The sequence below is a fragment of the Haloarcula argentinensis DSM 12282 genome (assembly GCA_000336895.1).
In the GTDB taxonomy this organism is placed as follows: domain Archaea; phylum Halobacteriota; class Halobacteria; order Halobacteriales; family Haloarculaceae; genus Haloarcula; species Haloarcula argentinensis.
Window position 1 is genome coordinate 221982 of sequence record AOLX01000017.1, and the last position, 56953, is coordinate 278934.

At 63.0% G+C, this 56953-nt stretch carries 54 protein-coding genes and 1 tRNA gene (2 of these 55 only partly in view); 37 read left to right on the forward strand and 18 right to left on the reverse strand.

All coding sequences use genetic code 11. The features are described 5' to 3' along the window. The 3 genes in view from C443_RS10075 to cofG are tightly spaced (at most 33 nt apart) and all read left to right on the forward strand, a layout consistent with a single transcriptional unit that may run on beyond the window. Positions 1–293 carry the 3' portion of a hypothetical protein gene (locus tag C443_RS10075; protein ID WP_005536056.1) on the forward strand. It extends 484 nt beyond the left edge of the window, so only the last 293 of its 777 coding nucleotides appear in the window; the start codon falls outside the window, past its left edge; it ends in the stop codon at positions 291–293. Next, complete coding sequence (gene cofC, locus C443_RS10080; protein WP_005536058.1) at positions 293–916, forward strand: 2-phospho-L-lactate guanylyltransferase; 624 nt, start codon at positions 293–295, stop codon at positions 914–916. The genes C443_RS10075 and cofC overlap by 1 nt, the downstream gene beginning before the upstream one ends. Before the next feature lie 33 nt (positions 917–949). Beyond that, positions 950–2056 (forward strand): 7,8-didemethyl-8-hydroxy-5-deazariboflavin synthase subunit CofG, encoded by a 1107-nt coding sequence (gene cofG / locus C443_RS10085; RefSeq protein ID WP_005536060.1) that lies wholly within the window; start codon positions 950–952, stop codon positions 2054–2056. A 201-nt stretch (positions 2057–2257) separates the two neighbouring features. Here the strand turns inward: cofG and cofH are convergent, their stop codons facing one another. Both cofH and C443_RS10095 read right to left on the reverse strand, forming a co-directional pair. Continuing rightward, the gene (gene cofH, locus C443_RS10090) at positions 2258–3610 is read right to left on the reverse strand and encodes a 7,8-didemethyl-8-hydroxy-5-deazariboflavin synthase subunit CofH (protein WP_005536062.1); all 1353 of its coding nucleotides are present in this window, start codon (positions 3608–3610) and stop codon (positions 2258–2260) included. 106 nt (positions 3611–3716) lie between these two features. Beyond that, positions 3717–4733, reverse strand: a complete 1017-nt coding sequence (locus C443_RS10095) for a sodium:calcium antiporter (RefSeq protein WP_005536064.1) — start codon at positions 4731–4733, stop codon at positions 3717–3719. A gap of 151 nt (positions 4734–4884) precedes the next feature. Between C443_RS10095 and C443_RS10100 the strand changes: the two genes are divergently transcribed. Then, positions 4885–5919 (forward strand): phosphoribosylaminoimidazolesuccinocarboxamide synthase, encoded by a 1035-nt coding sequence (locus C443_RS10100; RefSeq protein WP_005536067.1) that lies wholly within the window; start codon positions 4885–4887, stop codon positions 5917–5919. Positions 5920–5943: 24 nt separating this feature from the next. On the opposite strand, the gene C443_RS10105 is transcribed toward C443_RS10100, so the two are convergent. Next, entirely contained in the window at positions 5944–6927 is a 984-nt protein-coding gene (locus C443_RS10105) for a formyltetrahydrofolate deformylase (protein WP_005536070.1), read from the reverse strand. Positions 6928–7047: 120 nt separating this feature from the next. On the opposite strand from C443_RS10105, the gene C443_RS10110 reads away from it, so the two are divergent. The 8 genes from C443_RS10110 (at position 7048) to C443_RS10145 (ending at position 13340) form a co-directional block, all read left to right on the forward strand. Then, positions 7048–7923 (forward strand): GAF domain-containing protein, encoded by an 876-nt coding sequence (locus C443_RS10110; protein ID WP_005536071.1) that lies wholly within the window; start codon positions 7048–7050, stop codon positions 7921–7923. Continuing rightward, complete coding sequence (locus tag C443_RS10115) at positions 7923–8588, forward strand: DUF7504 family protein (RefSeq protein ID WP_005536072.1); 666 nt, start codon at positions 7923–7925, stop codon at positions 8586–8588. Before C443_RS10110 ends, C443_RS10115 begins: the two co-directional genes overlap by 1 nt. A 51-nt stretch (positions 8589–8639) precedes the next feature. Next, positions 8640–8894: a phosphoribosylformylglycinamidine synthase subunit PurS gene (gene purS / locus C443_RS10120; protein ID WP_005536073.1), complete on the forward strand. Its 255-nt coding sequence runs from the start codon at positions 8640–8642 to the stop codon at positions 8892–8894. 52 nt (positions 8895–8946) lie between these two features. After that, the gene (gene purQ, locus C443_RS10125) at positions 8947–9624 is read left to right on the forward strand and encodes a phosphoribosylformylglycinamidine synthase I (RefSeq protein WP_005536074.1); all 678 of its coding nucleotides are present in this window, start codon (positions 8947–8949) and stop codon (positions 9622–9624) included. Positions 9625–10084: 460 nt separating this feature from the next. Beyond that, positions 10085–11047 (forward strand): substrate-binding domain-containing protein, encoded by a 963-nt coding sequence (locus C443_RS10130; protein ID WP_049943998.1) that lies wholly within the window; start codon positions 10085–10087, stop codon positions 11045–11047. A 32-nt stretch (positions 11048–11079) separates the two neighbouring features. Then, positions 11080–11766, forward strand: coding sequence for an ABC transporter permease (locus C443_RS10135; RefSeq protein WP_005536076.1), 687 nt, complete (start codon positions 11080–11082; stop codon positions 11764–11766). Further along, on the forward strand, positions 11766–12530 hold the full coding sequence (locus C443_RS10140; RefSeq protein ID WP_005536077.1) for an ABC transporter ATP-binding protein: 765 nt from the start codon (positions 11766–11768) through the stop codon (positions 12528–12530). The genes C443_RS10135 and C443_RS10140 overlap by 1 nt, the downstream gene beginning before the upstream one ends. Positions 12531–12611: 81 nt before the next feature. Then, positions 12612–13340, forward strand: coding sequence for a TOBE domain-containing protein (locus C443_RS10145; protein WP_005536079.1), 729 nt, complete (start codon positions 12612–12614; stop codon positions 13338–13340). A 271-nt stretch (positions 13341–13611) separates the two neighbouring features. Here the strand turns inward: C443_RS10145 and C443_RS10150 are convergent, their stop codons facing one another. The 3 genes from C443_RS10150 to arcS form a co-directional block, all read right to left on the reverse strand. Beyond that, entirely contained in the window at positions 13612–14688 is a 1077-nt protein-coding gene (locus tag C443_RS10150) for an archaeosine biosynthesis radical SAM protein RaSEA (RefSeq protein WP_005536082.1), read from the reverse strand. Positions 14689–14726: 38 nt separating this feature from the next. Further along, on the reverse strand, positions 14727–15134 hold the full coding sequence (locus C443_RS10155; protein ID WP_005536084.1) for a VanZ family protein: 408 nt from the start codon (positions 15132–15134) through the stop codon (positions 14727–14729). A gap of 73 nt (positions 15135–15207) precedes the next feature. After that, a complete protein-coding gene (gene arcS / locus C443_RS10160; protein ID WP_005536086.1) occupies positions 15208–16995 on the reverse strand; it encodes an archaeosine synthase subunit alpha in 1788 nt (595 codons plus the stop codon). Positions 16996–17367: 372 nt separating this feature from the next. On the opposite strand from arcS, the gene C443_RS10165 reads away from it, so the two are divergent. After that, on the forward strand, positions 17368–18513 hold the full coding sequence (locus C443_RS10165) for an alginate lyase family protein (protein WP_188852172.1): 1146 nt from the start codon (positions 17368–17370) through the stop codon (positions 18511–18513). Positions 18514–18578: 65 nt separating this feature from the next. Continuing rightward, positions 18579–19454, forward strand: coding sequence for an NAD-dependent epimerase/dehydratase family protein (locus C443_RS10170; protein ID WP_005536089.1), 876 nt, complete (start codon positions 18579–18581; stop codon positions 19452–19454). A gap of 23 nt (positions 19455–19477) precedes the next feature. Here C443_RS10170 and tgtA read toward each other — a convergent pair whose 3' ends face one another. The 5 genes from tgtA to trmY all read right to left on the reverse strand — a co-directional run bounded on the left by tgtA (position 19478) and on the right by trmY (position 24789). Next, positions 19478–20950 carry a tRNA guanosine(15) transglycosylase TgtA gene (gene tgtA, locus C443_RS10175; protein WP_005536092.1) on the reverse strand — a complete coding sequence of 491 codons (1473 nt, stop codon included), beginning with the start codon at positions 20948–20950 and terminating at the stop codon, positions 19478–19480. Between the two features lie 120 nt (positions 20951–21070). Further along, positions 21071–21328, reverse strand: a complete 258-nt coding sequence (locus C443_RS10180) for a hypothetical protein (RefSeq protein ID WP_005536094.1) — start codon at positions 21326–21328, stop codon at positions 21071–21073. A 44-nt stretch (positions 21329–21372) separates the two neighbouring features. Then, on the reverse strand, positions 21373–21918 hold the full coding sequence (locus tag C443_RS10185) for an NUDIX hydrolase (protein ID WP_005536095.1): 546 nt from the start codon (positions 21916–21918) through the stop codon (positions 21373–21375). Positions 21919–21958: 40 nt separating this feature from the next. Next, positions 21959–24064 carry a hypothetical protein gene (locus tag C443_RS10190; protein WP_049944015.1) on the reverse strand — a complete coding sequence of 702 codons (2106 nt, stop codon included), beginning with the start codon at positions 24062–24064 and terminating at the stop codon, positions 21959–21961. Positions 24065–24192: 128 nt separating this feature from the next. After that, positions 24193–24789 (reverse strand): tRNA (pseudouridine(54)-N(1))-methyltransferase TrmY, encoded by a 597-nt coding sequence (trmY, locus tag C443_RS10195; protein WP_005536099.1) that lies wholly within the window; start codon positions 24787–24789, stop codon positions 24193–24195. Between the two features lie 161 nt (positions 24790–24950). Here trmY and C443_RS10200 point away from each other — a divergent pair, with 161 nt between their 5' ends. From C443_RS10200 to C443_RS10210, 3 genes are all read left to right on the forward strand, one after another. Then, positions 24951–25415, forward strand: coding sequence for a nucleoside deaminase (locus C443_RS10200; protein ID WP_005536100.1), 465 nt, complete (start codon positions 24951–24953; stop codon positions 25413–25415). A gap of 63 nt (positions 25416–25478) precedes the next feature. Further along, positions 25479–25895, forward strand: a complete 417-nt coding sequence (locus C443_RS10205) for a CBS domain-containing protein (RefSeq protein WP_005536102.1) — start codon at positions 25479–25481, stop codon at positions 25893–25895. Between the two features lie 133 nt (positions 25896–26028). Further along, the gene (locus tag C443_RS10210; protein ID WP_005536103.1) at positions 26029–27549 is read left to right on the forward strand and encodes a hypothetical protein; all 1521 of its coding nucleotides are present in this window, start codon (positions 26029–26031) and stop codon (positions 27547–27549) included. A 177-nt stretch (positions 27550–27726) separates the two neighbouring features. On the opposite strand, the gene C443_RS10215 is transcribed toward C443_RS10210, so the two are convergent. Next, a tRNA-Pro gene (locus C443_RS10215) sits at positions 27727–27799 on the reverse strand. Positions 27800–27895: 96 nt separating this feature from the next. Here C443_RS10215 and C443_RS10220 point away from each other — a divergent pair. The 7 genes from C443_RS10220 to C443_RS10250 all read left to right on the forward strand — a co-directional run bounded on the left by C443_RS10220 (position 27896) and on the right by C443_RS10250 (position 34983). Beyond that, complete coding sequence (locus tag C443_RS10220; RefSeq protein ID WP_049944016.1) at positions 27896–28357, forward strand: GDP-mannose mannosyl hydrolase; 462 nt, start codon at positions 27896–27898, stop codon at positions 28355–28357. A 123-nt stretch (positions 28358–28480) separates the two neighbouring features. Next, entirely contained in the window at positions 28481–29653 is a 1173-nt protein-coding gene (locus C443_RS10225) for an NAD-dependent epimerase/dehydratase family protein (RefSeq protein ID WP_005536106.1), read from the forward strand. 2 nt (positions 29654–29655) lie between these two features. Further along, positions 29656–30588, forward strand: coding sequence for an NAD-dependent epimerase/dehydratase family protein (locus C443_RS10230; protein WP_005536107.1), 933 nt, complete (start codon positions 29656–29658; stop codon positions 30586–30588). Then, positions 30581–31576 carry an NAD-dependent epimerase/dehydratase family protein gene (locus tag C443_RS10235; protein ID WP_005536108.1) on the forward strand — a complete coding sequence of 332 codons (996 nt, stop codon included), beginning with the start codon at positions 30581–30583 and terminating at the stop codon, positions 31574–31576. The genes C443_RS10230 and C443_RS10235 overlap by 8 nt, the downstream gene beginning before the upstream one ends. A gap of 48 nt (positions 31577–31624) precedes the next feature. Next, on the forward strand, positions 31625–33958 hold the full coding sequence (locus C443_RS10240) for an STT3 domain-containing protein (protein WP_005536109.1): 2334 nt from the start codon (positions 31625–31627) through the stop codon (positions 33956–33958). Positions 33959–34022: 64 nt separating this feature from the next. Continuing rightward, complete coding sequence (locus C443_RS10245) at positions 34023–34496, forward strand: hypothetical protein (RefSeq protein WP_005536110.1); 474 nt, start codon at positions 34023–34025, stop codon at positions 34494–34496. Further along, positions 34489–34983, forward strand: a complete 495-nt coding sequence (locus tag C443_RS10250; RefSeq protein WP_005536113.1) for a metal-dependent hydrolase — start codon at positions 34489–34491, stop codon at positions 34981–34983. Before C443_RS10245 ends, C443_RS10250 begins: the two co-directional genes overlap by 8 nt. A gap of 5 nt (positions 34984–34988) precedes the next feature. Here the strand turns inward: C443_RS10250 and aglM are convergent, their stop codons facing one another. Then, positions 34989–36296, reverse strand: coding sequence for a UDP-glucose 6-dehydrogenase AglM (aglM, locus tag C443_RS10255; RefSeq protein WP_005536116.1), 1308 nt, complete (start codon positions 36294–36296; stop codon positions 34989–34991). Positions 36297–36384: 88 nt separating this feature from the next. Between aglM and aglF the strand changes: the two genes are divergently transcribed. From aglF to C443_RS10270, 3 genes are all read left to right on the forward strand, one after another. Beyond that, on the forward strand, positions 36385–37140 hold the full coding sequence (gene aglF, locus C443_RS10260; protein ID WP_005536118.1) for a UTP--glucose-1-phosphate uridylyltransferase AglF: 756 nt from the start codon (positions 36385–36387) through the stop codon (positions 37138–37140). 313 nt (positions 37141–37453) lie between these two features. Next, the gene (locus tag C443_RS10265) at positions 37454–38869 is read left to right on the forward strand and encodes a sugar transferase (protein WP_005536120.1); all 1416 of its coding nucleotides are present in this window, start codon (positions 37454–37456) and stop codon (positions 38867–38869) included. A 276-nt stretch (positions 38870–39145) separates the two neighbouring features. Next, on the forward strand, positions 39146–40270 hold the full coding sequence (locus C443_RS10270; RefSeq protein WP_005536122.1) for a DUF4330 family protein: 1125 nt from the start codon (positions 39146–39148) through the stop codon (positions 40268–40270). Between the two features lie 427 nt (positions 40271–40697). On the opposite strand, the gene glmS is transcribed toward C443_RS10270, so the two are convergent. From glmS to C443_RS10285, 3 genes are all read right to left on the reverse strand, one after another. Next, positions 40698–42488, reverse strand: a complete 1791-nt coding sequence (glmS, locus tag C443_RS10275) for a glutamine--fructose-6-phosphate transaminase (isomerizing) (RefSeq protein ID WP_005536124.1) — start codon at positions 42486–42488, stop codon at positions 40698–40700. After that, the gene (gene glmU / locus C443_RS10280; protein ID WP_049944000.1) at positions 42488–43678 is read right to left on the reverse strand and encodes a bifunctional sugar-1-phosphate nucleotidylyltransferase/acetyltransferase; all 1191 of its coding nucleotides are present in this window, start codon (positions 43676–43678) and stop codon (positions 42488–42490) included. Before glmU ends, glmS begins: the two co-directional genes overlap by 1 nt. A gap of 159 nt (positions 43679–43837) precedes the next feature. Then, a complete protein-coding gene (locus C443_RS10285; RefSeq protein ID WP_005536127.1) occupies positions 43838–44698 on the reverse strand; it encodes a CheF family chemotaxis protein in 861 nt (286 codons plus the stop codon). Positions 44699–44863: 165 nt separating this feature from the next. Here C443_RS10285 and acs (C443_RS10290) point away from each other — a divergent pair, with 165 nt between their 5' ends. From acs (C443_RS10290) to C443_RS10325, 8 genes are all read left to right on the forward strand, one after another. Next, positions 44864–46807: an acetate--CoA ligase gene (gene acs / locus C443_RS10290; protein WP_005536130.1), complete on the forward strand. Its 1944-nt coding sequence runs from the start codon at positions 44864–44866 to the stop codon at positions 46805–46807. Between the two features lie 140 nt (positions 46808–46947). After that, positions 46948–48636, forward strand: a complete 1689-nt coding sequence (locus C443_RS10295) for a bacterio-opsin activator domain-containing protein (RefSeq protein ID WP_005536131.1) — start codon at positions 46948–46950, stop codon at positions 48634–48636. A gap of 70 nt (positions 48637–48706) precedes the next feature. Next, on the forward strand, positions 48707–50701 hold the full coding sequence (acs, locus tag C443_RS10300) for an acetate--CoA ligase (protein ID WP_005536132.1): 1995 nt from the start codon (positions 48707–48709) through the stop codon (positions 50699–50701). A gap of 44 nt (positions 50702–50745) precedes the next feature. Further along, positions 50746–51180, forward strand: a complete 435-nt coding sequence (locus C443_RS10305; protein ID WP_005536133.1) for a DUF4212 domain-containing protein — start codon at positions 50746–50748, stop codon at positions 51178–51180. Beyond that, positions 51177–52847 (forward strand): sodium:solute symporter family transporter, encoded by a 1671-nt coding sequence (locus C443_RS10310; protein WP_005536134.1) that lies wholly within the window; start codon positions 51177–51179, stop codon positions 52845–52847. Before C443_RS10305 ends, C443_RS10310 begins: the two co-directional genes overlap by 4 nt. Before the next feature lie 4 nt (positions 52848–52851). Beyond that, positions 52852–53325, forward strand: a complete 474-nt coding sequence (locus C443_RS10315) for a universal stress protein (RefSeq protein ID WP_005536135.1) — start codon at positions 52852–52854, stop codon at positions 53323–53325. Between the two features lie 52 nt (positions 53326–53377). Further along, positions 53378–53593, forward strand: a complete 216-nt coding sequence (locus C443_RS10320; RefSeq protein WP_005536136.1) for a hypothetical protein — start codon at positions 53378–53380, stop codon at positions 53591–53593. A 214-nt stretch (positions 53594–53807) separates the two neighbouring features. Continuing rightward, on the forward strand, positions 53808–54032 hold the full coding sequence (locus tag C443_RS10325) for a hypothetical protein (RefSeq protein WP_005536137.1): 225 nt from the start codon (positions 53808–53810) through the stop codon (positions 54030–54032). A 299-nt stretch (positions 54033–54331) separates the two neighbouring features. Here the strand turns inward: C443_RS10325 and C443_RS10330 are convergent, their stop codons facing one another. Then, complete coding sequence (locus C443_RS10330; RefSeq protein WP_005536138.1) at positions 54332–55198, reverse strand: CheF family chemotaxis protein; 867 nt, start codon at positions 55196–55198, stop codon at positions 54332–54334. A gap of 191 nt (positions 55199–55389) precedes the next feature. Here C443_RS10330 and C443_RS10335 point away from each other — a divergent pair, with 191 nt between their 5' ends. Beyond that, positions 55390–55995: a DUF4382 domain-containing protein gene (locus C443_RS10335; protein ID WP_005536139.1), complete on the forward strand. Its 606-nt coding sequence runs from the start codon at positions 55390–55392 to the stop codon at positions 55993–55995. Between the two features lie 14 nt (positions 55996–56009). Here the strand turns inward: C443_RS10335 and C443_RS10340 are convergent, their stop codons facing one another. After that, entirely contained in the window at positions 56010–56822 is an 813-nt protein-coding gene (locus tag C443_RS10340) for an undecaprenyl-diphosphate phosphatase (RefSeq protein WP_005536141.1), read from the reverse strand. A gap of 89 nt (positions 56823–56911) precedes the next feature. Between C443_RS10340 and C443_RS10345 the strand changes: the two genes are divergently transcribed. Then, a protein-coding gene (locus C443_RS10345) for a mechanosensitive ion channel family protein (protein WP_005536143.1) crosses the window boundary here: on the forward strand, positions 56912–56953 show its start. 1068 nt of this gene lie beyond the right edge of the window; only the first 42 of its 1110 coding nucleotides appear in the window; it begins with the start codon at positions 56912–56914; its stop codon lies beyond the right edge, outside the window.

The window sequence follows — 56953 nt, forward strand, 5'->3', positions numbered from 1 at the left end:
CAGCGAGACAGGCAATCGACGACGCGCAGGCCGCAATCGACGAAGCCGGTGGGAACGAAGAGGCCGAGGAGCTAGTCAGTAGCGCCATCTCCTCATACGAGAACGGGAACTTCCAGAACGCCCAGGATCTCGCCGGACAGGCCGAGAATCAGGCGCAGCAGGCCCAGCAGAGCGCCCAGACTCAGCAAACGCTCCTGCTGGTCGGCGGCGGACTCGTCGTCCTCCTGTTGCTGGTCGGTGGCGGCTACTACGCGTACACCCAGATGAGTGAGGACGAGTACTCCAAGCTGTAATGCGTCTCGTCGTCCCCGTCTCGGGGTCTGATCCCAAAACGCGACTTGCATCCGTTCTTTCTCCCGACGAGCGCCGTGATTTTACCGAAGCGATGCTTGCAGACGTCGTCGAGGCGGTGACAGCGGCGGGCCACGAACCGGAGATCATCTCGACAGCACCGGTCGACTGTGCCGTGCCGGTCACCGTCGACGATCGCGGACTCGACCCGCTCGTCAACGACTTGCTCGCGTCGACAGTGACTAGCGGCGAAGGGGAGCTTGCCGTCGTGATGGCAGATTTGCCGCTCGTAACCCCGAAAAGCATCGAGCGACTGCTCGCCCCCGACGCCGATTTCGTGCTGGCCCCGGGCCTGGGCGGCGGGACGAATGCCTTCGTCTGTCGGCACCCCGAGTTCAGGGTCGACTACCACGGCGCGTCGATACGTGACCACCGGCGGATTGCCCGGGACGTGGGAGCCAGCGTGACCGAAGTCGACTCCCGGCGGCTCGCGACCGACATCGACGAACCGGCCGACCTCGCTGAGGTGCTGCTACACAGCGACGGCGCGGCCGCGGACTGGCTCACTGACGCCGGTTTCAGTCTGTCACTCACAGACGGCCGTGTCACCGTGAGCCGCGAGTGAAGGTTTTTGTTCGTGGGGTGCACACCCCGGGACGTGATACCCGGCACGGACGCGTATGACGTCGCTATCGAGATCCCGGACGCCGACATCGAGCGACTGCTGTCGGTGATGCCCGAAGACGTCGAGGCCGCGTCGGCGCTGTCCTATTGCCGGAACGTGTTCCTGCCGCTGACGACCGCCTGCCGATACACCTGCACCTACTGCACGTACTACGACCCGCCGGGGCAGGCGGAGCTGATGGACCCCGAGGAGATCCGCGAGACCTGCCGTCGCGGGGCCGACGCCGGCTGTACCGAGGCGCTGTTCACCTTCGGCGACGATCCGGACGACCGCTACACAGCGATCCACGACCAGCTTGCCGAGTGGGGCCACGACTCCATCCACGAATACCTCCGGGAAGCCTGCGAAATCGCCCTTGAAGAGGGATTGCTCCCGCACGCGAATCCGGGCGATCAGACGCGCGAGCAGATGGCCCACGTCGCTGACCTGAACGCCTCGATGGGCGTGATGCTGGAGACGACCACCGAGGTGCAGGCCCACGGCGGCCCGCGAGCGAAAAGTCCCGGTCAGCGACTTAATACCCTCCGGGTGGCCGGCGAACTGGGCGTGCCGTTCACGACAGGTATCCTCGTCGGCATCGGCGAGGACTGGCGACACCGCGCCGAGAGCTTGCTTGCCATCCGCGAGATGCACGAGCGCTACGGTCACATCCAGGAAGTTATCGTCCAGCCCGTCGTCGAGAACGAGCGCTGGCAGGGCGGCTCCCCCGACCTGGCGACAATGCGCCGGGTGACAGCAATGGCCCGCGCGGCGCTTCCCGAGGAGGTGTCCGTACAGGTTCCTCCGAACCTCGCGCCCGCCCGCGACCTGACCGACTGCGGCATCGACGATCTGGGCGGCGTCTCCCCGGTCACAGTCGACCACATCAACCCCGAGTACGAGTGGCCCGCGCTGCAGGAACTGACGGCCGTCGCCGAGGCCGCCGAGGTGCCACTGAGCGAGCGGTTGCCGGTCTACGACCACTTCGTCGACGACGGCTGGCTCTCGAAGCCCATCGAGACGGCCATCGAGACCGATGACGAGGCCGGCGAGCGGTTCCGGTCGATACTGGACCGGGGTGTGAATCCAGTGACGCTGTGACACCGGCGACCAGCCCCTCAGGTGAACGGTCAGCCTGGCCAGAACAGACACCGGACATCAATCACCTAGTTCTCTGGGCGATATCTACACAAACGCTGGCGGACCAATATGTATCATGCCTGGGCGTGCCTCTGACAGCAGTGCCAGGCGGAATACTCTACCACGTCGACCACGGCCAGTGCCCAGCCGTGGTCCACTACTTTACTCGAGCAACGGCGTTCCGTCAGCCTGTGGCCCGAGTTGCGGGCCGAGTACGTCGGCGTCGGGATCGATGACGCGCCGCTGTTCGTAGTCCGTCGATCGCTCGACGGGCGTGCGGCCGATGGCAGTGATCATATCGGCGTACTCCTGAAACGAACGGAACTCGCCGTAGTCGCCGCCGGCGCGTTTGGTGATCTCCTCGGAGAGAATAGTCCCCATGAAGTCATCTGCACCGCAGGTGAGCATCTTCAGCCCTTGCGTGTCGCCGTATTTGACCCACGAGGCCTGGATGTGGTCGACGTTGTCGAGGAAGAGCCGCGAGACGGCGATCAGCAGTTCGTCCTCGTCGATGGTCGCGCCACCGTCGACCATGCCACGCTCGTACAGCGGTGTCTCCTCGTGAACGAATGATAGCGGGACGAACTCAGTGATCGCGCTGGTCCGGTCCTGCAGGTCGCGGATGCGCTGCAGGTGCAGCGCGCGGTGGCGCTCGTTCTCGACGTGGCCGTACATCATCGTCGAGGTCATGTCGAGGCCGACCGACGCGGCCGCCTCCATCGCTTCGAGCCACTCGTCGGTGCGGATCTTCCCCGGACAGATGACGTCACGGACCTCGTCGACGAGGATCTCTGCAGCCGTACCCGGAACGCTGTCGAGGCCGGCGTCTTGCAGTCGGCCGAACACCTCCTCGTAGGACCAGTCGGTGCCGCGGCGGGCGTGATAGGCCTCCTCCGGCGTCATCGAGTGGAGGTGGACATCGCCGACGTTCATCGCGCTGAGTTGCTCGCAGTAGGTAGCTGGGTCTTTCTCGTACTCGTCGGGCGAGCGGTAGTTCAGGTCCCCGCGATCGCTCGTCTCCAGTATCTCTCTGTGTTCGTCGTCCAGTGCGAGGGCGGGGTGGAGTCCCGACACCGAACAGACCTCGTAGATGCCCCGGTCGAGGGCGTCCTGTACGATTTCGCGGGATTCACTCGGTGTCTTGGTGAAGCCGCCATGGTCCTCCTGATAGTCGCTCCGGAACTGCTCGGAGCGGTCCTTGAAATTACAGAACAGACAGCCCGTGTTGCAGGCCGTCGTGACGTTGTTGTTGAGGTTCGCGACGAAGGTGACCTCATCGCCGACGACCTCCGCCCGGCGTCGGTCAGCCGCTTCGAGCACCTGCTCTTTCCGGTCGTGGTCGATGCCGTCCCGATCGGTGCCCGTGGTCAAGAGTTCGACGGCGTCGTCGACTGTCAGTCGCGTCCCGTTTCTCGCCTTGGCGAGCGCGTTCTCGAACGACTGGTCAGTCGTCGGACGGTGCTCGAACTCGGTGGAACCGTCCGGAGTACCGACGGTCTCTGGGACGTCCGGCATTGCTGGACAGGAGGGAAAGAACGGTCAAAAACGTATGGGTACGCACATGGTCCACAAGGTCGACAGGTCCTCGTGTTCCGGCACACAAGCGACTGCAGTCGCTCCATCAGGTCGGCAATACGCCGCCGACCCAGCCTACAGTCTCGACGATAACCCAGGCGACGAAAGCCGCGTACGCGCCGAGTAACGCATAGGATTCGGGTTCGCTCAACACGAGGTCGGTCCGGAGAACGGTAAACAGGAGAATCGTCGCCCCGGTCAGGACGCCAAACATCGGCACGGCCATCGCGAAGTCGACAGTCCACGCGCCGGCGATGAAGACGCCGAGCGGGATGGCGACGAGCAGGTCGAAGGTGTTCGAGCCGAGGACGTTCGCGAGCGACGTGACCCCGCGGTCGTCGCGGGCTGCCCTGACACTGACGAGCGTGTCGGGGAGGCTCGTCGCCGCCGCCAGAATCGTCACGCCGAGCAGGAACTCCTGAACGCCGGCGGCCCGACCGATGACCCTGACGGAGTGGACGAGATTTTCCACAGCCACGAGAATGACAGCCAGGCCCAGCAGGAGGAAGAGCCACTGCCGCCCGACAGAGATGCCAGCGGTCCAGTCTTCTCCCGGATCGTGGTCAGCGGTGTCCTGGTACTGGATGAAGACGTACAGCCCGTAAAGCGCGAGCGGAATCGCCGCCAGCGGCCGCGTGATGACGCCCGTGAGCGTCGCCTCGCCGGGGTAGTAGATGACCGCAAGCGCCATCGTGATGAGCAGGACTGAGACGGCGAGCATGTAGAACTGCGCCTCCTTGTAGACGAGCGTCCGACTCGATTCGAGTTCGTCGTCGGTCGCGACGCCCGCGGCTGCGGGGATGACGAGGACGTTGAATATCGCTGAACCGACGATTGCGCCGACGCCAAGCGGCATCGACCCGCCAAGTGCCGCGACGACGACGGTCGCAAGCTCCGGGAAACTCGAACCGACGGCAACAATAATCGCGCCCTGAACGACTTCCGGGAGACCGTAGTACGTCGCGAGCCGTTCACTCGATGCTTCGAGCCAGTCGCTCCCTTTCCAGATCGCGACCGTCGCGGCGACGATGATCGTGACCTCGACCAACAGACTGGAAGCCATCAGCCGGTCAGTCGACAGCCCGACAGAAAACGTTGCCTTCCGAGCGCGAGTGATACTGTCTGGAAAGAATTTCGCTACCGCGAATATCTTGAAATAGTTATAGCCAACAGTATGAGAAACGTCTTTGTCCCCGGCGCGAAAGGCGGGCACAATGACGAGCGTCAAGGAATTCCGCGTGGACGAACCGGCGACGGCAGAGGGGCTCGGCCGCGGCGCGTTCGTGTTCACGGACGACTACTCCGTCTTCGACTGGGGGAAGATGCCGGACCAGATCCCCGACAAGGGCGCGTCGCTGTGTACGATGGGCGCGTACAACTTCCAGCTACTGGAGGAGAACCACGTCCCGACACACTACGAGGGCGTCAGGCTCCCCGGCAGCGACGAGGTACTCGACCTCGGCGAGGCGCTGTCGGCCGACGCCGCCCCCGAGGAGATGGTCATCGAACTCACGCAAGTCCCGGACCTCCCCTTCGAAGACGGGAGCTACGACTATGACGCCTACCACACGGGGGCCGATGAGAACTACCTCATCCCGCTGGAGATTGTCTTCCGGAATCGAGTCGGCGTCGGGTCGTCACTTCGGTCCCGGACCGAGCCTGCAGACCACGGGCTCGACTACGACACGTGGCCCGACGAGGTCGTCGACCTCGACGAGCCCATCGTCGAGTTCTCGACGAAATACGAGGAGCAAGACCGCTACCTCGACCGAGAGGGAGCCGACCGGATCGCCGGCGCGGCCAGCATCGATCGCCTCGAAGAACTGGCCCGTGCGGTCAACCACATCGTCACCGAGCAGGCCGCCGAGGCCAACCTCGTCCACGAGGACGGGAAAATCGAGTGTCTGTACTACGACGGGGAGATCCGCGTAGCCGATGTGGTCGGTACGTTCGACGAGAACCGCTTCTCCTACGAGAGCCAGCAGGTCTCGAAGGAAGTCATCCGCCAGTACCACAAGCGCACCCAGTCCGCGTGGGTCGAAGCCGTAAGCGAGGCCAAACAGCAGGCCGACACTGAGGGCGTCGCCGACTGGAAAGCACTCTGTGACGAGTCGCCGCAGCCGCTCGACGAGGACGTAATCCAGGTCGCGCGGGACCTCTACTGCGCCGGCACGAACGCCTACGTCGGCGGCGACGTGTTCGACGCGCCGTCGCTCGACGATGCCGTCAGCGCCGCTGGTGAACTCTGAGAGGTTTAAAAAGATAGCGCGTTTTCAGTCGTCAGCCTCTATCTCACCGTCGTCCTCGGCGACGAATTCGCCGAGGCCGTCAATGGGACGGTCGGGGTTCAACTGATCGAGTTTTTCCGGTGCGCCGAGCTGGGCCGAGGTCTCCTCGGGGTCCCGAAGCTTCGTCCGGCCGCGGTGGACGTTCACTTCGTCGTTGAGATGGAGCTTGATAGCCTCGATGAGCGCCTCGGCTTCCAGCGGCTGGCCGATCTGCTGGAGTTCCTCTTCGGTGGCATCGTCAGGGACATTGAACGCGCGCTGGGTGATGATCGGTCCCTGATCCAGATCCGTCGTCACGTAGTGGGCCGTGACGCCGGCAATGCGGACGCCTTCCTCGATGGCCTGCATGTATGCCGACGCGCCGGGGAAGGCGGGCAGCAGGCTCGGGTGGACGTTGATGATCCGGCTCTCGTACCGGAAGACGACATCGGGCGAGAGGATGCGCATATACCGGGCCAGCGCGATGAGGTCGGCGTCGTACTGCGCGAGCAAGTCGAGCAGTTGGTCCTCGTCCGGCGTCCCTTTCTCGTCGCCGATATCGTGGAACGGGACGTCGTACTTGTCTGCCAGCGGTTCGAGGTCGTCGTGGTTCCCGATGACCACCTCGATGTCGGCCCCGAGGTCGCCGTTGGCCCACGCCTCGAACAGTGCCTCCAGACAGTGTGACTCCTTCGTGACGAGGACGGCGATGGTCTGGGTCTCGCGGTCGGCGGGGAACCGGACCTGCACGTCGACGCCGAGTCCGTCACCGAGTTCGGTGAGGTCTTCGCGGAGTTTCTCCTCCGTCGTCACCATCTCGGACGTGTCGACGCGCATGGTCATCCGGAAGACGCCCTCCCGGACGGCCTGGTCGAGGTCCTCGATGTTGATGCTGCGCTCAAACAGGAGCGAGGTCACTTCGGCGATGAGGCCCGTGTCGTCCTCACCGACGACCGTAATCTCAGTCAGATCGCGAGTCACGATACCCACCTCCGGACAGCGTCGTGATTCATTTGACGCAGAGTCGGCAGTCCCACGGCAAAAGCCTTCGTTTTCCACCGAGCGTGGCCACCAACCCTTTGTGTATCAGTCGGTGTATGTACGGCAGTGATGAGTGATTCGCCGACGGTTCTCTGTGCGCAGCCGGACGCCGACGAGCGCGCCGAGACGGCCGACGCACTTGGCGACGCTGGACTCGCAGTCGAAGGAGTTGGGTCCCTCGATACGCTGACCACAGCACTTGACCGGTCGGTCGACTGCGTTGTGACGGCCTTCGATCTCCCGGATGGGGATGGGTTCGACGTGGTAGACGCGGTTCGTTCGGTGAACCCGGCCTGTGTAGTGATCCTCTATACCGAACACGCACCGTCGGATCTCCCTCGTGGCGGTCCCGAACAGGTCGTCGAATACGTGCCGCGGACGGTCCCGGAGTCCCGGGAGCGGCTTGCGGATGTGGCTGCCATGGCTGCCGCTGAGGTAACGCAGGCGGCCTACCCGATTCCGGAGACCGAGACGGAGCGGCTAGCCGCCGTCCAGCGATACGACATCGACCAGCTGGCGGCGACAGACGCGTTCGACCGGCTGACGGCGCTCATGGCCAGCCACTTCGACATCGACGTGGCTTTCGTCGGCCTCATGGACGAACACGAGGAGCGGTTCGTGGCGTGTGAGGGAGCTAACTGGCGGACCCTCTCCCGCGAAGACACCATCTGTACGCATACGATTCTCTCGGACGAAACGATGGTCGTCGAAGACACCCACGAAGACCCGCGCTTCGCGGCGGTCGACGCGCTGAAACAGCTCAATATCAGGTCCTACGCGGGCGTTCGAATCACGGACGAGGAGGGGAACGCGGTCGGTGCCGTCTGTTGTACCGACGGCGAACCGCGGCGCTACACGCAGACAGAGCTGGACGACCTCCAGCGGTTCGCTGACGAGGTCGAGGAACAACTGCTGTTGCGACGCCGGCTGCAGGGGGGTTCCTGATGGCACAGCGACGGGACGACCGATACACGTTCGACGGACTGCCGCTGAATCCGGTCGAACCGGGGACGAGCCTGCTCGTCACCGGCCCGGTTCTGAGCGGAGCGCGGGAGATGGGACTGCGACTGCTCTGTAGCTCCGACGCGGACGGCGGGACAGTCCTCATCGCGACGGACAGCGACGCCACGACGATGTTGGAGGACTTCGAGCGCCACGGCGGCGTCCTCGACCGCGACCGGGTCCGTGTCATCGACTGCGCACAGGAAAGCGGCGACCTGCCGGAAGACAGCGTGTCCACAGTCAACACGCCGGCGGACCTGACCGGTATCGGTATCGAGTACTCCGGCCAGTATGAATCGACGTACGCCAGCGGCTACACGCGGGTCCGGACCGGCATCATTACGCTGACGCCGCTACTCGTCTATAGCGACGACGTGAGGGCGGTGTACCGGTTCCTCAACACCATCACCGGCCGGGTCGGAACCGCGGACGGCCTCGGCGTCTGCGTGCTCGACCCGAACGCCCACGAGGAGCAGGTCGTCGAAAGCGTGGCTCGGTTCTTCGACGGCCGGGTCGACGTTCGCGCCGACCAGGGTGCCCTCGATCTCCGGGTGGCCGGCCTGCGCGACCAGCCGACCAACTGGACGCCGGTCGGTGCCGGGACGTGACCTGTCGGGAGAACACAAGCGTTTTCTCCGCTGCCCGCTCGCTTGCCAGTAATGACTGCCTTTACCGCGACCGTCACAGTCCGGCTCAAGCGGGGCGTCCTCGACCCCGAGGCCGAGACGACACAGCGCTCACTAGAACGGCTCGGCTTCGATCTGAACGACCTCCGCTCGGCGGACGTGTTCGAACTGGACCTCGACGCCGACAGCGCCGACGACGCGGCCGAGCGCGCCGAGGAGATGGCCGAGCGACTCCTCGCGAACCCCACCATCCACGACTACGACATTGAGGTGGCACAGGCAGAATGACCATCGCCTCGAAACTGACGGCAATCGTCTGTTCCCACATGGGGTGGCTCGCGTGACTATTACCGTCATCCAGTTCGGCGGCTCTAATTGCGATCGCGACTCCGTACAGGCGCTGGAGTCGCTGGGCTTCGACGCCGACCTCGTCTGGCACGAAGACGGGCTTCCCGAGGATGTCGAGGGCGTCGTCCTCCCCGGCGGCTTCTCCTACGGCGATTACCTCCGTGCCGGCGCGATGGCCGCCCGCTCGCCGATCATGGCCGAAATCCGCGAAGCCGCGAGCGAGGGAACGCCGGTACTTGGCATCTGCAACGGCGCACAGATCGGCTGTGAGTCGTCGCTGACTCCCGGCGCGTTCACGACCAACGAAAGCGCCCGCTTCCAGTGTGAGCACGTCCACCTGCGCGTCGAGAACGCCGACACGCCCTGGACCAGCCAGTACGAGGACGGCGAGGTCGTCGAACTCCCGATCGCTCACGGCGAGGGTCGCTACGAGATCACTGACGAGCGTCTGGACGAACTCGAAGCCGAGGACCGGATTCTGTTCAAGTACTGTGACGAGGACGGGACTGTCACACCCGAGGCGAACCCGAACGGCTCGAAGCATAGCGTGGCCGGCGTCACCGGCGAAGCCGAGCACGTCGCCGTCATGATGCCCCACCCGGAGCGGGCGACACTGTCGGACCTCGGTCGGACCGATGGCCGCGGCGTTCTCACGGGCTTCGCTGACTAGCGTTCGCAAACCAGACTGTTACTGTGGCGGTTTCATAATCGACTGGAATGCATCCGAACAGCCGCGGGGCTATCCGTGCTTGTCTCAAAGGGGAAGGGACCAGCGGAGCGTGTGACATAGTCCGGCGGTCCCTATCTCGGCCTTGGCGGTCAAGCCGTATAAACACACGCGTACCGGAGTGGAAGTGAAATCGAGGGGGACAAAGCGTTTGGCTGCGGCTGGTGGCGATAGAGTGCATCAGCCACTTGCATTCGCTCTCGGCAATGAATCATCGCTGACGGGGGAGCCTTCTTCCGCCGTTTCGTGTCTACCACGAGTGGCTACGCTGTCGCCAGTACTTCTCAAGACGACGAGCCACGAGGGGCGTCTGCCACCGCCGTCGTCCACACGGCCCTAACAGAATTGATACGACAGTTTATTCAGCATAAATTATATTTGCTATTAGGCCAACGATGTATCTATGCCGATACAACGACGAGAGTTCATTGCGGCGATAGGGACAGGCGCGTTAGCAACTACCGCCGGATGTGCGCAGTCCGGGGAAAGCAGCGGCCAGACTGAAGCGGAAACGGAAGCAGAATCGGGGGGCGGCGGTCAGCCAGGGGTGGCCGGCGAAACTCTGACACTTACGACAACGACGAGTACGTACGACACGGGCCTGCTAGACGAGATCCACCCCGACTTCGAGGATATGTACGGCGTGTCGGTCGACGCAGTCGCACAGGGGACCGGTGCAGCCCTCGAATCAGCCCGCAACGGTGACTCGGACATCGTGATGGTCCACGCCCGCGGTCTCGAAGACGAGTTCATGCGCAACGGATACGGCATCAACCGCCGGGACCTGATGTTCAACGACTTCGTCATCGTCGGCCCCGAAGACGACCCGGCAGGGATTCAGGGCATGGGTTCAGCGACCGATGCACTGACAACTATCGCCGAGTCGGAGGCCCAGTTCGTCTCACGCGGGGACAACTCCGGTACCCACACCAAGGAACTCAACCTCTGGGAAGCGGCGGGAACTGAACCAGGCGGTGACTGGTATCAGGAGACCGGGACCGGCATGGGTGAGGCGCTGAACATCGCTAACCAGCAGGGCGCGTACACGCTCTCGGACCGCGGGACGTACATCTCCCAGCGCTCGGAGATCGACCTCGTCATTCTGGTGCAGGGGCCGATCGAGGACGGACCGGAGATCCTCGCGAACCCGTACGGGATTATGGCGGTCAATCCCGGCGTCCACGACAACGCGAACTACGACCTGGCGATGGCATACATCGGCTGGATCACCAGCCCCGGAACCCAGGACGCGATTGCGAACTATCAGGTCAACGGAGAACAGCTGTTCTTCCCGGAAGCCGTCTCCGAGGACCCCAACTTCCAGCAGTACGTTCCGGAAGGCTGGAGTAGCGACTCGGACGAGTAAGCGTGGCCCTAGAGTCAGTCGGATACCTGCCGATGGCCGTGGTCGACCTTCCGTTCCGAGAAGGCTACGTGTCCAGTATCATTTACGTCTCGCTGTACGTGAGTGTCATCGCCGTGGCGCTGAGTACGCTTTTCAGCCTCCCGATCGCCGTGGTGATGGGGTTTTCTGACTTTCCCGGCAAGCAGTTCGTGAAGTCGGTCATCAACACGGGGATGGGGTTTCCAAGCGTGGTCGTCGGTCTTCTCGTACTGTTTACCGTCTCGAACCAGGGACCGCTGGGGGACCTAGAGTTGATATTCACCAAGGAGGCGATGATCATGTCTCAGTTCGTCCTGGCAACGCCGCCGATTACGGCGATCAGCCTCGCGGCCATCAGTGGCGTCGACGACAACGTCCGCGACGCCGCACACGTTCTCGGCGGAACACGCCTCGACGTGGCGCTAGTCGTACTCAAGGAGGCCAGATACGGTATCGCAACGGCAGTGCTTGCGGGCTTTGGCCGTGCCATCAGCGAAGTCGGGTCCGTGCTCATCGTCGGCGGGAACATCACGAGCGCACGCGGCATCTCGAAGACGCGGACGCTAACGACCGCGATTCAACTCGAAGCCCGACAGGGACAGTACGAGACGGCGATGATTCTCGGGGCCGTGCTGGTCACGCTCGTGTTGACGGTCAACGCTATCGTCATCCGACTGGGCGACCAGGGGGTGCAGCGATAATGCTCGATGTCACGGCCGTATCACACGCCTACGGAGATGGCGACGTGTTCCGGGACCTCTCAATCGGGATCGAACCCGGCGAGGTCGTTGCCGTCATCGGCCCGTCCGGCGTCGGGAAGACGACGCTGCTTCGGCTGCTCGCGTTCTCACTGGAACCGGACGAGGGAACCATCGCCTTCGACGACACGGACGTGTGGGCCGTCGACGAAGCGACACGGCTCTCGCTGCGTCGGCGTATCGGCATGGTGTTTCAGGAAGCGAGCCTGTTCGACGCGCCGGTCGCTCGCAACGTTGAATACGGGCTTCGAATCCGCAGGTCGTGGACAGCCAGACTGCAGCGCGAACTCCAGTCCATAGTTCGCTCGAACGGCACCGCGGAGGCCGTTCACGAGGCCCTCGACGTCGTCGGGCTGACCGAGAAGATGGACCAGCACGCGGATTCGCTCTCGGGCGGCGAGGCCCAGCGGGTGTCGTTCGCCCGCGCGCTGGCCTACGACCCGGACCTGCTGTTACTCGACGAACCGACATCTGATCTGGACCCACGGAACACTGCAGTTATCGAGGACGCGATTGCCGAGGCCCGGAACCGGGGTATCGGTGTCGTGGTGGCGACACACGACATGCATCAGGCGGAGCGGGTCGCAGACCGGGTTGCAGTGCTACTCGACGAGCAGATAACCGAAATAGCCCCGACAGAAGTGGTTTTCCAGAACCCGTCGGACCACCGCACCCAGAAGTTCATCTCCGGAGAGCTGGTCTACTGACCGCTTCATACCCCACTCCGATCACCGGTGGTAGGGCTGGTCGGCGGCAATGCCTTTATCCGGGAACGACATTGTCAAGATATGGACGCGACTGCGGACGTCGAAGTGCAACTGGAGCAGGGCGACGTGGCGCTGACCGCCCGCGACCGGACGCTCCTGCAAGCGGTCGCCGCCCACGGGTCACTGAACGCCGCCGCCGACGCGCTGGGCCGGTCGTACGCGCACGCCCAGCGCCGCATCGTGGAACTCGAAGACGCGTTTGGTCCGCTGGTCGACCGCAGTCGCGGTGGTAGCGGGGGCGGCGGCAGCGAACTGACGACCGCTGCCGAGCAACTGCTGGCCCGCTTTCAGCGACTGCAAGCCGAGTTCGACGGGGTGGCAACGACAGCGGAGACAGTCCTCCAGGGGACGGTCGTGGACCGGGACGGCGAACTGGCGACCGTCGAGACGCCGCCGGGGACGGTCCAGGCCATCGTCGACACCAAAGCGGGCCCCGGTGACGCGGTGGAAGTCGGCATCCGCGCCGATACGGTGACGCTGAACGCGCCGCACGAAGCTCCCGAACCAGCGGGGACGAGTGCGAGAAATCAGTTCGTCGGCAGCGTCGAGCGTATCGAGAAGGGGACCTCTATCGCGCTGGTCGCACTGGCAGTCGACCCGGACATGACGCTGTCGGCGCTGGTGACTGACACGAGCCTCGATAAACTCGACATCACCACAGGCGCGGAGCTTGTCGCCTCGTTCAAAGCAACCGCAACCGTCGGCGTCATTCCCGCTATCGAACAGTCGGGGCCGGATGAGTCATCGTAAGCAAGTGGCACGAGGTGGCACCAGAAGTAGCCTCAGAGACCCCAGCCGGACGGCAGCAGGTCGGATTGGCAGGCACTGCAGGCGACCATGCCATCGTCGTCGATACACTGCCGCCGTTCACCGCACAGGTCACATTCCGTGACTGTCCCGCGTGTATTGAAACTGCGCCTGTCCTGGTCACCGTTCGGGGTCATATCGAACAGTATTATGCGCGAAAGACGGATAAGCATTGGTCGACAGCCCGTCACACGGTCTCTAGTGCTCGAAGTCCCTACCGAGCGAGCGGGAGCGAGTAGCTACGCTCGCGTTCGATGACGGCGTCCCACGTCGCCTCGCACTCGCAGCTCACCTGCTCAAACACCGCCGGGTCCTGCCGGAGGTCGAAGTCCTTGATAGCGCGCTGGACTTTGTCGTCACATTCGCCGCAGTTGTGCGGGCCGCGGTCGCTGCCGTGGCCAACCGGGTCCGAGACGACGATGACATCCTCGTCCGCGGTCGACTCCAGCACCTCGGCGACTGACCAGAGCCACGGCGGCCGGTAGCCGCCGTCGTGGTACAGTTCCTCGACCATCGTGTAGCGCTGGACGTTACAGGGGTTCATCGAGACGGTGTGACAGCCGTCGACGGCCGCACAGCGTCGCACCGACCGCTTCATATCCTCGACGGCCTCGGCTTCGGAGAGGAACGGCGGCTTCATCAGGAGGTACGCCTTGACGCCGGCACCGGCGGCCTGCGCCGCCTCGGAGGCCGCCTCGAAGTCGGCAAAGTCGAAGTACTTGTTCACGCAATCGTGGCGGACGCGGTCGGTCGCTGTCTCCAGCCCGACGGCTACGTCCGTCTCCAGGCCCACATCGACGAAGTCGCCGACCGTCTCCTCGTCGACGAAGTCCGGCAGCGACTCGACGACGATACGCTCGCGGTCGGCGAAGGTTTCGGCGATGGCCTGACGGGTTTCCGCCGGCACCTCGCGCTCGTCGAGGAAGCTCCCCGAGGTGTAGATCTTGATGAGACCGCTCTGTTCGTCACTGTTCTCCGCCTCGTGATCCAGGCAGTGCTGAATCTGGGCCATGAGGTCTTCGTGGGCGACGGTCCCGCCCTCGACGCTCTCGGCGACGTAGCCACACATCGTACAGCCGCCGGCGCGCGCCCACCGACAGCCGCCGGTGTTCAGAATGATAGTCAGGCTCTGGTAGACACCATCGGGTGTGTTGTCCTCGTCGAGCCATACACGGGTCGGCTCGCGAGGGTCGTAGGTCGAGTCGTTGCGCGACCGGATGTCACGCATCACGGAGTTGTGGGCGTCCATGCCTTTGCCCTCCTCGTAGACCTCGGGACTGGGCTTGCTCATTGGGGCGAGGTAGCCGATGAGCGCGTAAAGCCGCTTCGTTACTGCCGGGATTGTGGGCCGGTTTGGTCGGAAAGTGCGCCGATTCGGTGGGCCACGAGCCACGCCACCCCGGCCAGCGCAGCCCCGACGGAGTTAGCGAAGAAATCAGCGCCGCTCGTCCCGCGCGAGGGGACGAAACCCTGAACCAATTCCACACCAGCCCCGTAGCAGATAGCGAGTGTCACGAGTGCTGCAACTGTGGTCGCATCGCGGGCGCGCTGTCCCCACGCGAGCAGTACTGCCAGTGTCCCGTAACTCGCCGCGTGAACCCACTTATCTAGCGCGAAACCGAGGAGCGTGGGGACCTGCTCGCTCACCCCTTCGGGAACCGGGAGAAGCGACGTGACCAGTACCAACAGTGAAAAGCCGACCGCAGGGAGGTAGCGGCGGAACCCCGATACGTCCATAGTGGCGGTTCTTCCGTTCGATAAATAAGTCGCGTGGTCAGGCGACAGCAGTACCCGACACCAGCGGAGCGACCTACTGCTCGTCGACGTGACGCATCTGGACGGCGATACCCCGCGTCGAGGACTGCATCTCCGGGCCACTCATCTGGGCGCGACCGACACCGAAGGCCGCGTCGCCCTGAATCACCACGTCGTCGCCGACGCGGATATCGTCGCTGGCGTCGGTGATACCCGGCGCCAGCACCGATCCGTGGGGGACAAACGGTTCGATCTCGACGGTTTTCGTCGGCACGTCGCTCTCGACCCAGCGACGTGCCCCGACGGTGGTCAGCGAGAGCACGCCGTACTGCTGGGCCAGCGCCGCCAACTGCTCCCCGTCGGCGTCGTCGGCGCGCAGTTGTGGATACCGGCCCTGCGTCGAGAGGTCGTCGAACAGTTCGTCGCCCGCGCCTTCGCCAAACTGGTAGTCGGCGACGGCGCGGATAGTGTTGTGTTCGCGTTCCCGTTTCGGATAGCGGTCCCAGCCCTCCAGTTCGGCAGCGAGGTTCCCCAGCGAATCCGCCGTCGTCGGGTGGTCGGTGACCGTGTAGGTAAACTCCTGTCCCAGCGAATCGGCTACGCGCTCGCAGATGTCGCGGTAGCCTTCGCCGGGTACGTGGGCAATAATCTCTGGGTAGTCAGTGCCTTCTAAATAGCGTTCGAGCACGCGGCTGACGAACTCGATCTCGGTGGCGGTCCAGTTGCCCGTGACGACGGAGTCGTAGTGCTGGGCTGGGTAGGTGAGTTCGAGTTCCTGTGGCACGACGCCGATGGGCGAGGTCATCGAGACGACGTGGGCGCGCCACTTGATGGCGTCGTGGTACTGTTTGTGGCTCTGTGAGTCGCTGTAGGGCTTGCGTGCGGAGCAGGGGACCAGCACGAGCGGCCGGTCGTCGAAACGCGGCACGTAGCGGTCGGTGACCCGCTCGGCGAAGCGCTGAATCTCGACCCGGCGGAGCGAGTCGTCACTGGCCGCCGAGAGGTCGGCCCGCCGAATGAGCGGTGTTCGCTCCTCAAGATAGCTGTACTGCTGGTCCAGTCGGCGGAAGGTCGCAGTGAGCCAGTTGTCCTGCCTGGCCTGGCCCTCAATGTAGTCCCGGAGACGACCGTCGCGGATACGGCGGCGGACGCGCCGGAGTTCAGCAGCGAGCGCGTTGACGTTATGTTCGACACAGTCCTGGCGGTCGAACTCCTCGCGTGGCTGCTGGCAAGCTGGGCACGCACACGGGAGTTCGTCGAGGTCTTCGAGGAAGTACGCCTCGTCAGTCGTGAGATACCGGCCCTCGGTCCCGCGGACGACGGCGCGGTCGGGGTCCACGAGGTCCACACCGGCGTAGACGAGCGTCGCGACGTTTCGCGGCGTGGCGACGCCGGGCAAGTAGAGCGCGGTGTCTGCGGGGATACGCTCCCGGACAGTGGTGACGGCGTCGACGAACGCTGACGCGTGCCCGACGTAGCCGGGCGCACCGGCGAGCACGTAGGCGTCACTGCTGTGGTCGGTCGCAGTATCGGGCGAGATAACGGCTGCACTCGGGAACGTGACATCTGGATAGTCGACAGCGAAGGCCTCGGCGACCTCGTCCGGGGTGCCGGCGGGGAGTCCTCGGTGGGGCAATACGGTGAGCAGCGACTCGTCACCGTCTGGGGCGTCTCGCTCGGTGGACCAGCGGCTTCCAGCATCATCAAGGACATGTCGACAGTTGCCCGGCGTCTCGGTGTCCACGTCGTCGACCAGCGCCGGCGTCGTCACGGAGTCGACGAGGCGTAACTCACCCACTCGCGCGGCGCTGTCGCGCTCGTGGACCTCGAAGTAGTCGGTCATGCAATGGCGTCAGCCACGCGCGACCAACTATCTTGCCTTTGTGCCAGCAACGGGTACAGTGGCGACGGAGGGGTGTTTTGGCACCACCGCAGCCTGTTATAGTCGATAGCTATCCGCTTGTGGTTGTCGCGAACCGGGCGCTATCCGCTGATTAGCTGGACCCTAACTAAATCTATCGAGGGTGACTGACTACCTGTGCAGCGACAGACACGACGAGGCGTGTTGCTCGCCCTCTCGGGGACAGCCGCAACGCTGGGGGGCTGTTCGACCGGCCTCACCTCAGGAGATCCTGGTGCGAGGGCCGCGTCAGACGAGACGGAGCCGACACCGACGGAACAGGTATCGGAGTCGACAACGGAAAGCAGGCCCGCGATGTTCGTCCATCTCGACACACTAGCTGCGATACAGTCCCGTGTCGAGAACGGCGACAACCCGTGGACAGGGGCCCACGAGGCCTTCATGGACGATGTCCGTGACGCGATGGCAGCGGACTCGGAGAGTGTCACAGACAACGGCGACGGTCACGAGTTCAAGACGAAAGGGCCGAAAGACCCAGCGGAACGTAAGGACTACGTCGCCGCCATCAGGACGGGGGACCGGATCCGTGACCTCGGCCTCGCCTATCAGTACACCGGCGCGGACCAGTACGCCGAGAAAGCTATCGAACTGCTTGACCACTGGTTCCTGCGTTCGAAGACCTACATGGCGCCCGTCAAAACGAACAGCATCGAACAGTACATCACACTCCCCAAAATGTGGTGGGGTGCGGAACTCGTTCGCGGCCACAAGGCGTGGAACGACGACGGCGTCGGCACGGAGGCTGATCTGCAGGAGTGGGTCCGGACCTTCCTGAACGACGTGGGTCATAATATTCCGACCGAAATGGGGCAGCAGAATATCTTCAACTGGCAGGAGATGACCCACGCCGCTGGAGCCGTGTATCTCCGAGACTGGGACCGGTTCCGAAAGGCCATGCAACGGAACCGTGAGACCGGCTTCAATCAACTCCGCGAGGACGGCCTGCTGAAAAACGAGATCATTCGCGCGTCGAGCCTAGCGTACTCGCTGTATGCGGCGAAGGCGCTGCTCACCGCCGCGGAACTCAGCCGACTCTATGCCGACAAACTCGATGGTCCCACGCTGTACGAGTACCAGAAGTTCGACGGCGACAGAGGGGCGATCGAGCGGATTCTCGACGCCCACGCGCCATACGTGGGTGACCCAGAGGCCTGGGAAGCGATGGGCGAGGGCGACCCCGACCGGTTCGTCAACAATGACGGCTTCCCCGCCAGAAAGCAGGAATCGGCGTCCTCGCTGTACGAGGTGGCCTACTCGTACTACGAGAAAGACGCGTATCTGGAAGCGCTCAAACAGAGCGGACAGCCGGTGAAGAACGTCCCGACATACGTCTCAGCGCAGCAGGCGGCAATTGACAACCCCGACCGGCCGCATCGGGACGAACGCGTTCTCGGCTGGACGACATTCACACACGGTGAACGGTTCCGGCTGGACGTGTAACTGGCGTCGTTCCTGAAGACGCGGTACACCGCCACGCTTTGGATGCTAGCGGCTTCAGATCCGGTATGGATGTAGTCGTAACCGGTGGCCGGGGAAGTTCCGGTCGCTGGATCGTCGACCGTCTCGCCGAACCGCACGAGGTAACAGTTCTTGACCGACAACTGCCGGATAATGGGGGCCATCCGGCTGTCGGGTACCGAGCGCTTGACCTGACAGATGCCGGGGGCGTCTTCGACGCGCTTACTGCCATCGACCCGGACGCGGTGGTCCACTGGGCTGCGATCCCGGTCGCCGGGAACCACCCCGGGGTAGACCTGTTCCAGAACAACACACTGGCGGCACATAACGTCCTCTCAGCGGCCGGCCGTGTCGGCGCTGACGTGGTGCAGGGGTCTTCGGACGGCGCGTACGGCTTCTTTTTCGCCGAGGAGACCCCCGTGCCGGACGAACTCCCGATCACCGAAGCGCACGCGTGCAGGCCGGAGGACGACTACGGGCTCTCGAAGGTCGTCACAGAGGAGATCGGGAAAACGATTGCCCGTCGGGACGGCGTCTCTGTGGCGTCGATTCGCCCTTCGTGGATACAGATTCCCGGTGAGTACCCCTGTCGGTCCGAGGACTACGTCGACGACCTCGCGGCTGGGGCGGGCAACTACTGGTCGTACGTGGACGTTCGAGACGTGGTCGACCTCGTCGAGGCCGCCCTCACTGCCGAGGTCACGGGGTACGAGGCGTTTAACTGCGTCGGCCCCGACAACGCGCTGGGCCGGCCGCTGGCCGAACTCATGCGCGAGCAGTACGGCAGCGTTCCGGATGACTGCACGGTCGAGGGGGACGCCGCAGCGTACTCGACGGCCAAGGCCACAGCGATGCTTGGCTGGGAGCCGACCCGGTCCTGGCGCGAGGCGGCCGATGCGGACGTGGATGTGCCGACCGTCTGACCAGCGCCGAGATAATTGCGCCGTCAGTCGCGGGCGTGCAGGTCACGCAGGCGAACGCTATCGGGCACGCGGTCGAGTGCCGTCGCCGGCCAGTCGTCGTGGACCAGCGTGAAGGACACGTCAGGATGGAGTTCGACCAGTCGTCGGACCCCCGTCGCTGCGGCCTCGTAGGCCGCGCGGTCGGTCCGGTCGGGCGTTTCCGCGGTCAACGGATAGGTATCCGCGAGTTCTCGCGGATACGGACCGAACGGGGGCAGAACGCCCCAGCTTTCGTCGTACTGTGCACTGGAACTGCCTTCGGTCAGCAGCACCTCCTCGCCCTTGACCGGGAGGCGCTCCAGTCGGTTCTGATGGCGTCGGACCTCGGGCCGACGGGCGCTTTCGTTCGAGGTGTAAAAGAACGCGTCTTTCGAGACCGGGTCAGTGCGTTCGAGTTGCTCGGCGTGGTCGAGCAGCGCGCGGAAGCCGTCGAGCATGGCCGGATGACCGCGGGCGCGGCTGTCGACCAGTTCCATGAGGTTGCCCGAGCGAATTGCCTGTTTGACCGTCCGAATCTCGCCGTAGGTGACGTGGAGGTTGTGACGGGCGAGCAGTTCCTCACGCGTGTCGGCGTCCATCGCGTCGAGCTCCGCCGGCGTGTGGTCGGTACAGACCGGGCAGTGACATGGGAAGTAACTCAGTTCGTCGAGCAGTTCCGTCCCCTGCACCGTGAGATACCGGTCGTCGCGGGCGTACAGTGCGTAGGCTGCCGAATCGAACAGGTCACAGCCCAGCGCCGCAGCCATCGCGAACATCATCGGGTGGCCCGCACCAAACAGGTGGACCGGGCCGACCTCACCCAGCCCGCGCTTGCAGGCCGCGACAACATCTGCAAGGTCAGCGTAACGGTACTCGTTCATCAGCGGGACGACGGCTCCCAGCGGGAACACGTCAAGTCCAGTCGAGACAGCGTCTGCAGCGGCGCGCTCCCGCAGATCCGGATATGTCGCGCCCTGAACCGGCGCGCTGACGAGCATCTCGCCGGTGTCGACGGTGGCAGCGTGTTCGAGCCGTTCCTGTGTCGTTTTGAGTTCCTCGGTCGCCCGCTCGCGGTCCACGTCCGGCGGCGTCGGGATATCCACCGGCGTGCCGATATCGGAGCCGATCTCGTGCTGGAACTCCAGAATCTCCTCGGTGGTCACGTCGATGTCGCCGTACTCGGCGAGCTGGAAGGACCCGGAGTCGGTCATGATAGCCCCATCGAACCCGAGCAGGTCGTGGAGGCCCTGCTCCAACACGGGCTCACGGAGGTCATCGGAGCCGTGCAGGATGTAGCTGTTCGTGATGAGTATCTCCGCCCCGAACTCCGACGCCAACGTTGCCGGTGCGACCGTCTGGACGTGTGGATTGACCACCGGCAGGATCGTCGGCGTCTCGACGGTGACGCCGGCCCGTGGCACCGTTAGCTCGCCCAGCCGGCCCGCTGCGTCGTACTGGCGGACCTCGAAATTCGTCATTACACGTCGTCATCGGTCGGTGCGCCTAAGGGTTGTGTTCCCCCGTGGCTGGCCGTTCGTAGCATTCGAAAGCCGATAGCGGCGGTGGAGCCGAGGGACGTGCCGGCCGGCACAGCGCCGCTATTCGTCGGGCTGTTCCGCCCCACCGGGCACCAGTTTCCGCTCGGGCCGGTGGACGGTCCCTGAGTCCTCGTCGGCGACGTACGCCTGTGACGTTCGGAACATAGCAACCACCTCATCGCGGGACCCGTAGGCGTCCTCGACGAGTCGTTCGAGCAGTTCCGCCCGCGAAATCGGCTGGCCGGTCCGACGGCGGACGGCTGCGCGCAGTTTATCCAGCCGGCGTTCAGTCTGTTCGTCGAGTGCAATCGAGGTCATGTGTTGGGTGATACCACCCCACAAGGTTTCAAACTATCGTCAGTTCACCGCTCGAACAGGGCGTAGTACATGATACCTACGGCAGACCGACTATCGCGAAGCGTGTCGTCGCGCACCGACTGGACCAGCGAGTCGAAGTCGGCAGTGTCGACCCGAATCGATTCGTTGTGGTCTAGATTCTGGTCGGCTGTCGCCTCGCATCCGCGTGCGACGTAGTAGTGGAACACGTAATCGGTGTTTCCGTTGGCCGGTTCGCCCGTGTAGAGGTGGTCGAACGTATCGGCCTCGTAGCCCGTCTCCTCGCGGAGTTCGCGAGCGGCGGCGGCGCTTGGGTCGTCGTCTTCGTCCTCCATCGTCCCGGCAGGCAGACCGTAGTTGACCCGGCGGACTGGCTGTCGCCACTCCTCGATAACAACCACGTCACCGTCGGGGGTAAGCGGGAGCACGATGACGCTCTCACCGTGTTGTACGTAATCGAACTCTCCCTCCGTGCCGTCGGGCAGGCGTATGTCCTCACGGACGACATCGAACCCAGGACAGGCGTAGGCGGTTTCGGCATCGAGCGTCTCCCAGGCGAGTTCCTCATCCATACTTGGAGTGTTGGCCTCATCAGCAAAATCAGCACGGGTCTTACAGTTTGTCGGCGGCCTGTGCCTGCTCCGTCCGACGGTTGGCCTGTTCCAGGCGGCGTCGGGCCGCGTTCGATAGCGGGTCCGAGAGGGCGTCGCTGGCGTCCTCGGTTCTGGTCGCGACGCGCTGGAGCCGGTCGGCAACGGTCTGGAGTTGCTTGTCAGCGTTCCCGCGGTCGCCAGCCTCGGCGCGTTCCGTCGCTCGCCTAGCCGCCTCGACGACTGCGGCGAGTGCGCGTTCGAGGCCCTGGATAGCGTTCCCGGAGCCGCCACTGCTCCCGGAAGTGCCGTCATCATCGTCAGAATCACCGTCATCGTCCATCTCGTCGAGCACCGCTTGCCGCGTCTCCTCGGCAATGTCGACGAGGAACGACGCCAGCGACGCCTTGCCGGTCCGGGGCTGTTCTATCTGTGCGGCAGTGTCGGCCTCGGGTTCTGGATTTACCCGGAACGCACCGATCTCGTCATCGCGGTCCCGGACCTCCGTCGTATACGCGCCACCGCCGTGGACGTACACAGCGTCGGGTTCCGAGAGCGGGGCGTCGTACAGCCGGCCGGCAAAGTCGTCCTCGACGGCGAGGTCGGTGAGGTCGCTGTCGGCTCCCGACGGGTCGACCTCGAGGCGGGTGGCGTTCTCCCGGGCGACGAGTGGGACCTCGCCGTCGACACCGGCTCTGGTCGGCCCCTCAGTTTCGCTCGTTTCGGGAACCGACACTGACTCGCTGTGTGGCGCGACGCCGGCCCCGTTGACGGTGAACCGGTGTTCGCCCGCGGGCACGTCCTGAACGACGGCCAGACCCGAAAAGGTCGGGACGGCCTCTGGGTCACTCTCCAGTAGAGCGACGGACTCGACAGTGGTGTCCTCGGTCGTGAGCCCTTCGTCTTCGGGGGCGTCGTCGTTCGAGACAGCTTCCGAGAGGCTAGCGACGACAGTCCGTATCTCCGCCGGGGCGCCGATGGCGTCGTAGCGCTCGGCCAGCGCCGCTCGGTGGTTCGGTTCGGAAATGTCCGCGGCGGGGTTCTCGTACCGCGGCTGGTCCCAGGGCGCGCCCGTCGTCGTGATATGGCCCGCGACGGCGTCCTCAGCGAACTCGAGCACGGCGAACTCGAAGCTCAACTGCGGGCCGGTGAAATCGGCGATGTGTTCCAGTTCGCTACTCGGTACGAGGTCGTATTCGATGTCCGGGTCAGCCTCGCCGCGGTCGGTGTGCTGGAACACGAGTCCCGTCTCCCGCGTCGGCAGGTCCGTCGGCGGTTCGGTGAGGCTGTCGAACGAGCGGACGGTGAGTGACTCCGAGATGAGGTCCTCGCGGCTGACCGACGGCAGCCGCTCGTGCTCGTACAGCGGCGCACCCTCGTGCTCCGGCACGAGATAGGGGAGCCGGGACCCTTCGTCGCGCGGGAGACCGTAGGCGACCGGGATCTCTGCGAGGTCCTCAATGGTCTCGACCGTGCTGTTCGTGATATCCGCGAACCGGTCGCCCTCCGGCAGCCGGGTGAACCGGTCGCGAACGTCGTTGACCGACAGCGCGCTGGAGTGCGAGCCCAGTTCGGAGAGGATACGCGGCACCATCTCCGGATCAGGGTCGAGGAACTCGTTGTTGGGCACCTTCCGGGAGTGGGAGCTGGCGACGTACAGTTGCGGGTCGCCCGTCGCCGTGTCGACGAACACGTGCAGGACCTCCCAGTCGTGCCAGTGGAAGTTCGTCGTGAACTGGTCGAACGCCGAATAGAACCAGAACTGGACAACGGCGAGCGGCGAACTGTCGTACTCGACGACGTGGTAGAACGCTGTCGGGTCCGGCGGGTCTCCGTCGCTCATCCGCTCGTGATACCCGTCGAAGGCGTCGAATCCGTCAACGACGGTCTCGCCGTCCTGTTCGCTGGTGTACGGCCGCGGGTCCGTCGGGAACCACGGCTCCGCCCGATCGAAGTACAGCGTCGGTGCGAACCGTCGGGCGAGTTCTTCGGCTCGCTCGCCCTCGACTGTCGAGGCCGCGTCGTCGCTTTCGCTTTCGAGCCCCGAACAGCCGGCGACGGATGCGAGGCCGGCTCCGGCGACCGTCTGCAGAACCGCACGGCGGGACAGACGTTCCCGGTCGGTCATCGATCCCCCGTCGCTTTGGTGCGTCGTCGGACAGCGTGACCCGGCGCTGTCTCCGAACCCAATAATTCCATACGTCATTCAGCGAACCGCGGAGGAAAACCCTTCTGGCAGTCTCCAAGCGTGCCCCGTCAGTACTGCTCGAACCCCGCCGTGTCCAGATAGTTGTGTGCGACCGTGATCGAGTGGTCAGCGTGGAGGGCCTTCGGGCCAAGCGAAACACGTTCATCCGCGTGGTCGGCCAGCAGCGCCGCTTCCTCGTCCCGGAAGTCATGGTGGTCCGAGAGGACGAACACCGGGTCCGACGGCGGGGCAACGTCGACGATAGGGTCGCCGTCCTCGTGCAACTGGACGACGGTTCCCCGGCGTGCCACGTCCTCGAGTGTCGCTTCAAACCCCCGCCGCGTGAGTGACACGCCCGGCGAGGTTTCGACCGGCATGTGCCCGATGGCTTCCTCGCGCTCTTCCAATGCCTTACGGATCAGTGCCGCCGTGGACCGCTCGTCCGGGTTCAGCCGGCGGAGGTCGCTCCCCTCGAACGTGACGGTGTACTCGTCGCCCAGAACCAGGTGGACCCGCACGTCTTCCCGAATAGCATGGCTCAGGAAGAACGCGCTGGTGACACACCGACAGAGCACGTCGAGCCGGCCGGCCGCGCCGGCCAGATCGTCGAGCGAGAACTCCGGCGTCGTCGGGGCGTCGTGACCGATGATGACGAACTGGCGCATACGGGTGCGAAGCCGGTCACAGACTTACGTGCATCGACCGCGAACCCGTCAGCTCTCATCCGTGCCGACGGGGAGCCAGATGCCGAGTGGGGCCACCGTCGAGGTCACGGCGGCGGTGTCCCTCGCCGAGCCTACTTCCGACTGCGGGTCGAAGCGCCGTTATGCCCGTTTCAGAGTTCGACGAGTTCGACCACGAAACGCATATGCAGCGTGCGTTCGAGCTGGCTCGGACCGCTGTCGACCGTGGTGACCGGCCGTTCGGGTCTGTACTCGTTCGTGACGACGAAATCGTCATGGAGGCGTCGAACCGCGTCCTCACCGAATCCGATGTGCGCCGCCATCCGGAACTCCAACTGGCGCACCGAGCAATGCGCGAGTTTGACCCGGACGAGCGCATGGAAATCGTGATGTACACGAGCACCGAACCGTGCCCGATGTGTGCCGGCGGGCTCCGGTACGCGGGTCACGGCCGGATCGTGTACAGCGTCGGTAGCGACGAAATGAGCGGTTTCAGCGGCCACGAAGAGTCCGTCCGCTCCGACGAAATTCTCGCCGGCGTCACCGACGTCGTCGGACCGATATGTCATGAGGAGGGACTGGCGATTCACGAGGACTTTGACTGGTAAGGCCACGTCAACACGGGTTGCGGGAGTCAAATGACTTATTATGTGTGTTTGCTAACTTGTGGTATGAATTCACTTGACACACCGGTCGAGCAGGTGATGACCAAGCCAGTAAAGACCGTCGACCGGGAGCTTGCCGTCCGAGACGTTTCGAAGCTCCTTGCGTCGGAAGCAGTCGGTTCTGTCATTGTCGAAACCGAGTATGGACGAGGCATACTCACGAAAACGGACATTATCGCCGGCCTCCGCGATGGAATGGACCCGGATACGACGCCAGTTGGTGACCTGATGACAACCCCTGTCAAGACCATCGAACCCGGAGCGCCGCTAGAGGAAGCCATCGATACAATGGTCGAGCACAGCATCAAGCGGCTCGTGGTCGACGGACAAGCCGACAGCGTCGGTATTCTCACGACGACAGACGTGATGCAGGAACTGTCACCCGACCTAGACCGCGTCGTCGAGATGTTCGCGGAGAGGTGACAGCCCGGATTTGAAAGGTCGGGGCTATGGAAGTGTAGGTAGGCAGTTCGCCTTCAAATTGAGTCGTAAAAACGCTACAAACGCCGTCTGAGCGTCCAGAAAGGGTTTACCGGGAGCGGCGGACCACTCGACTATGCGCAGACGTGCCCTCCTCGCGTCGGTCCCGGGTGCGCTGGCCGGGCTCGGCGGCTGTTCGTTCGGTGCCCCTGGAGCGGATGAAACTGACAGCGTGACGCCTGCACCGCAACCGGACCAGTCACCAACCGACGCGAACGACAGCGGAGCAGAGACGCCGACAGATACGGGCGACCCACCCCGACCCGAGAATCCGACGACGGTCATCGAACTGGCAACCGGACCGCGAACCTACGCCCTCAGTTCGCCGGGACTCCACACCGACGACGGAGCGCGAATCGGGTTTTGGTTCGACCGGACGGCGACCGACAGCCATCCGGCCACGCTTCGCGGCTGGCTCCAGAACGGCAACGAGTTCGAGAACACGTTCAGAATCGATTGGATTCCGGGGGTCGGACGGACATATAGCCGCCAACCCAGTGGCTATGACCACGAAGCCCGCCTCCATCTTGCACCCACGGAGAACAACGAACTCGCCGAGGAAGTGCCCTCGCTCGGCCAAACAGAAGAGGGGTACTGGCGCGTCGACGACGTCGGTCCGTGGATGCCAGAAACCCACCGGCTGGACCCCGGTGAATGGGTCCGACTGGAGTACGCACTCGTCGGCGAACCAGGCCAGTCCGGGCGGCCGACCGGGACCTACAAGTTCCGAGGCCGGGACGAAACGCTCTCAGTTACTGTCTGGGACACACGGCATCCCGGCCCGGAGACGGAGTCCCGGTTCGCCGGCCGCTCGCTCCCATCGTTTCCCGGCGACGGCAGCGTCCAGTGGTTCCACGAAGCAAATAAGACGACCTCAGCCTTCGTTCGCCCGACCGCCGAGCGAGTACAGTTGGACGCACAGGTGGGCTTTGAGATGGTCAACAACAGCCACGAGCGACTGCAGTGTGGCCACTGGAATCTCTACAAACTCGTCGACGGCGAGTGGTTCCACATCGCGCCGACGGGCCACACCGACGACTGTCGCATCCTGGTGCCGGGCGGTCGGGAACAGTGGGACCTCCGGACGTTTAACCGACAGGCCGTCGATTGTGGAACCGGCGACTGCCGTTGTGACGGCCTCACGCAGGGCTATCTCGGCGGCGGCGAGTACGCCATCGTCGCCGGCTACGGGCATCCGATAGCCGAGAGCGGTGCGCTGGTCGAGCTGGTCGGCGACCGGGCTGCCGTGACGCCAACCGACGGCGTATCGACAGCGCGTGACGGCGACACGATCACGGTGACGACTGGCCGCCACGGCGATGGGGAGCATCCTGCCGACGCGACGTTCTCACTGACTCGCACCGACAGCGCGAGCGAGCGGGTTATCGCCGAACAAGTGATGGCGAGCGGTCGGTTCGCCACGTACGAGGGTGGACTTCGTAACGCTCTCCCGTTCCTGACCGACGGTGTGAGCCGTGTCGTCGTCGAAACCGACGAACGGGCCGTCGACGGCGTCCTCGGCTACGATTCGAACAGTCGTCGGTTCCGGTTCCGCGGACAGGCTTACGAAGTTGCTCGGGGTCGGAACACAGGCTGATAATCGGCGCTGAGAGCGGTCTTGTTTCGTCTCGGCTCCGTAATTGAAAACGGGAATCAGGCCGAATTCGAGCCACCGCGGAGCAAAACGCCACGAGCGCACAGTTCCTTCGCTCACGAGGACACGACACGGTACCTGTAAACCGAAAATGTCTCTGACCGGTTTGAATTGGAAAAGTGGGCCGGCGCGAATTCGAATCGCGGTTACGGCCACCCGAAGGCCGAAGGATACCAGGCTACCCCACCGGCCCGTGCGATAGCAATCGGATAGAAGACAGGGTCAGTTTTAACGGTTGCGAAACGGCGAGATGGGGAGTGCTTTCATCGGCGGCCCACAAGCCGAAGACATGGATATCCACGACGAACGCATTCCGACAGCGACGTTCGCGACCTGTCTCGACAACATGCCCCAACCCTGTGTCGACCTGGTCGTCGAATACGAGGGCGGCGTCGTACTCACACGACGACAGAACGAGCCAGCCAAAGGCGAGTGGTTCTGGCCGGGGAGCCGCCTGTTTAAGGGTGAGCGACTGGACGACGCAGCACCACGCATCGCCGAGGCGGAACTTGGCCTCACGTCGGTTGAAACGGAACGACTTGGCGTCAGCGAACACTTCTGGGACACGTCGTCGGTCGACGGCGTCGACTCCAGACACACAATACCAATCGTCTACCGAGTCGTCCCCGACGACGGGGAGGAGATGACACTTGATGACCAGCACGACGCCTATCAGGTTGTCACGGAGCCACCGGCGGACGCGAACCGGTACGTCTCCGAGTACTTCGACCGATTCGATATCGGCCAGTAGCGGGTGAAAGTTGTTGTTTTGAGGCCGAATACGTGTCGCATTATCAATCAGGCTGTACGAGACCAGCAGGTAACTGACCAGAAGATTGATTACGCATCGTAGTTACTCACTAACTGAGTAACTATGACCATCCTCATCACTGGCGGCGACGGCTACGTCGGGTGGCCGGCCGCACTGCGGATCGCGGACCGAACGGACGAGCGAGTGCTGCTGGTCGACAACTTCGCCCGAAGAGAGTGGGTCGAGGACGTCGGCGCGACGAGCGCGACACCAGTGGCCAGCATCGACGAACGCCTCGACGCGGCTCGTGAGGTCCACGGCCTGACGAACCTCTCCTTCGTCGAGGGCGACCTCGCCGAGAAGTCCTTCGTCGACGAACTGCTGGCGGTCCACGAGCCAGAAGTCGTGGTCCACACCGCCGCACAGCCGTCCGCGCCGTACTCCCAGATCAACGGCGAGCGGGCGAACTACACCCAGCACAACAATCTCCAGGCGACGCGGAACCTTCTGTGGGGTCTCGAAGAACACGACCTCACAGACACCCACTTCGTCGAGACGACGACGACGGGCGTCTACGGCGCGCCGGAGTTCCCGATTCCCGAAGGCGGCGCGACGATGGAGAACCAGAGCGAGCGCGACGACGTGCCGTTCCCCAACATGGGCGGGAGCTGGTACCACGCGACGAAGGGCTTCGACGCACAGAACATGCGGCTGGCCCACACCCAGTTTGACATTCCGATTTCTGACGTGCGAACGGCAATCGTCTACGGGACCGAGACCGAGGAAACCCGCGCTGACGACCGGCTCAAGACTCGCTTCGACTTCGACTACTACTTCGGGACGGTTACCCACCGCTTCTGCGCGCAGGCCGTCGCGGGCTATCCCGTCACCGTCTACGGCAAAGGCGAGCAGCGCAAGCCGTTCATCTCGCTAGAGGACGCCGTCGAAGGGCTAGCCGAAGTGGCCCTGACCGACCCCGAGGAGCGCCCCGAAGGGCTGACGGTGTACAATCAGGTCACGCGCGCCATCAGCATCGTCGAGATCGCCGAGACAATTGCAGACGTGGGCAGCGAGTACGACCTCGATGTTGACGTCGAGCACTTCGAGAACCCCCGCGACGAGGACGAGACCCACAAGATGGAGATCGAGAACGACCGGTACGCCGATCTCATCGGCGGCCAGTCCCAGTCCTTCGAAGACGGCGTCGGCGACATCTTCGAGACGCTGACCCGCTACGCCGACACCATCGAAGCCCACGAGGATCGGTTCCTCCCGGGCGTCCTGAGCGAGGACTGACGATGGACGTGCTGGTCACTGGGGCCTGTGGCTACATCGGCAGCGCGCTGGTCCCGCTGCTGCGGGCAGACGACCGCGTCGACGAGGTCGTCGTCTTCGACGACCTCTCCTCGGGGTCGCCGCGGGCGCTGCTGGGAACGCTGGGGGACGGCCTCGAATTTCGCCGGGGCGACGTCCGCGAGTACGGCGACGTGGAGAGCGCCATGCGCGGCGTCGACCGCGTCATCCACCTCGCGGCCATCACCGGCGCGTCGAGCACACACGAACGCCGCGACGAGACCTTTGCCATCAACTACGACGGCACTGAAAACGTCCTGACTGCGGCCGGCAAACTCGGCGTCGACCACGTCGTCTTTGCTTCTTCGTGTAACGTCTACGGCCGCGCGACCAGCACCGACATCGACGAGACAGTCGACCCGGACCCGATCAACCCCTACGCGGAGACGAAACTGCAGTCCGAGACGCTACTGCAGGAGTACTGCGAGGAGTTCGATATGACCGGTACTGCCCTGCGGATGGCCACCAACTTCGGCCACTCGCCAGGCATCCGGTTCAACCTCGTCGTGAACTACTTCGTGTTCCGCGCGCTGACTGACCGCCCGCTCACCGTCTACGGCGACGGTTCGAACTGGCGGCCGTTCATCCACGTCCAAGACGCCGCCAGCGCCTACGCGGAGGCGGCGTGCGACCCCGAGTCCTGGGACGAACCAGTGTACAACGTCGGGTCGATGGACGCGAACTACCAGATATCTGAGATTGCCGACATCGTCGCCGACGAGGTCGCCCCGGTCGACGTGACCTATCTCGAAGACGAGCATCCCGGACCGTCGTATCACGTCAACTTCGACCGGCTGAATCGGACCGGCTTCGAACCATCGTGGACGCTCCGCGAAGGCGTCCGCGACCTCGCGGAGAAATTCACCACCAATGTCTGAGACAGAACCCACGAGCGAACGGCCCCACATCGCCGTCACCGGCGGCGCGGGCTACATCGGCAGCCGCGTCATCTACGAACTACAGCAGGCCCACCCCGATTGGGAGATCACCGCTATCGACAACTTCTATCTCGGTACCGTGCGGTCCGTCGGCGATGTCAACATCGAACACGTCGACATCCGGAACCGGGACCGTCTGGAAACGGCGCTAGACGGGGCCGACGTCGTGATGCACCTCGCAGCGATATCCGGCGTTGACGACTGCGAGCAGAAGCAGGATCTAGCCTACGAGGTCAATGTGCAGGGAACCGACAACGTCGCCTGGTTCTGCCGCAAGACCGGCGCAGCGCTGATCTTCCCATTCTCGATGGCCGTCATCGGCGACCCGCGAGAGTTCCCAATCACAGTCGACCACCCGCGGGACCCGCTGAACTGGTACGGGCGGACGAAACTACTCAACGAGCGCGCCATCGAGACGTACGCCGACGGCGCGTTCCCGGCCCATCAGTTCATGATCTCGAACCTCTACGGGAGCCACGAGATAGACGGTCAGATTGTCTCGAAGGGGACCGTCATCAACTTCTTCGTGAATCGCGCGCTCGCCGGCGAGACGCTGACCGTCTACGAGCCTGGAACGCAGTCCCGGAACTTCATTCACGTCAAGGACGTTGCCCGGGCCTACGTCGACAGTTGCGAACGGCTACTTGAGCAACTGGACCGCGGCGAGACCGGCGCCGAGAAATACGAAATTGCGAGCGACGAGGACCCGGGCGTCCACACTGTCGCCAACCTTGTCAAAGATATCGCCGCTGATGTCGCCGACATCGATGCCGACGTGAAACTGGTCGAGAACCCGCGGGGCGACGACGAGACGCTCGTCGACTCGTTCCCGGTCGACACCGACCGAACGACTGACGTGCTTGGCTGGACGCCGGAACACGACGTAGAGTCAGCGATTCGGACCACACTGGAATCATCGAACACGTAGACATCGAGTCCCGATGGATTTATTCGCCAGACCGGAAAGAGAGAACACATGAGCGATACGCCCGGGGCGGGAGCAGTACTGGATGACCGGCCCGAGCTACGAGATGCGACAGAAGCGGTTCTGGCCGTCGACGACGAGCGTGACGGCTGGACGTTTGACGACATTCCCCTCGATTCGGGCCAGTTCGGCGAACTCGTCTCCGCTGGCATTGTCGAGAAGGACGGTGACGAGTACCGCATCGCCGACCCCGACGCTGTGCGAGCCGCGCTCAATGGCGAATCTGCGGTCGGTAGCGACAGCGGGCACGGGCTAGCGCTCGGTGACGCACTACGCGTTAATCTCGACGTGCGAGCAACTGGCCTGCTTGTCGCCGCCCTAGCGGTCGTCTTCGTCGCCCGAACGTACGTCATCGGGTCGATATATCGCGGCGGCGACATCGTTCTATCGAGTAACGATCCCTACTACTACAGGTACCACGTCGAACAGGTCGCGGCGAACGCTGGTAGCGCGGCTGATTTCGGGGCACTCTCCGTGCTGCCACAAGCACTGACAAAAGGGGAGCCACTCACTATCGCGACGCTCTGGTGGGTTTCCAGCCTCTTCGGCGGGGGCAAAACAGTCATTGGCCACGTTCTTGCCTGGTATCCGGTCGTGTCAGCACTCGTCACGAGCGCCCTGCTCTATTTGCTCGCGGTTCGAGTGTCCAGCGACCGGCGTGTCGGCCTCGCATCGGTCCTTTTTCTCGCGTTTATTCCCGGCCACGCCTTCCGGACGAGCCTGGGTTTCGCAGATCACCACGCCTTCGACTATCCATGGCTGGGACTCACCGCCCTTGCACTCGTAGTCGCGCTAACGACGGCCACGAACCGAACGTCACTTCGTCGACCACAGCCGTGGATCGCCGCAGTCGGCATCGGTGTCGGGACTGCCGGTCAGGTGCTCGCGTGGGAAGCCGGGCCGTTGCTTGTCTTGCCAGTCAGTCTGGTGGTGCTTGGACAAACACTGCTGGACGTCTCGAACGACCGGTCGGCACTGGTCAGGAACGCGCCAGTCCTTGCCGGCGTTAGCCTCGGTGCGATACTCGCTGGGAGTGTCCACACTATCACCGGCTGGCAGACTGCGCTCGTCGCCGGTGCACCGGCACTGCTGACGCTGGGCACTGTTGTCGTCATTGCGACAGCAGAAGTAGCCAAGCGGGTGGGTGGTACAGCCAAGCAACTGGCTGTGGTTAATACCGGGCTTGGCGTCGTCGGTCTCCTCCTCTTTCGCTTCGGCTTCACAGAACAGTGGGGTACGTTCAACAGGCGTCTCGATCTCCTATTTCGGTCCGACGGGATCGCTGAGACATATGGACTATTCAGCGCGGATGCATTCGGCTTCCTGTTCCTGCTCGGCCTGACACTGTTCCTAGCGCTCCCGGCGATGGCGTGGGGCGTCGACCTCGCTCGGAACGACCGGAGCGGCTGGCTCGTCGCCAGTAGCTACGCCTGGGTACTGTTCGCCCTCGCAGTGATTCAGGTCCGCTTTGTCGGCGAACTGGCCCCGTTTCTCGCGCTGTTCGCCAGCCTCGCGTTCGTCTGGGTCGCCTCGTGGGTCGATCTCGCCCGGCCGGTGCTGACGACTGGTGATAGGGACCTGCGGGACGTACTCGTTCCGGACACCCGCGCAGCTGCGTCGCTGTTCGTGCTGTTTCTGCTGTTCGGGGCCCTTGGGATAGTGCAGGTTCCAGTCAAAACGAGTCAGGTACTCGTCGAGGACGGGACGTACGACGCGGCGACTGCAATCGAGGCAGATGCCGCCGAGCGTGGTCTCGAATACCCCGAAAGCTACGTCCTCAGCCGCTGGGGGCAGAACCGGGTGTACAACTACTTCGTCAACGGCGATTCCCAGAGCTACGGCTACGCTCGCCAGACGTACGGGCCGTTCGTCGGAGCGACAGACCCTGATGCGGCCTACAATCGGATTTCCAACCGAGCTGGGTATGTCGTGACCACAGAGACCAATATCGAGGCACCGACTACGATGTACGCTCGGTTACACCAGCACTTCGGAAGCCGGAACGGGGATGTGGACGGCCTGGCTCACTACCGACCACTCTTCACCAGCGAAGACGGGAGCCACAGGGCGTTCGCGGTCGTTCCCGGTGGAACGATACAGGGGACTTCGGCCCCGAATTCGACCGTCTCGGTCGTAACGACGGTCGGTGTCTCGGACAGGGAGGTCGACTACGAGCGCCAGACGACAGCCAACCGAAACGGTAATTTCACTGTTACCGTCGCAAATCCCGGGACGTACACCGTGACGACCGATAACGGTAGTGAAACGACCGTCGAAGTCACAGAACAGATGGTGTACGGCGGCGGTAACGTCACTGTCGGGTGACTTTCAGAGACGCCTGTGGTTCTGAAGCGAAACGACCATTGTACCCACCGAAAGAACAGAAGGTGTGCGCGTCTGGGTTCGTGTCGGCATCGTGCTTGTGCTGTGTCTGACACTCGGAGGACTGTTCGTTCACGCGGAGATGACAGAGGACAAACGGTCACCGTATCCAGACGCGGCAGACCTTTCGACTGGGTACGAGTCGTACGTCGGGCAGCAGCTCATGGTGTTTGGTACGGTGACAGAGACCGGCGATAGCGAGATGGAAATCAATGTCGAGAGCGATGGGGCAGCTATCACACTCAGAGTCACCGGGACAAAGACAGCTGTCGAACCCGGTGGCGTCGTCCAAGTGTACGGAACGGTCGAACCAGGGGGGACGATAGCGGCCGAGCGCGTCGAAGTCGTCAACAGCAGTCGGTGGGCGGAGTTCTACAAGTACGGCGCCTCGGCTGTCGGCGCGCTCGGATTCCTGCTCCTGTTCTTCCGGTATTGGCGAATTGACCGAGAGACGTGGACACTGGAGGCCCGTGATGGCTGACCTGCTGACACACCTTCTCGTTCCGTACATGCTTCTCACGGCCGCGAGTTGGCGCGTCGACTGGGTCGATCAGCGCTGGGTCGTCGTTGGGATGGGCGGTGCGGCGATTCCCGATCTGGTGAAAGTTGGAATCGTGGTGGACAGGAGGATAGTCGAAGCGCTTCTCGGCGTTCCGTTCACCTATATGCCCCTCTCCACACTCGGCGGAGTCCTGCTACTAGCCGGTATCATCGCCGTCGCATTCGAGCGTCGGCACTGGAGACCAGTGTTCGGCCTCGTGACGTTCGGCGGCCTCACATCACTCCTGCTCGATGGGATGCGAGTGTACGCTGACGGGAGAGCGAGCGCCTGGCTGTATCCGTTCACGAACTGGCGGCCGCCGACGCCGAGCCTGTACGTGTCTTCGGACCCGACCGTACTCGTGGTGGCGCTACTCACGGCCGGTACGGTCGCAGTCCTCGACAGACGGATGCGAGCGCGGAACTGACCTCGCTACCAGGTCAATCCTTCGTAAGTGATGCCGTCGCGCCGCTCGATGATGCGTCGGCCGTCGACGACAACTGGGTCGGCCATGTCGTCGAATTCAGCGTCGAGAGCGGCAAACTCGTCCCAATCAGTGACGACAACGGCGCCGGACGCACCCTCAAGAGCTGTCGCGGCCGAGTCAGCGTACTGGATATCAGGATAGCGCTCGCGCATGTTCTCGGTCGCGACAGGGTCGTAGGCGACGATGTCTGCGCCACGCTCCTGCAGCCCCTCGATGACCGGTACCGCTCGCGTGTTCCGGATATCGTCGGTGCCGGGTTTGAACGCCAGCCCGAGAACGGCGACGCGTTTCCCGGACACGTCGACGTGGTCGTCGAGGAGAGCGAGGAGGCGCTCGGGCTGAGCATCGTTCAGCTCCACGGCCGCCGAAAGGACTGCGGGGTCGTATCCCTGCTCCCGCGCCGCGGCGATAATGGCGTCCGTGTCCTTTGGGAAACAACTGCCGCCCCAGCCGACACCACTGCGGAGGAACTGCTCGCCGATGCGGTCGTCAAGTCCGATCGCGTCAGCGACCTCGTAGGCGTCGACGCCGAACTCCTTGCAGATGTTCCCGATATCGTTGATGAGGCTGACTTTCGTCGCGAGGAACGTGTTGTTGGCGTACTTTATCATCTCGGCCTCGGCGATACCGGTTTCGACGACCGGCACGTCACCGTCAACGGCCTCGCGTAGCGGCGCGTAGAGGTCATGGAGCAGGGCCGTAGCTCGGTCGTCGTCCGTCCCGAAGACGAGTTTGTCGGGGTTCAGGAAGTCCGCGACAGCCGTCCCCTCGCGTTGGAACTCGGGATTAGACGCGACGAGGAAGTCCGTCCCGCGTTCGAGACCGGCGTCAGCGATACGTGGAGCGAGCCGATCTTCGGTCGTGTTCGGGACGACAGTCGACTTCGTGACGACGAGGTGTGGGTCCGCTGCCGCGTTCTCAGCGCCGGCCAGTGCCTCGCCGACGGATGCCGCACCGGCTTCCATGAACTGGAGGTCGATGCTTCCATCGTCGTTCGAGGGCGTTGGGAGCGCCAACATCGTCAGCTCAGTGTCGAGTATTTCCTCGTAGTCGGTGCTTGCCCGAAGTCGACCGCCGCCGTGTTCGGCGACGAGTTCGTCGAGGCCAGGTTCGTGTATCGGCGACTCGCCGTCGTTGATTGCGTCGACGATGTCTTCGTCGATATCTATCGTTACGACTTCATGCCCGAGATCCGCAAGACACGCCGCGACCGTCGTCCCGACGTATCCGCTTCCGACAATACTGACGTTCATCAGGCGGCAGTAGTCGAGGGGCGGATATTATAATTCGGATCTTATAATTCGACAAGAGTTTTATCGGACGGCCAACGAATTGAGAGATATGAAAGCTGTCGTACTCGCCGCTGGTGAAGGAACCCGTCTCCGCCCGCTGACTGAAGACAAGCCAAAGGGGATGGTAGAGGTCGCGGGGAAACCGATTCTGACCCACTGTTTCGAGCAGTTGATCGAGCTAGGCGCTGACGAACTACTGGTAGTTGTCGGCTACAAGAAGCAGGCCATCATTAATCACTACGAGGACGAGTTCGATGGCGTCCCGATCACCTACACCCACCAGCGCGAGCAAAATGGCCTCGCCCACGCGCTCCTGACTGTCGAAGAGCACGTCGACGACGACTTCATGCTGATGCTCGGCGACAACATCTTCGAAGCGAACCTCCAAGACGTCGTTAACCGTCAGGCGGAGGAACGTGCCGACGCCGCTTTCCTCGTTGAGGAGGTCCCATGGGACGAGGCCGGGCGCTACGGCGTCTGTGACACCAACAAGTATGGCGAGATCACCGAGGTCGTCGAGAAACCCGAGGACCCGCCGTCGAACCTTGTAATGACCGGGTTCTACACGTTCACGCCGGCCATCTTCCACGCCTGTCATCTGGTGCAGCCCTCCAACCGCGGCGAGTACGAAATCAGTGATGCGATTGACCTCCTGTTGCACTCTGGGCGAACGATCGATGCGATCCGCATGGATGGCTGGCGGAACGATATCGGCTATCCCGAGGACCGAGATCAGGCCGAGAAACGGCTACAGGGTGAGGTTGACCCGGAGAGGTCCGCCGAGAACATCGCTGCAAGCGAGTGAGAGACTAAACCGGGTCGTCTCGCCAGTAACTAGTGTACTCATGCGGTCATGTAGGCCACACAGTTGTACGGCATTTCAATCGGAAGTCTGACAACATCGTGAGACGATATCCATCGAACAGCACCAAACAGAACAGGCACAACGCGAGTCGGAGCGACGTTATGATAGCTGACACAACTGCGCTGGTACGTTCGCTGTCGATACATCGACTCACGAATTCAGGACGGTTGGACTGCGTGTCCACGCACAGTAGCTTCAGTATTTGAGTCCCGGGACGCAGGACTTATCCCGGAACTCGGCAATCACACTGATAATGGATAGTGGCTGGCGGTACCGGGTCGCAAGTGTAGCCGGCGTCGTCGTGCTGACAGCGGTCGCCGTCGCACTTGTCAACAACGCTACCATCCAGTCGATAGCGACAACCATCCCAATACTCAGTCGGTTGCCGACCGATCCCCCAGAGGGGCCGGAGTTCACGATCGAACTCCTAGTCACGACCGCAGTCGTCGTCAGCGTGTTCCTCCCGCTGTACAAACCCCGTCCGCGGAGAATTCTCGACGCTGTAGCGCTGGCCCAGAAGCGGGTGCTCGTGGCAGCTCTCGTTCTGGCGACAATCGGCTACTTCGACTATTCATACAAACTACCGCGCTTGACTGTCGTGTTAGTGACACCGTTGTTACTGGTCGCACTGCCCGCGTGGTTCGTGTGGATTCGCAAGCGACCGTCGTCAAACGGCGAACGAACCATCGTCGTTGGGGACGACCTCAAGGTGATAGAGGAAGTAGCAAGTGAGGTCGACGGGACACTTCTGGGCTATCTCTGCCCAACGAGTGTTATGACGGCAATCGAACGGACCGAAGCCATCGCTGACGGCGGAACGAACCCCAGCGGGTTGGAACGGCTGGGTGGCCTCTCGCGAATCGAAGACGTGCTCGTCGAGTATGATATCGATACGGTCGTGTTGGCGTTTGAACACGCCGACCGGGCAGAGTTCTTCGGCGCTCTCGACGCCTGTTACGAGTACGGCGTCAACGCGAAAGTCCACCGGGACCATACAGACTCCGTACTGACCACCAGCAGTGGGGTCGGAACACTAGTCGATGTGGAGGTCGAACCATGGGACATACAGGACTACATTCTCAAGCGCGCGTTCGATATCGCGTTCGCATCGGCTGGACTGGTCGCGCTATCGCCGGTGATTATTGGAATTGTAGTCGCAATAAAGCTGGAGGACGGCGGCTCGATACTGTACCGGCAAGACCGAACAGCAGTGTTCGGCGAAACCTTCTCCATCTACAAGTTCCGGTCGATGATCGAGAACGCCGAAGACGAGACCGGCGCGAAAATCAGTGACGAGGATGCAGGTGGAGTTGACCCACGTGTGACATCAGTTGGGCAAGTGCTACGTCAGACGCACCTTGATGAGATTCCTCAGCTCTGGTCGATACTGCGGGGCGATATGAGCGTTGTCGGTCCACGGCCCGAACGCCCGGAACTGGATTCGGATATCCAGACCGGCGTCGTTGACTGGCAGAAACGATGGTTCGTCAAACCGGGCCTAACAGGGCCTGCTCAGGTTAATCATGTGACTGGGAAAGAGCCGAGCGAAAAGCTGCGATACGATCTAGAGTACGTGCGCGACCAGTCGTTTAGCTATGATATGAAACTCGTTTCGAGACAGATCTGGAGCGTTATTATTGATATAATAGTCGCGTATAAAAACCCATAGAACCGTTACACGCTGCGTGACCCTTCGGTCGGACAGTTAATTCTGCAATCAGATAGTCTGAAAAAGTTTGTTACCGCCGTATTGTAAACCCACTCAATTCTGTTTTATCATTGAAAGTGCGCATATTTGGCTTACAAAGAGAGAAGACAGACACTGTGCCGGTCACGAGAAAGGTATCAGCGTCACCGGAAGGTTGGATACGAGGCGCTCAGCATGGATACAAAGTGCTTGGAAACCAAACGAAAAGGCCATACACTGGCCGGGAAATGGGCCTGTATGAAGTCGATGAAAGGGCACTCCGATATCATCGACGACGAAGGGAATCTGTTTGGTGTTATCAATATTATTGATGCCCTCGTCGTTGTGCTTGCTCTTACTGTCCTAATCGCTGGAATCGGCCTTGTACTGATGGACGATGGCGAATCGAGTTCGGCCCCGACAACTGAGACGACGAATGTGACGATCGACCTCGGCACCCAGCCGGAGTACATCGTTTCACAGATGTCTATCGGGGACAGCTACAGTCCGTCTGGGAATTCGGATCTCACGGTCACAGATATATATCTCGCCCCACAGGGCGAGTCAGCGCGGGTAATGGTACGGGCCGAATTGTCGGCTCCGTATTCGGGAGAGACTATCCAGTATAGCGGCTCACCACCGCGGTACGGCCGACAGCTTGAGCTTCTGACTGAAACCTACTCTGCCGCCGGAACAATCCGAGACGTCGGTGGGGGCGCCGATCTGACCACGACTGAGACAGAAGTAGTAGTCAGAGCAAATCTCTCAGAAACCGACGCCAGACGTCTCAGCGCTGGACAACCGATCCGTGTACAAGGACGAGAAGTGGCGACTATCGAGTCGGTTACAACATACGGAACCGACAACCCCGATACAAAGACCGTTTTCCTCGGGTTGACACTCCAGAGCGTCGCCTACGGTGAACAGCAGGCGTTCGGCGAGGCGATGGTTCGGCCGGGAGCAAGCCTCTCCCTCCCGACGGAAGACGGCCTCATTAAGGGAGAAATCACGCGGGTCGGTGCGACGACGCAACGCGGTCAGCCAGCAACTCGCGATGTCAAGTTACAGTTATCAAACGTGTCTCCACTGCTCGCTAACAGTATTTCTCCGGGGATGACAGAGTCGTTCGGTGGTGAAACCGTCGCACGGGTTTCGGCCGTCCAGCGTCAGAACGCAACGATCGTCACTAGGGGACAGGACGGAGAGATATACGAACGGACGCATCCAATAAACCAAGACGTCACCTTCACCGCAAACCTCTCTGTCCGAGAGACTGATACGGGTGTCACATTCAAAGACCAGACACTCCAGCAGGGACGTGTCGTGACACTGGACCTAGGTACCGTAACGATCAAAGCGACTGTGATTTCAGGCTATCGATGAGGGCCACAGAGACGTCACAATGGTAAAACAGCGTCTCCAGTCGGCTGTCGAGAATTCGGTACTGAAGTCGCTTTCCGATGCGTTCACACGGAGTTTCGAGCGCTCAACACTCAGCAGAATGTGTGCTCGGTTACTCAAGATAGCTAGAGGCTCCAAGATCTACCGTTGGCTCACGACAGAACCGGAGCCAGCGGCCCTCGTCATCGATCTACGTAAAACCCACACTGTCGGTCCGGTACTCGCTGTTCTCGACGCTTGTACAGCTCAAGCTACACGGTTCTGGGAAAATTCTAGTCTCGTCTCGGTGGCACGAGCTATCGAAAATACCCTCTCGGGTTCAAAAGCAGTCAGGCTGGCGATAAAGCTCCTCGAACCGCCGGAATCACCAGAAAACAGCGACTAGCGCGAGTAGCCAGCTACACGCGACTCATTCGACTGTCACGCTTTTTGCTAGGTTGCGCGGCTTGTCGATGTTTCGCCCCAGCAACGCGGCCGTGTGATACGACACCAACTGCAGATGCGTGTTCGCAAGCACTGCAGCGGCTCGCGGATGGGTCTCTGGAATTTGGAGCACGTGGTCAGCGTATCGTTCAACGTCACTCTGTCCATCCGTGATCGCGACCACTGGGGCGTCGCGTGCTTCAACCTCTTTGACGTTGCCGATCGTCTTGCGGGCGCGCTCGTCGTCACCGGTCACAATAGCAAACACCGGTGTGTTCTCGGTCACCAGCGCCAACGGGCCGTGTTTCAGCTCACCCGCAGCAAAGCCCTCAGCGTGCTTGTAGGTAATCTCTTTCATCTTTAGCGCGCCTTCGAGCGCTACTGGTTCCTGATACCCGCGGCCGATGAAGAAGTAGGCGTTGGCATCCTGATACAACTCAGCGACCTCCTGGGCGGCAGATTCGTCGAGGACCTCCTGGACGTGGCCGGGGAGGTCGCGGAGTGCGCTGATGACCTGCCGGGCGTCGCCGGTTGTGGACGTTCCGAGCGCGAGCAGGTTCAGCGCGGCTAGCTGGGAGGCGAAGGTCTTGGTCGCGGCGACGCCGATTTCCGGCCCGGCACGGATGTACAGCGCGTGGTCGCACTCGCGGGCCGCAGTGGAGCCGACGACGTTAGTCACGGCCAGCGTGCGCGCGCCGCGGCGACGGGCCGCCCGAAGTGCCGAAAGCGTGTCCGCGGTTTCGCCGCTCTGGGTGACGCCGACGACGAGCGCGTCGCCGATCGGTGGGGTCGCGGTCGCGTATTCGCTGGCGAGGAACGCCTGAGAGGGGATACCAGCCTCGCGGAACAGTTGCGCGCCGTGTAGGGCAGCGTGGTAGGAAGTCCCGCAGGCGACGAACTGGACGCCGGTCGGGGAGAGGTCGCCGAGGTCGCCGATATCGACCGTGCCGGCGAGTTCGTCGACTCGGCCCCGCAGACACTGCCGGAGCGCACGCGGTTGCTCGTGGATTTCCTTGAGCATGAAGTGGTCGTAGCCGCTCTTGCCGGTCTCCTCTGGATCCCACTGGACGGTATCGATGTCTTTCTCGATGACATTGCCGTCGGTGTCGGTGACGGTCCATCCGGCACCGTTGAGTCGGGCGAACTCGCCGTCAGCGAGGTAGACAACTTTGTCAGTGAAGTCCCGGAAGGCGGGCACATCACTGGCCAGGTATGTCGCGTCGTCGTCGATACCTAGCACGAGCGGGGAGTCGTTTCGCGCAGCAAATACCGAGTCACAGCCGGCAACGACGACAGCGACGGCGTAGCTTCCCTCAAGTCGGTCGACCGTCTCTCTGACAGCGTCTTCAGCGTCAGCTCCCGCCTCTAGCGCGTCCTCAATGAGATGGGGGACGACCTCCGTATCGGTGTCAGATGTGAAGGTGTGGCCGGCGCTGACGAGTTCGTCCCGCAATGACTGGTAGTTCTCGATGATGCCGTTGTGGACGACTGCGACGTCGCCGGTGCAGTCCTGATGCGGATGGGCGTTCTCGTCGGTAGGTGGTCCGTGCGTACTCCAGCGGGTGTGGCCGATACCGACCGAGCCCGAGAGCGTTCGTTCGGAGAGAGCCTCACGCAAGTCGGCGATTTTGCCGGAGTGTTTGCAAAGGTCGATATGGCTGTTCGCAAGCGCGACACCAGCGGAGTCGTACCCACGGTACTCCAGTTTCGAAAGGCCGTGGACGAGCGTGTCGAGCGTCTCGTCGCCGCGGCCGACACAGCCGATGATTCCACACATCAGCGGACCACCTCCGCACCCTCGCGGACAGTCCCATCGACTGTCACGCCAGTGGCGAGCTGAGCGTTGGGGCCCACGAGCGACCCGGAGACGAAGCTCACGTCCCCGAGCGCAACAGCACGGTCGGCGATGACGGCGCCCAACCGCTGGTCCTCGAACACTTCTGTGCCAACCTGGACATCGGCTGGGCCACCGGGGACGACCGTATTGACGCCCAGGTTCACGTCTTGGCCGGTGACAGTGTCGATGAGGGTCGAACTCGGGTCGACACGCGTGTCAGCGTCGAGGACAGTGTGCTGGATGACGCTGTTGGCCCCGACGGTGACGTTGCGTCCGAGCGCGACATTCGGACCGATGACAGCGTCCGGTCCGACCTCACAGTCTGGGCCGATGACGGCCGGCGACTGGAGGGTCGCCTCGTCGTGGACGCGTGCGGAGTTATCGACCCAGACCTGCTCGTCGCGGGCTGACTCGACGACCCGACCCCGCGCCAGCACCTCGCGGGCAACGGTCAGCAGGTCCCACGGGTAGGTCGCATCGACCCACATCCCGTCGACCTCGACCGCCCGGATTCGATTAGATTCCAGCAGCAGCTCGATAGTGTCGGTCAGCGCCAGTTCGCCGGCGTGGCGCGTCGTTTCGTCGATCGCTTCGAAGATATCACCGTCGAAAGCGTATACGCCGCCGTTGATGAGTCTGAACTCGTCGCGCTGGGGCTTTTCGACGATATCAACGATGTCGCCGTCCTGTACCTCGACAGCACCGTACCGACTGGTGTCCTGCCGTTCGACGACAGCGATGCTTGTTTGCCCGGTCTCCGCGTAGGAAGTATCTACTGCCTCGATGGTGGCCGCGTCGACGAGACGGTCACCGTTCATCACCAGAACCGGGCCGTCGACAGCGTTCCGTGCCTGAAGGAGTGCGTGCCCACTGCCGAGCTGCTTCGTCTGGCTCACGTAGGAGATCGGAACGCCACGGTACGTCGGACCGAAGTGGTCCTGAACGCGGTCGCGCTTGTAGCCGACGACGACGACGAGTTTCTCGATACCTGCCTCGACCAGCGCGTCGAATACGTGTTCGAGGATCGGACGGTTCGCGGCCGGCAGCATTGGTTTTGGCCGATTTCGCGTCAACGGCCGGAGGCGAGTCCCCTCACCTGCAGCGAGGACCACAGCCGTATCGATGTGCATACTTGTTGCAGACGGAGGAAGGGCTTCAATATGGCGGCCTTACCGAGATTCGTCGGTGGCTACTCGCCACGCATGTCCAGATTGTGGTGTGAAAATCAAACGTATCAGGCGACCGCAGCATCAAATCCGTATCAACACTTCCCAGTCCAGAACTGCGGACTACTGCTCGCCCATCCGCTCGCCAGCGACCCGACGCCCCTTCGTCGTCAGGTTCACTTCGGTCCGTTCTCGGAGCACGCTTATTACGTCGAGTTCGATCAGGCGGTCGAAGATTTCCTCGGTTTTCTCGACGTCGATGCCGACGAAGTTGGGGATGTCGAACGGCGAGACGCCGGAGTGCAGCGCCATGATGACCCGTTTCTCCGTCGAACTCAGGTCCAGATCGGCCTGGTTCTGTTCGGCGCTCTCTTCGAGCATCGTCCGGAGGACAGTGGCGTGGAACTCCTCCCCCGCGAGGTGCGTTTCGACGCTGATGTCGTCCTCGCTGTGCTCGACCTGAATGACCGTCCGCTCCTCGCCGCTGACCTGTTTCTCTTCGACAGTGAGGTCGCCGATGTCGGCGCGGTCGATGACAACCGCTTGCCCGTCGGCCATCGCGAGCTTCAGCGCCTCGTCGGTCACCTTGAGTCGCCCTTTCGTCCACTCGGCGGACTGGACGACGCCGCCTTTCAGTGCCGGGTGTTGAACCAGCACGATTGCGCCGTCGAGACTCGCCCGGTAAAAATCGGTCTCGAACGCCTCGTGGTTCGATGCCGACACGAGGATGACGTCCTCACCGACGTAGAGGGCGACGTAGTCGGAGACACCGGCGCTCTGCTGGTTGACGTCGAATCGGTCGGCGATACGGTCGATGTCGGTCAGTGAGATCTGTCGCTTGTCGTCGCCCAGCAGGGCGACCCGCTCAGTGGTGAGGACGATGCGACAGTTTCGCCACTCGGCGTCAGTGAGGCGCTGGCCCTGTGAGACCGCCTGAAGGAACTGCCCCTTCGTATCGGCAATCTTCTTTTCGGTGTCGCTCATACCCCGTACCGGCCTCTCGTACATCCGTTGTCCGCAGGACTCAATATAAGTTCCGTCGCCAGTGTCGAAAGTGAGAACGGCCGACTGCACTGGCGGCTCGCCCACAGCGGAATCATACACAATTAGATAGGATATTTTTTGCGTGCGGCGATGTATCGTCAATTGATGACACGGGGTGACGAACCGGATCGGGGACAGTCCCAGGCGGGGCGAGAGACAGTCGAACCACCGGACTGGTTCGTCGAACAGGCGAACGTGACTGACCCGACTGTCTACGACCGCTTCGAGCAGGAGTGGCCCGATTGCTGGCGCGAAGCCGCCGAGTTACTCGACTGGGCGGAGCCGTTCGAGACAGTACTCCGTGGGACGGACGGGCCACCGTTCGAGTGGTTCTCCGGTGGCCGATTAAACGCCGCATACAACTGCCTCGACCGGCACCTCCCCGAGCGGAAGAACCAACTCGCACTGGTCTGGGAGGGCCACCTCGGCGAATCCCGCACCTACACCTACCTCGAACTGTACCGGGAGGTCAACGCCTTCGCTGCGGCACTGCGGGACCGCGGCGTCGGCACGGACGACGTGGTGACGCTGTACCTGCCGATGGTACCCGAACTTCCGGTCGCGATGCTGGCCTGCGCACGCCTTGGCGTGCCACACAACGTCGTCTTCGCCGGGTTCTCCGCAGACGCGCTGGCGACGCGAATGGAGCGGGCCGAGTCGGAGTACCTCATCACCTGTGACGGCTACTACCGCCGCGGCAGCGCCGTCGCACAAAAGAACAAGGCCGATAACGCACGAATCGCCGTCGACCACGACGTATCGGTCGTGGTGCTCGACCGACTGGGCCGTGACGTGCATTTAGGCGACGACTACGACGACTATCACGACCTGCTAGCGGCCCACGAGGGTGCCGAAGTCGAGCCCGTCTCGCGGGCTGCGGACGACCCACTCTTTCGTATCTACACGTCGGGGACGACCGGCCAGCCGAAGGCCGTCACGCACACGACTGGTGGCTATCTCGCACACGTCGCCTGGACCGCCCAGTCAGTTCTCGACATCAAGCCCGAGGACACGTACTGGTGTTCGGCCGACATCGGCTGGATTACCGGCCACTCCTACATCGTCTACGGCCCGCTCGCACTCGGAACGACAACAGTGCTTTACAACGGCACAGCGGACCACCCCAACAAGGACCAGCTGTGGAAGCTCATTGAAAAGTACGCCGTCGATGTGTTCTACACCGCACCGACGGCCGTCCGCGCGTTCATGAAGTGGGGCGAGGAGTACCCCGCGAAGCACGACCTCTCCAGCCTGCGCCTGCTGGGCACCGTCGGCGAACCGATGGACGCGAGCGCCTGGGAGTGGTATCGCGAACACATCGGCGGCGGCGAGTGCCCGGTTGTCGACACCTGGTGGCAGACCGAAACCGGCGCGGTGCTCGTGTCGACGCTGCCCGGCGTTGACGAGATGAAACCCGGGGCCGCGGGAACGCCGCTACCGGGAATCGAGGCGTCCGTCGTCGACCGCACTGGTGCGGTCGCCGAGTCGGACACGGCCGGCGAACTCGTCGTGACGCGACCCTGGCCGGGGATGCCGCGGGCACTGCTCGACGGGTCAGGCTGGGGTAGCGTCCCGGACAACGCCAAAGAGTGGCGATACTACCCCGAAGACAGCGTCTCAGTCGACGATGACGGCTACATCACGTTCCTCGGCCGGATCGACGACGCAATCAACGTCGCTGGCCGGCGGTTCAGCACCAAGGAACTGGAGTCGACGGTCGCCGGCGTTACCGGCGTCGCCGAAGCCGCCGTCGTCGGTGCCGACGACGAGACGACCGGAACGGCGGTGTACGCGTTCGCCTCCCCGGAAGACGGCTACGCCGAGGATGAACTCCGGGCAGCCATCGAAGACGCTATCGTCAACGCTATCGGCGGTATCGCTCGCCCCAAGGAAATCGTGTTCACGCCCGACCTCCCCAAAACACGGTCGGGCAAAGTTATGCGCCGCCTGCTGACCGCAGTGGCGAACGACGACGAACTGGGCGATACCAGCGCGCTACGTAACCCCGAAATCCTCGGCGAGATCCAGTCGACGACGAGAAGAGAGTGAGCTGTTTCGTATCTTTCTATATCACCGAAGCGTACCCGCGGCGACAGCGTCTTTGCTGACCGTCTTACTGTCCTCTTCTCGTTGGAATCGGCGCGCTAGGCGCAATACTTATTTCGATATTCTGTGAATCTCCGAAACATATGGATGGCGAAGCGGACCGCATCGGTGAGCGAGGGTACGAACAGCTCCGGCGCGCGGCGGAAACGCACCGGTCCGACCTCGTGCTCCGGCTCGGTGCGGAGGTCGGCCTCCGCCCGGCGGAGATGACCGCCGTACGGCTGGCCGACATCGTCGAGTTTGAGGGGCATCGCCTGCTTGCTGTTCGGGAGGACGGTGACGTGGTTCGTGAGACGTCCCTTCCGGATTCGGTCGAACACGACATGCGGAAGTACGCGAACGCGGCCGGGGTGGACGACGAGCCGCTGTTTTCTGTCTCCCCGCGTCGGCTCCAGATGTTGGTCAACGAGGTAGCCGACCGAGCCGCTGAGACGACACCGCGCCTGAAGGAGGTTTCCTCGCGTGACCTCCGGTGGCGGTTCGCGGCGAGCCTGCTGGACGACGGCGTTCCGCCAGACGTGGTCTGTGCGCTCGGCGGCTGGGACCGACTCGACCGGCTGGACCCGCTGCTTGACGAACCGGACCGCGAAACCATCGTCGCGGCCGTCGACGGGTCCGGCGGGCAGGCGACCGCGAGCGAACCGCAACGAACTGTCGGCTGGATTACGGCGGTCAGCGAGGCGCTCGCGGCCGCTGCAACTGGTGAAGCGATTGCGACGACAGTCTGTGAACACCTGACGGAGACGGCGGGCTTCGAGTTCGCCTGGCACGCCGAACGGACCGGCGACGGGCTGACACCGCGCGCGACGGCAGAAATCTCGGAACCGGCTGTCGGACAGCAGATCGAGGCCCACATCGAGTCAGTCACCGCTTTGCTTGACGTGGGTGAGGTTCACATCGTCGACGACAGCACTGGATCGGTTGCTCTGGTCCCACTCGTCAGAGAAAACACCGTCTCCGGTGTCCTCGGAGTCGCGGCGGGTGAGGGCCTCACTGACACCGAAGGTGCCGCACTGTCTGCGCTCGGCATACAGGTCGGCCACGCGCAGGTCGCCGCCGAACGCAAGCGACTCCTGCTTGCCGACACGGTGACCGAGCTGGAGTTCCACTGTGGGGACGAGCGAACCTTTACCGCCGGTGTCTCCGAGGCGCTACAGTGTACGGTCGAACTGTCCGGCGTCGTCCCTGTTGCGGGCCAGTCACTGCTGTACTACTTGATGGTCGAAGGCGCTTCGGCCGACGCGATACTCTCGTATGCGGACGACGATGACGGCGTGGCCGACGCCAGACTCCTCGAACAGCACAGCGACGGCGTGTTACTGGAAGTCGTCGTCACCGATACGCCAGCACTCCAGTTGGTCGAGAGCGGCGGCCGCATCCAGTCCGTGACAGCCATTGACGGTGTCGCAACTATCGCAGTCGAGCTCCCCGGTGAGGCCGATATCAGACCAACGGTCAACGCCGTCACCGACGCCTACAGGGAGACATCGTTAGCAGCGAAGCGAGAGACGGAGCGCCCGGCCGAGACGGACACCGGGTTCCGCGACCGTCTCGCCGACACCCTCTCAGACCGCCAAGAGACCGTTCTTCAGGCGGCCTACCACAGCGGCTATTTTGAGTGGCCTCGCGGCTCGACCGCTGAGGAGCTAGCGGACTCGCTGGACGTCTCGTCGCCGACGTTGCATAATCACCTCAGGAAGGCACAGCAGAAGGTTCTGACCGCGTTTTTCGACGACCGGCCGGCTGAGCCTCGACGGCCGACCGACAACTGAAACCCTGTTTCATGTTATCGTAGTTAGACCCCCTGTTTATATGGCCGCTGTGAAATATCGATGATAGACCATGTCAGATGAAGATGTCCAGCTAGAAGCGCGGCTTGCGGAGCAGGAGGTTTTCGAGCCCCCGGAGTCGTTCGTCGAGCAGGCGAACGTCACGGACGAGGGTATCTACGACGAGTTCGAAGAAAACTGGCCGGAGTGCTGGGAGGGAGCCGCCGACCTCCTCGACTGGGAGGAGGACTACGATCAGGTACTCGACGACTCGAACCCGCCGTTCTACGAGTGGTTTACCGACGGCACACTGAACGCGTCGGCGAACTGCCTGGACCGGCACCTCGACGAGCGCGGCGACGAAGCCGCTATCGAATGGGTCGGCGAGCCAGTCGAAGAAGACAACATCACCTACACCTACGAGGAACTCCACCGGAAAGTCAACGAGTTCGCGGCCGGCCTGCGGGAGATGGGCGTCGGCGAGGACGACGTCGTGACGATGTATATGCCGATGATTCCACAGCTCCCCATCGCCATGCTGGCCTGTGCCCGCATCGGCGCGCCTCACTCCGTCGTGTTCGCCGGCTTCTCCGCGGACGCGCTCGCGACGCGGATGAACGCCGCCGACTCGGAGTATCTGGTCACCTGCGACGGCTACTACCGCCGTGGTGACCCGCTCGACCATCTCGACAAAGCCAACGAAGGACTGAGCGGTGTCGACCACGAGGTCGAACGCGCCATCGTCGCCGAGCGCCTGATGGACGGCGACGGCTTCGACCACGACTACGCGGACAACCAGGTCGCCTTCGAGGACGTCATCGCCGACAACGAGGGCGCAACGGTCGATCCGGTCGACCGCGACGCCGAGGATATGCTGTTCCTCATGTACACCTCCGGAACCACCGGGAAGCCGAAGGGTGTCAAGCACTCCACTGGCGGCTACCTCGCCTGGGCGGCCTGGACCTCCCAGGCAGTACTCGACATCAAACCCGAGGACACGTACTTCTGCTCGGCTGATATCGGCTGGATTACCGGCCACTCCTACATCGTCTACGGCCCGCTCGCGCTCGGGACGACGACGATGATGTACGAGGGGACGCCGGACTACCCCGACAAGGACCGCCTCTGGGACATCGTCGAGGAGTACGAGGCCGACCAGCTGTACACCGCGCCGACGGCCATCCGCGCGTTCATGAAGTGGGGCAAGGAGTACCCCGAAAAACACGACCTCTCCAGCCTGCGCCTGCTGGGCACCGTCGGCGAGCCGATCAACCCCCGGGCCTGGAAATGGTACTACAAGCACATCGGCAACGAGGAGTGTCCCGTCGTCGACACGTGGTGGCAGACCGAGACCGGCGGCATGATGATAACGACGCTGCCCGGCATCAAAGACATGAAACCCGGGTCGGCCGGCCCGCCGCTGCCGGGCAACGACGTGCGCATTGTCGACACCGAGGGTGAGGAAGTCGAACCCGGTCGCGCCGGCTACCTGACCGTCGACAAGCCGTGGCCTGGGATGCTCCGGACGCTGTACAAGAACGACGAGCGGTTTATCAGCGAGTACTGGGCGGAGTACTCGGACACCGACAGTGACGATTCCGACGACTGGGTGTACTTCCCCGAAGACGGCGCGAAAATCGATGATGACGGCTACATCACCGTGCTGGGACGGGTCGACGACGTGATCAACGTCTCCGGCCACCGGCTCGGGACGATGGAGATCGAGAGTGCCATCGTCGGCGTAGAAGGTGTCGCTGAAGCCGCCGTCGTCGGTGGCGACCACGACATCAAGGGCGAGGCGGTGTACGCCTACGTCATCACCGAGGACGGCTACGAAGAGGACGAGGAGCTTCGAAGCGCGATTATCGACGGTGTTGAGGACGCTATCGGGCCGATCGCCCGGCCGGAAGCGGTCATTTTCACGCCCGAGCTGCCGAAGACCCGCTCCGGGAAAATCATGCGCCGCCTGTTAGAAGACATCGCGAACGGCGAAGAACTGGGCGATACGAGTACGCTGCGAAACCCTGACGTCGTCAGTGATATCGAGACCAAGGTTCAGGGAGACTGAGCCGTAGCGGCGAACAGCACCACGAATTTTCAACCTATCAACCCATGTCAAGAGACACGCATGCAGACCGAGAAGAGTCAAATATACAACCAAGTGGCGGCACGGCGGCCGCCCACGACGACATCGATTACCTCGACAGGGAGGTGAACCTGTTACGACCAAGCACGCCGTTCATGCGCGACCATCTGAAGATCATCTGGAGCAGTTTCGTGCTCTGGGCGCTGGTCGTGTTCGGCCCGGTGACGCTGACCGCACTTGCGCCGGAGATGATGACCGTGCAGACGCCCCTGTTCGGCTTTCCGCTGCACTATTTCCTCGTCTCGTTCGGTGCACCCACGGGCGCGCTCATACTGGCAGTAGTGTACACGCGCTACCGGGACCGTCTCGACCAGAAGTACGGCATCGATTCCGATTCCGTCGAGAATACGGCTCCCGAGGCGGGCGAGCCAGCGGCCACTGACGGGGGTGTCGAGCAGTGACGGTCCCACTACAGGCCGATGCGCTCGACATCTCATTCAAGCTCGTCCCGGCGATTATCGTCTTCCTGATGATGGCGTCGTTCCTCGTCATCGGCTACGTGTTCAAGGTGGCCGACACCGAGGGGATGTGGGTCGCGGGCCGCGGCATCGGCAACATCGAGAACGGGATGGCCATCGGCGCGAACTGGATGTCCGCGGCTTCGTATCTGGGGCTGGCCGGACTGGTGGCACTCAGCGGTTTCTACGGCCTGGCGTTCATCGTCGGCTGGACGACCGGCTACTTCGTCCTGCTCATCTTCCTGGCGGCGCAGATGCGGCGGTTCGGAAAGTACACCGCGCCGGACTTCGTGGGTGACCGGTTCAACTCACCGACTGCCCGCGCGCTGGCCGCGTTCACCACGTTGCTCATCGCGTACGTCTACTCCGTCGGACAGGCCCGCGGCATGGGACTGGTCGGCCAGTACGTCTTCGGGCTGGACATCATCCCGATGATCGTCGTGATGATGACCATCACCGTCGGCTACCTCGCGCTCTCGGGGATGCTGGGTGCGACGAAGAACATGGCCGTCCAGTACACCATCCTCATCGTCGCGTTCCTTGCAGGCGTGTACGTCGTCGGCTTCTCGCAGGGCTACTCGACGGTGCTCCCGCAGATCGAGTACGGCGCGCTGATCGCCGACCTCGGCCGCGAGTTCTCAGCGCCGTTCGTGAACCAGCCGTTCTACCTCTGGATCGCGACGGCGTTCTCGCTCATTGTCGGGACCTGTGGCCTCCCACACGTCCTCGTCCGATTCTACACGGTCAGAAGCGAGCGCGTCGCTCGCTGGTCCTGCGTGTGGGGGCTGTTCTTCATCCTCCTGCTCTACTGGGCGTCGCCCGCAATGGCGGCCTTCGGCGTCGACCTCTTCCAGACGACGACGGGCGCGAGCGCCTATGCCGCGGAAGGCGGCATGTCCGGCGCTGAAGGCGACGTGATCGTCGTGCTCGCCGCGCAGTTCGCGAACCTCCCGACGTGGTTTGTCGGTCTCGTCGCAGCCGGGGCGATGGCAGCCGCCATCGCGACGACAGCTGGCCTGTTCATCACGGCCTCATCGGCGGTCGCACACGACATCTACACCGAACTGATCAACCCCGACGCGACCCAGCGCCAGCAGGTGCTCATCGGTCGCGGGACGATTATCGGCATGGGCGCGCTGGTGACGGTGACCGCGTTCAACCCACCGGCGCTCATCGGCGAACTGGTCGCCTATGCGTTCTCGCTGGCCGGCGTCGTCCTGTTCCCGATGTTCTTCCTCGGCCTCTGGTGGGAGAACACAAACCGTCAGGGCGCACTGGCCGGGATGGTGCTCGGCCTGCTCATCTGGATCACCTCGATTATCAACAGCGTCCTCCCGAGCTACATCGGCGCGCTCGGCGCAGCCGCTGGTGAGGGTGGCGCACTCGTCCCAATATACGCCCAGTACGTCCCGCCCATCGGCGCGGCGCTGATCGGGACGCCGCTCGTGTTCATCGTCACTATCGCCGTCTCGCTAGCGACGCCCGAGCCACCGCTGGAGACGAAGAAGATGGTGCGGCAGTGTCACAGCCCCGAACCAATGGGGCAACAGGAGACCGCCGCAGACGTCGTCGGCGACAACACCGGCGGCGGCACCCCCGCAGACGACTAAACCAATGTACGACAACATCCTCGTTCCGACCGACGGCAGCGAAACCGCAGAAAACGCGGTCGATCAGGCAGTCGACATCGCCTCGAAGTACGACGCGACGGTCCACGCGCTGTACGTCGTCGACGTCGACGCAACCAGTTACTCGCTGGGAACAGAGCAGGTCGACCGTATCCGACAGGGGAACCTGGAGGAGATGACCGAAATAAAGCAAGACGCCGACGAGGCCACCGGCTACGTCCGCGACCGCGCCGCCGAGCACGGCATCGCGGTCGAAGAGCATGTCACCGCTGGCGAGCCGGCCCGCGCCATCCGAAAGTTCGTCGAAGACAACGACATCGACCTCGTCGTGATGGGCTCCCACGGCCGCTCGGGCCTCAAGCGTGTCATCCTCGGTAGTGTCACCGAAAAGGTGCTGCGCCGGACGCGGCTGCCGGTGCTGGTCGTCGACGTTCACGGTGAGACGGATACCGAGGCGTGACTAGCATGGGACTGAACCGACTACGACCGCCACGGCTGGTACGAGGGCACCGATGAGCGTCGTCGACACCCTCCGCGACCACGTGCGCGACCACAAACGAGGGATGTTCGTCGACCTCGTGTTCGCCATCGCCTGGGTGACCGCTGTGAGCGTCATCTTCGATCTGCTATCGGCTCCACAGTGGGCTTACTACCTGACGCTCGCCGCCGGCGTCGTCGCGTACTACGGCTTCTTCTGGTCGCTTGAGGGAGCGATGGAACAGCAGTAGGCCACCCTCCGTTTTTTACGATTGCGACTGGTTCACAGTCCGTTCACGACACCCATGTAAAACATACTCATACAGTGGCCGAACCACCGCTTTACCCGTGCTATCCAAGCATCCCTCCATTCTCAAGCCCGGCGAATTTCCGCCTTGCCGGTAGTAATAATACCATGTAGGTGCATTGACTTTTTCGACGGCAGCAGTCGCTGTTGAGTCAGCAATGATATACGAAAGTTCGACGGGAGAGTACTACAGTGGTCTCGACATCTGGATGCGCTTCGAGTCGGGGTTCTGGGAGCCACACGATTGGAGTCAAGCGACAGGACAGGAGTGGGTACAGACCGAGGCGGGTGAAGTCCTCACGCTGACGCCAGTCCCGGAGTCAGAACTCCCGGATGGGGTGTCAGTGACGGAGGCTGAGGACGTCGAGTACCTGCCCGAGTAACGGCGGCGAAACGGGAGCGGCCCGCGAGTTCGTCGAGCCGTGGGGCGTGGCAGGCGAACTGCTATTGTGGTTCACACTGGGCGCGCCGTTCGGCTAGGCTGTCCTACGACTCCGGCTCGGGACTGGTCCCCGCATGATTCTCCGGAGCGGAGCCGAGGGCAGTCGTTCAGCAGTGCGTAGCGCCGTACTAGTGCTCACGGGTCGCTAACACTCCCCGTTCGCTATCCGAGGGACCTCCCTTCGGTCGGCCCCTCGCTACTCACGGCTTCGCCGTTCGTTCTGTGGCGCGTAGCGCCACACTACTTCTCACTCATTGCTTCACTCGCCATATTCCGCCCCTGCGCGTTCAGCGCAACTTCGGTCCGAACCCGGACCTCGTCAACCGCGCCAATCTCAAGCAGTTTCTGGTAGATTTCCTCGACTTCGTCGGGCGTCGTTCCGACGAAATCAGACATTTCAAACGGTGATACGCCGGAGTACAGCGCCATCAACACCTGGCTCTCCATCTCCGAGAGTTCGTAATCGTCCTCTCGGTCCTCGATAACGCGGGTAAACAACGTCTTCAGCGCCCGCGTATGATGATCCATCCCCGAAATGTGGGTTTCGACGCTACGGTCTTGGTCGTCAGTGTGTTCGACCTCGATGACCTCCCGCTCCTGACCCATCACCGTACTGGTCCCGGTTTCGATAGTGCCGACATCCTCGATTTCGAAGGACATACTCTTGCCGCCGGGGAACTGGAGGCGGATGATGTCGTCGTCCAGTTGAAACCGCGCTTTGCTCCACTCGGCGTCCTCCTGAACGACACCGCCGACGACCGCTTGCTGTCGCGCGAGAATGACCTCGCCCTGCAAGGTCGCGCGGACGTACTCCGTCTGGAAGTCGTCCAGATTCGGCGTATCGACGAGCAGAACGTTGTTGCCGACCTCCAGCGCGGTTGCGCCACCGGTGCCACCGTCGGGAACCAGATCGTCGGGGTTCGACGGGAGGGTGATGTTTGAGTGCGGAATGGGCTGTTTCGAGCCGTTCGTCGCCAGAATGAGTCGCTTGTTGGTGACGATAAGTCGACAGGAGCGCCACTTCGGGTCGGTCACTGTGTCACCGTCGCGGACGACGTACTGGAAGTCCCCCGACGTGTCGACTAGCTTGCGTTCGTCACCACTCATAGCCGCTGGTACTACAGATTTGATACCAAGGGATAAATAAGTTCCATCGTCGCCGGAACAGTTCTGGTCGGTACCGACCGGTCTGTGCTGGGATATAAACCGTTCACGTCCGGCAAATCGGGAGAAACTCGGCTGAACTCGTGTCGACTATCTGCCGGCTCCTTTACCCCGGGACGGTTCTCGACCAGTGTATGCGCGACCAACAGCAGTCAGGAACGACATCGCGACGTGATTATCTGAAAGCCGCTGGCGGCCTCGCAGCAGCGAGTACAGTTGGCCTCGCTGGCTGTGCCGGGAGCAGCGCCGAAACAGGGATGCTCGCAACGCAGGTGACCGACCAACCGGGCGACATCGGAGATTTCGAATCGTGTGTTATCAGGATGGCCGGCATCTGGGTCAAGCCAGCCTCGGAGGTGGACACAGCGACCGAGGAATCGACGACAGCGGACACGAGCGACGCCCGCGAGTACCACGAGTTCGACGAGGCCCAAGAAGCCGATCTGGTCCAGTTGCAGGACGGTAACACCGCCCTCGTCGACGAGACCGAACTTGAAGCTGACACCTACGAGTACCTCCAGCTCGACGTGACTGGCGTCGACGGGACGCTCGCAGAGGGCGGTGACGCGACGGTTGACACGCCCGGCGACGCGCCGCTACAGTTCACACAGGAGTACGAAATCCGTGCGGACACCCGCACCGTGTTCACAGCCGACTTCACGCCGGTCAAACGCGGCCAAACCGGCGAGTACATCCTTCAGCCGGTCGCCAGCGGTACTGAAGTCGAGTACGAAGAATAAGATCACGCCTGGGACTACAGCGCGACGAGCAACCCACCGACGACGCCGAGACCGCCGAACACCGTACAAACTGCCCAGAACGGGACCTGCCGCACCAGTCGGACCAGCGCGTCGACAGTGAGATAGCCGACGACAGCGCTCACGACAAGAGCGACGACAGCCGGTAGCGGGTCGATTGCGGGGACGCCGTCGTCGACGAGAACCAGTGCGTTGGCAGCGAGCGCAGCCGGAATCGACAGCAGAAACGAGAGCCGAAGCGACGACTCGCCCTCATGGCCCCGGAGCAACAGCGCGCTTACCGTCGTCCCGGACCGGGAGACGCCAGGGAGGATGGCCAGTCCCTGCAACACGCCGACCAGAACGGCATCGAGCCCGTCCGGAACCTCACGCTCGCCAAGCGACAGCGCCGCGGCGAAGCGCTGGAGGAGGCCGGTGATGACGAGCAGGCCGCCGACCAGCGCCAGAAAGAGACCACCCTCAAGCTCCGAAACGGCCGCGTCGAGAGCCAGATACGCAGGGAGGCCGGTGACGGCGGTCGCCGCCGTCGCGATGACGATAAACGAGAGATCCGCCGTCTCGTCGGCGAACGGGCGGCGAGAGAGTTCCCGGATCGAATGGAGGATAGTTCGGACCTCGGTGCGGTAGTAGGCCGTGGCCGCAACTGCCGTCCCGGCGTGGAGAAAGAGTGCGAGGCGGGTCGCAGCGGCGGGTGAGACGCCTGTGACCACCGTCGACGCGAGGGCGACGCCGCCCTCGCTGGAGACCGGAATCCACTCCAGCACCCCTTGCAGCAGGCCCAGCAGAATAGCGACGAGAATCGGGTTCATACCCACGGAGCGAACGCCGCGGGACAAAGGCCGTTCGGTTCCGGCCGTCGACGTGGCAGTATATATAGCCCCGGTGTCCAAGCGGGGGTATGCAACTGGGAAGCGAGGTGGTAGACCTGCTGTCAGGACTG

Bases quoted from the DNA above. Each gene is read 5' to 3' on its own strand.
- cofC (WP_005536058.1), top strand. From the start codon at position 293: ATGCGTCTCGTCGTCCCCGTCTCGGGGTCTGATCCCAAAACGCGACTT.
- cofH (WP_005536062.1), bottom strand. From the start codon at position 3,610: ATGCCGGACGTCCCAGAGACCGTCGGTACTCCGGACGGTTCCACCGAG.
- C443_RS10095 (WP_005536064.1), bottom strand. From the start codon at position 4,733: ATGGCTTCCAGTCTGTTGGTCGAGGTCACGATCATCGTCGCCGCGACG.
- C443_RS10100 (WP_005536067.1), top strand. From the start codon at position 4,885: ATGACGAGCGTCAAGGAATTCCGCGTGGACGAACCGGCGACGGCAGAG.
- C443_RS10110 (WP_005536071.1), top strand. From the start codon at position 7,048: ATGAGTGATTCGCCGACGGTTCTCTGTGCGCAGCCGGACGCCGACGAG.
- C443_RS10115 (WP_005536072.1), top strand. From the start codon at position 7,923: ATGGCACAGCGACGGGACGACCGATACACGTTCGACGGACTGCCGCTG.
- purS (WP_005536073.1), top strand. From the start codon at position 8,640: ATGACTGCCTTTACCGCGACCGTCACAGTCCGGCTCAAGCGGGGCGTC.
- C443_RS10130 (WP_049943998.1), top strand. From the start codon at position 10,085: ATGCCGATACAACGACGAGAGTTCATTGCGGCGATAGGGACAGGCGCG.
- C443_RS10135 (WP_005536076.1), top strand. From the start codon at position 11,080: ATGGCCGTGGTCGACCTTCCGTTCCGAGAAGGCTACGTGTCCAGTATC.
- C443_RS10140 (WP_005536077.1), top strand. From the start codon at position 11,766: ATGCTCGATGTCACGGCCGTATCACACGCCTACGGAGATGGCGACGTG.
- C443_RS10145 (WP_005536079.1), top strand. From the start codon at position 12,612: ATGGACGCGACTGCGGACGTCGAAGTGCAACTGGAGCAGGGCGACGTG.
- C443_RS10150 (WP_005536082.1), bottom strand. From the start codon at position 14,688: ATGAGCAAGCCCAGTCCCGAGGTCTACGAGGAGGGCAAAGGCATGGAC.
- C443_RS10155 (WP_005536084.1), bottom strand. From the start codon at position 15,134: ATGGACGTATCGGGGTTCCGCCGCTACCTCCCTGCGGTCGGCTTTTCA.
- arcS (WP_005536086.1), bottom strand. From the start codon at position 16,995: ATGACCGACTACTTCGAGGTCCACGAGCGCGACAGCGCCGCGCGAGTG.
- C443_RS10165 (WP_188852172.1), top strand. From the start codon at position 17,368: ATGTTCGTCCATCTCGACACACTAGCTGCGATACAGTCCCGTGTCGAG.
- C443_RS10170 (WP_005536089.1), top strand. From the start codon at position 18,579: ATGGATGTAGTCGTAACCGGTGGCCGGGGAAGTTCCGGTCGCTGGATC.
- tgtA (WP_005536092.1), bottom strand. From the start codon at position 20,950: ATGACGAATTTCGAGGTCCGCCAGTACGACGCAGCGGGCCGGCTGGGC.
- C443_RS10180 (WP_005536094.1), bottom strand. From the start codon at position 21,328: ATGACCTCGATTGCACTCGACGAACAGACTGAACGCCGGCTGGATAAA.
- C443_RS10185 (WP_005536095.1), bottom strand. From the start codon at position 21,918: ATGGATGAGGAACTCGCCTGGGAGACGCTCGATGCCGAAACCGCCTAC.
- C443_RS10190 (WP_049944015.1), bottom strand. From the start codon at position 24,064: ATGACCGACCGGGAACGTCTGTCCCGCCGTGCGGTTCTGCAGACGGTC.
- trmY (WP_005536099.1), bottom strand. From the start codon at position 24,789: ATGCGCCAGTTCGTCATCATCGGTCACGACGCCCCGACGACGCCGGAG.
- C443_RS10200 (WP_005536100.1), top strand. From the start codon at position 24,951: ATGCCCGTTTCAGAGTTCGACGAGTTCGACCACGAAACGCATATGCAG.
- C443_RS10205 (WP_005536102.1), top strand. From the start codon at position 25,479: ATGAATTCACTTGACACACCGGTCGAGCAGGTGATGACCAAGCCAGTA.
- C443_RS10210 (WP_005536103.1), top strand. From the start codon at position 26,029: ATGCGCAGACGTGCCCTCCTCGCGTCGGTCCCGGGTGCGCTGGCCGGG.
- C443_RS10220 (WP_049944016.1), top strand. From the start codon at position 27,896: ATGGATATCCACGACGAACGCATTCCGACAGCGACGTTCGCGACCTGT.
- C443_RS10225 (WP_005536106.1), top strand. From the start codon at position 28,481: ATGACCATCCTCATCACTGGCGGCGACGGCTACGTCGGGTGGCCGGCC.
- C443_RS10230 (WP_005536107.1), top strand. From the start codon at position 29,656: ATGGACGTGCTGGTCACTGGGGCCTGTGGCTACATCGGCAGCGCGCTG.
- C443_RS10235 (WP_005536108.1), top strand. From the start codon at position 30,581: ATGTCTGAGACAGAACCCACGAGCGAACGGCCCCACATCGCCGTCACC.
- C443_RS10240 (WP_005536109.1), top strand. From the start codon at position 31,625: ATGAGCGATACGCCCGGGGCGGGAGCAGTACTGGATGACCGGCCCGAG.
- C443_RS10250 (WP_005536113.1), top strand. From the start codon at position 34,489: ATGGCTGACCTGCTGACACACCTTCTCGTTCCGTACATGCTTCTCACG.
- aglM (WP_005536116.1), bottom strand. From the start codon at position 36,296: ATGAACGTCAGTATTGTCGGAAGCGGATACGTCGGGACGACGGTCGCG.
- aglF (WP_005536118.1), top strand. From the start codon at position 36,385: ATGAAAGCTGTCGTACTCGCCGCTGGTGAAGGAACCCGTCTCCGCCCG.
- C443_RS10265 (WP_005536120.1), top strand. From the start codon at position 37,454: ATGGATAGTGGCTGGCGGTACCGGGTCGCAAGTGTAGCCGGCGTCGTC.
- C443_RS10270 (WP_005536122.1), top strand. From the start codon at position 39,146: ATGAAGTCGATGAAAGGGCACTCCGATATCATCGACGACGAAGGGAAT.
- glmS (WP_005536124.1), bottom strand. From the start codon at position 42,488: ATGTGTGGAATCATCGGCTGTGTCGGCCGCGGCGACGAGACGCTCGAC.
- glmU (WP_049944000.1), bottom strand. From the start codon at position 43,678: ATGCACATCGATACGGCTGTGGTCCTCGCTGCAGGTGAGGGGACTCGC.
- C443_RS10285 (WP_005536127.1), bottom strand. From the start codon at position 44,698: ATGAGCGACACCGAAAAGAAGATTGCCGATACGAAGGGGCAGTTCCTT.
- acs (WP_005536130.1), top strand. From the start codon at position 44,864: ATGACACGGGGTGACGAACCGGATCGGGGACAGTCCCAGGCGGGGCGA.
- C443_RS10295 (WP_005536131.1), top strand. From the start codon at position 46,948: ATGGATGGCGAAGCGGACCGCATCGGTGAGCGAGGGTACGAACAGCTC.
- acs (WP_005536132.1), top strand. From the start codon at position 48,707: ATGTCAGATGAAGATGTCCAGCTAGAAGCGCGGCTTGCGGAGCAGGAG.
- C443_RS10305 (WP_005536133.1), top strand. From the start codon at position 50,746: ATGTCAAGAGACACGCATGCAGACCGAGAAGAGTCAAATATACAACCA.
- C443_RS10315 (WP_005536135.1), top strand. From the start codon at position 52,852: ATGTACGACAACATCCTCGTTCCGACCGACGGCAGCGAAACCGCAGAA.
- C443_RS10320 (WP_005536136.1), top strand. From the start codon at position 53,378: ATGAGCGTCGTCGACACCCTCCGCGACCACGTGCGCGACCACAAACGA.
- C443_RS10325 (WP_005536137.1), top strand. From the start codon at position 53,808: ATGATATACGAAAGTTCGACGGGAGAGTACTACAGTGGTCTCGACATC.
- C443_RS10330 (WP_005536138.1), bottom strand. From the start codon at position 55,198: ATGAGTGGTGACGAACGCAAGCTAGTCGACACGTCGGGGGACTTCCAG.
- C443_RS10335 (WP_005536139.1), top strand. From the start codon at position 55,390: ATGCGCGACCAACAGCAGTCAGGAACGACATCGCGACGTGATTATCTG.
- C443_RS10340 (WP_005536141.1), bottom strand. From the start codon at position 56,822: ATGAACCCGATTCTCGTCGCTATTCTGCTGGGCCTGCTGCAAGGGGTG.